This is a genomic window from Phenylobacterium sp. (assembly GCF_004297125.1).
GTDB lineage: Bacteria > Pseudomonadota > Alphaproteobacteria > Caulobacterales > Caulobacteraceae > Phenylobacterium.
Map to the genome: position 1 here is coordinate 332,528 of NZ_SCVD01000020.1, position 55,371 is coordinate 387,898.

The 55,371-nt window shown below is 69.8% G+C and carries 57 protein-coding genes (2 of these 57 only partly in view); 31 read left to right on the plus strand and 26 right to left on the minus strand.

Going from position 1 to position 55,371, the window contains the following annotated elements:
• Together EPO51_RS12440 and EPO51_RS12445 are read left to right on the plus strand one after the other, a co-directional pair.
• Positions 1-299, plus strand: partial view of a helix-turn-helix domain-containing protein gene (locus EPO51_RS12440; protein ID WP_293350878.1) — the 3' portion only. Its footprint begins 145 nt before the window's first position; 299 of the gene's 444 nt are visible here — the last part of the coding sequence; its start codon lies beyond the left edge, outside the window; it ends in the stop codon at positions 297-299.
• 139 nt (positions 300-438) lie between these two features.
• The gene (locus EPO51_RS12445) at positions 439-1,128 is read left to right on the plus strand and encodes a YceI family protein (RefSeq protein ID WP_293350880.1); all 690 of its coding nucleotides are present in this window, start codon (positions 439-441) and stop codon (positions 1,126-1,128) included.
• Here the strand turns inward: EPO51_RS12445 and EPO51_RS12450 are convergent.
• From EPO51_RS12450 to EPO51_RS12460, 3 genes are all read right to left on the minus strand, one after another.
• Complete coding sequence (locus EPO51_RS12450) at positions 1,109-2,662, minus strand: class I adenylate-forming enzyme family protein (protein WP_293350882.1); 1,554 nt, start codon at positions 2,660-2,662, stop codon at positions 1,109-1,111. The two genes, EPO51_RS12445 and EPO51_RS12450, sit on opposite strands and share 20 nt — an antisense overlap.
• A gap of 22 nt (positions 2,663-2,684) precedes the next feature.
• Entirely contained in the window at positions 2,685-4,172 is a 1,488-nt protein-coding gene (locus EPO51_RS12455) for an MFS transporter (RefSeq protein WP_293350883.1), read from the minus strand.
• A gap of 148 nt (positions 4,173-4,320) precedes the next feature.
• Positions 4,321-5,592: a TetR/AcrR family transcriptional regulator gene (locus EPO51_RS12460; protein WP_293350885.1), complete on the minus strand. Its 1,272-nt coding sequence runs from the start codon at positions 5,590-5,592 to the stop codon at positions 4,321-4,323.
• Between the two features lie 114 nt (positions 5,593-5,706).
• Here EPO51_RS12460 and EPO51_RS12465 point away from each other — a divergent pair, with 114 nt between their 5' ends.
• Positions 5,707-6,879 carry a CaiB/BaiF CoA transferase family protein gene (locus tag EPO51_RS12465; protein WP_293350887.1) on the plus strand — a complete coding sequence of 391 codons (1,173 nt, stop codon included), beginning with the start codon at positions 5,707-5,709 and terminating at the stop codon, positions 6,877-6,879.
• A 103-nt stretch (positions 6,880-6,982) separates the two neighbouring features.
• Positions 6,983-8,554 carry a flavin monoamine oxidase family protein gene (locus tag EPO51_RS12470; RefSeq protein ID WP_293350889.1) on the plus strand — a complete coding sequence of 524 codons (1,572 nt, stop codon included), beginning with the start codon at positions 6,983-6,985 and terminating at the stop codon, positions 8,552-8,554.
• Positions 8,555-8,867: 313 nt separating this feature from the next.
• Here the strand turns inward: EPO51_RS12470 and upp are convergent, their stop codons facing one another.
• Genes upp through EPO51_RS12485 form a run of 3 tightly spaced genes read right to left on the minus strand, consistent with a single transcriptional unit; the run spans position 8,868 to position 11,946 of the window.
• Positions 8,868-9,497, minus strand: a complete 630-nt coding sequence (gene upp, locus EPO51_RS12475; RefSeq protein ID WP_293351133.1) for a uracil phosphoribosyltransferase — start codon at positions 9,495-9,497, stop codon at positions 8,868-8,870.
• A gap of 26 nt (positions 9,498-9,523) precedes the next feature.
• Entirely contained in the window at positions 9,524-10,687 is a 1,164-nt protein-coding gene (locus tag EPO51_RS12480) for a DUF1688 family protein (RefSeq protein ID WP_293350892.1), read from the minus strand.
• 2 nt (positions 10,688-10,689) lie between these two features.
• The gene (locus tag EPO51_RS12485) at positions 10,690-11,946 is read right to left on the minus strand and encodes a GTP cyclohydrolase II (RefSeq protein ID WP_293350895.1); all 1,257 of its coding nucleotides are present in this window, start codon (positions 11,944-11,946) and stop codon (positions 10,690-10,692) included.
• A gap of 285 nt (positions 11,947-12,231) precedes the next feature.
• On the opposite strand from EPO51_RS12485, the gene EPO51_RS12490 reads away from it, so the two are divergent.
• From EPO51_RS12490 to ureG, 8 genes are read left to right on the plus strand one after another with little or no spacing between them, the layout of a single operon-like run.
• On the plus strand, positions 12,232-12,993 hold the full coding sequence (locus tag EPO51_RS12490) for an urease accessory protein UreD (RefSeq protein WP_293350898.1): 762 nt from the start codon (positions 12,232-12,234) through the stop codon (positions 12,991-12,993).
• Positions 12,994-13,296: an urease subunit gamma gene (locus EPO51_RS12495; protein WP_293350901.1), complete on the plus strand. Its 303-nt coding sequence runs from the start codon at positions 12,994-12,996 to the stop codon at positions 13,294-13,296.
• Between the two features lie 10 nt (positions 13,297-13,306).
• On the plus strand, positions 13,307-13,537 hold the full coding sequence (locus EPO51_RS12500; RefSeq protein WP_293350904.1) for a hypothetical protein: 231 nt from the start codon (positions 13,307-13,309) through the stop codon (positions 13,535-13,537).
• The gene (locus EPO51_RS12505; protein ID WP_293350907.1) at positions 13,534-13,839 is read left to right on the plus strand and encodes an urease subunit beta; all 306 of its coding nucleotides are present in this window, start codon (positions 13,534-13,536) and stop codon (positions 13,837-13,839) included. The genes EPO51_RS12500 and EPO51_RS12505 overlap by 4 nt, the downstream gene beginning before the upstream one ends.
• A 16-nt stretch (positions 13,840-13,855) precedes the next feature.
• Positions 13,856-15,562, plus strand: a complete 1,707-nt coding sequence (ureC, locus tag EPO51_RS12510; protein ID WP_293350910.1) for an urease subunit alpha — start codon at positions 13,856-13,858, stop codon at positions 15,560-15,562.
• Positions 15,562-16,023 (plus strand): urease accessory protein UreE, encoded by a 462-nt coding sequence (locus tag EPO51_RS12515; protein WP_293350913.1) that lies wholly within the window; start codon positions 15,562-15,564, stop codon positions 16,021-16,023. The genes ureC and EPO51_RS12515 overlap by 1 nt, the downstream gene beginning before the upstream one ends.
• Positions 16,013-16,669: an urease accessory protein UreF gene (locus tag EPO51_RS12520; RefSeq protein WP_293350916.1), complete on the plus strand. Its 657-nt coding sequence runs from the start codon at positions 16,013-16,015 to the stop codon at positions 16,667-16,669. The genes EPO51_RS12515 and EPO51_RS12520 overlap by 11 nt, the downstream gene beginning before the upstream one ends.
• Positions 16,666-17,292: an urease accessory protein UreG gene (ureG, locus tag EPO51_RS12525; RefSeq protein WP_293350919.1), complete on the plus strand. Its 627-nt coding sequence runs from the start codon at positions 16,666-16,668 to the stop codon at positions 17,290-17,292. Before EPO51_RS12520 ends, ureG begins: the two co-directional genes overlap by 4 nt.
• On the opposite strand, the gene alc is transcribed toward ureG, so the two are convergent.
• The 3 genes from alc to puuE are packed head-to-tail and all read right to left on the minus strand — an operon-like array spanning position 17,289 to position 19,650.
• Entirely contained in the window at positions 17,289-18,278 is a 990-nt protein-coding gene (alc, locus tag EPO51_RS12530) for an allantoicase (protein ID WP_293350922.1), read from the minus strand. The genes ureG and alc overlap by 4 nt on opposite strands.
• 9 nt (positions 18,279-18,287) lie before the next feature.
• Positions 18,288-18,749 (minus strand): 2-oxo-4-hydroxy-4-carboxy-5-ureidoimidazoline decarboxylase, encoded by a 462-nt coding sequence (gene uraD, locus EPO51_RS12535; RefSeq protein WP_293350925.1) that lies wholly within the window; start codon positions 18,747-18,749, stop codon positions 18,288-18,290.
• Positions 18,742-19,650: an allantoinase PuuE gene (puuE, locus tag EPO51_RS12540; protein ID WP_293350927.1), complete on the minus strand. Its 909-nt coding sequence runs from the start codon at positions 19,648-19,650 to the stop codon at positions 18,742-18,744. The genes uraD and puuE overlap by 8 nt, the downstream gene beginning before the upstream one ends.
• A 112-nt stretch (positions 19,651-19,762) precedes the next feature.
• Between puuE and uraH the strand changes: the two genes are divergently transcribed.
• From uraH to EPO51_RS12585, 9 genes are read left to right on the plus strand one after another with little or no spacing between them, the layout of a single operon-like run.
• Positions 19,763-20,104 carry a hydroxyisourate hydrolase gene (gene uraH, locus EPO51_RS12545; protein WP_293350929.1) on the plus strand — a complete coding sequence of 114 codons (342 nt, stop codon included), beginning with the start codon at positions 19,763-19,765 and terminating at the stop codon, positions 20,102-20,104.
• Between the two features lie 2 nt (positions 20,105-20,106).
• On the plus strand, positions 20,107-21,537 hold the full coding sequence (gene xdhA, locus EPO51_RS12550) for a xanthine dehydrogenase small subunit (RefSeq protein ID WP_293350932.1): 1,431 nt from the start codon (positions 20,107-20,109) through the stop codon (positions 21,535-21,537).
• Positions 21,530-23,863 (plus strand): xanthine dehydrogenase molybdopterin binding subunit, encoded by a 2,334-nt coding sequence (gene xdhB / locus EPO51_RS12555; protein ID WP_293350934.1) that lies wholly within the window; start codon positions 21,530-21,532, stop codon positions 23,861-23,863. The genes xdhA and xdhB overlap by 8 nt, the downstream gene beginning before the upstream one ends.
• Positions 23,856-24,800 carry a xanthine dehydrogenase accessory protein XdhC gene (xdhC, locus tag EPO51_RS12560; RefSeq protein ID WP_293350936.1) on the plus strand — a complete coding sequence of 315 codons (945 nt, stop codon included), beginning with the start codon at positions 23,856-23,858 and terminating at the stop codon, positions 24,798-24,800. The genes xdhB and xdhC overlap by 8 nt, the downstream gene beginning before the upstream one ends.
• The gene (locus EPO51_RS12565; protein ID WP_293350938.1) at positions 24,797-25,990 is read left to right on the plus strand and encodes a urate hydroxylase PuuD; all 1,194 of its coding nucleotides are present in this window, start codon (positions 24,797-24,799) and stop codon (positions 25,988-25,990) included. Before xdhC ends, EPO51_RS12565 begins: the two co-directional genes overlap by 4 nt.
• Positions 25,987-26,478 carry an ureidoglycolate lyase gene (locus tag EPO51_RS12570; protein ID WP_293350941.1) on the plus strand — a complete coding sequence of 164 codons (492 nt, stop codon included), beginning with the start codon at positions 25,987-25,989 and terminating at the stop codon, positions 26,476-26,478. The genes EPO51_RS12565 and EPO51_RS12570 overlap by 4 nt, the downstream gene beginning before the upstream one ends.
• The gene (guaD, locus tag EPO51_RS12575; protein ID WP_293350944.1) at positions 26,475-27,797 is read left to right on the plus strand and encodes a guanine deaminase; all 1,323 of its coding nucleotides are present in this window, start codon (positions 26,475-26,477) and stop codon (positions 27,795-27,797) included. The genes EPO51_RS12570 and guaD overlap by 4 nt, the downstream gene beginning before the upstream one ends.
• Positions 27,798-27,829: 32 nt before the next feature.
• Positions 27,830-28,861, plus strand: coding sequence for a purine nucleoside permease (locus tag EPO51_RS12580; RefSeq protein WP_293350947.1), 1,032 nt, complete (start codon positions 27,830-27,832; stop codon positions 28,859-28,861).
• Positions 28,858-30,186: an NCS2 family permease gene (locus tag EPO51_RS12585; RefSeq protein WP_293350950.1), complete on the plus strand. Its 1,329-nt coding sequence runs from the start codon at positions 28,858-28,860 to the stop codon at positions 30,184-30,186. The genes EPO51_RS12580 and EPO51_RS12585 overlap by 4 nt, the downstream gene beginning before the upstream one ends.
• On the opposite strand, the gene EPO51_RS12590 is transcribed toward EPO51_RS12585, so the two are convergent.
• A complete protein-coding gene (locus tag EPO51_RS12590; protein ID WP_293350953.1) occupies positions 30,183-31,652 on the minus strand; it encodes an amidohydrolase family protein in 1,470 nt (489 codons plus the stop codon). The two genes, EPO51_RS12585 and EPO51_RS12590, sit on opposite strands and share 4 nt — an antisense overlap.
• Before the next feature lie 72 nt (positions 31,653-31,724).
• Between EPO51_RS12590 and EPO51_RS12595 the strand changes: the two genes are divergently transcribed.
• A complete protein-coding gene (locus EPO51_RS12595) occupies positions 31,725-32,147 on the plus strand; it encodes a cupin domain-containing protein (protein ID WP_293350956.1) in 423 nt (140 codons plus the stop codon).
• Here EPO51_RS12595 and EPO51_RS12600 read toward each other — a convergent pair.
• Genes EPO51_RS12600 through EPO51_RS12640 form a run of 9 tightly spaced genes read right to left on the minus strand, consistent with a single transcriptional unit; the run spans position 32,144 to position 41,015 of the window.
• Positions 32,144-32,683, minus strand: a complete 540-nt coding sequence (locus tag EPO51_RS12600; RefSeq protein WP_293350959.1) for a Pycsar system effector family protein — start codon at positions 32,681-32,683, stop codon at positions 32,144-32,146. The genes EPO51_RS12595 and EPO51_RS12600 overlap by 4 nt on opposite strands.
• Before the next feature lie 50 nt (positions 32,684-32,733).
• The gene (locus EPO51_RS12605; RefSeq protein ID WP_293350962.1) at positions 32,734-33,336 is read right to left on the minus strand and encodes a nitroreductase family protein; all 603 of its coding nucleotides are present in this window, start codon (positions 33,334-33,336) and stop codon (positions 32,734-32,736) included.
• Positions 33,336-33,725, minus strand: coding sequence for a pyrimidine utilization protein C (gene rutC / locus EPO51_RS12610; RefSeq protein ID WP_293350965.1), 390 nt, complete (start codon positions 33,723-33,725; stop codon positions 33,336-33,338). The genes EPO51_RS12605 and rutC overlap by 1 nt, the downstream gene beginning before the upstream one ends.
• Before the next feature lie 12 nt (positions 33,726-33,737).
• Positions 33,738-34,460, minus strand: coding sequence for a pyrimidine utilization protein B (gene rutB, locus EPO51_RS12615; RefSeq protein WP_293350968.1), 723 nt, complete (start codon positions 34,458-34,460; stop codon positions 33,738-33,740).
• Positions 34,447-35,523 (minus strand): pyrimidine utilization protein A, encoded by a 1,077-nt coding sequence (gene rutA / locus EPO51_RS12620; protein WP_293350971.1) that lies wholly within the window; start codon positions 35,521-35,523, stop codon positions 34,447-34,449. Before rutA ends, rutB begins: the two co-directional genes overlap by 14 nt.
• A 60-nt stretch (positions 35,524-35,583) precedes the next feature.
• Positions 35,584-36,393, minus strand: a complete 810-nt coding sequence (locus tag EPO51_RS12625; RefSeq protein ID WP_293350974.1) for an LOG family protein — start codon at positions 36,391-36,393, stop codon at positions 35,584-35,586.
• 18 nt (positions 36,394-36,411) lie between these two features.
• Entirely contained in the window at positions 36,412-37,707 is a 1,296-nt protein-coding gene (locus EPO51_RS12630) for a hypothetical protein (RefSeq protein WP_293350976.1), read from the minus strand.
• Positions 37,708-37,717: 10 nt separating this feature from the next.
• Positions 37,718-38,764, minus strand: coding sequence for an alpha/beta hydrolase family protein (locus EPO51_RS12635; protein WP_293350978.1), 1,047 nt, complete (start codon positions 38,762-38,764; stop codon positions 37,718-37,720).
• A 4-nt stretch (positions 38,765-38,768) separates the two neighbouring features.
• Positions 38,769-41,015: a TonB-dependent receptor gene (locus tag EPO51_RS12640; protein WP_293350980.1), complete on the minus strand. Its 2,247-nt coding sequence runs from the start codon at positions 41,013-41,015 to the stop codon at positions 38,769-38,771.
• A gap of 253 nt (positions 41,016-41,268) precedes the next feature.
• Here EPO51_RS12640 and EPO51_RS12645 point away from each other — a divergent pair, with 253 nt between their 5' ends.
• Positions 41,269-41,979 carry a hypothetical protein gene (locus EPO51_RS12645; RefSeq protein ID WP_293350982.1) on the plus strand — a complete coding sequence of 237 codons (711 nt, stop codon included), beginning with the start codon at positions 41,269-41,271 and terminating at the stop codon, positions 41,977-41,979.
• Here EPO51_RS12645 and EPO51_RS12650 read toward each other — a convergent pair.
• Genes EPO51_RS12650 through EPO51_RS12660 form a run of 3 tightly spaced genes read right to left on the minus strand, consistent with a single transcriptional unit; the run spans position 41,976 to position 44,737 of the window.
• Entirely contained in the window at positions 41,976-42,497 is a 522-nt protein-coding gene (locus EPO51_RS12650) for a hypothetical protein (protein WP_293350984.1), read from the minus strand. The genes EPO51_RS12645 and EPO51_RS12650 overlap by 4 nt on opposite strands.
• Positions 42,494-43,180, minus strand: a complete 687-nt coding sequence (locus EPO51_RS12655; protein ID WP_293350987.1) for a TetR/AcrR family transcriptional regulator — start codon at positions 43,178-43,180, stop codon at positions 42,494-42,496. The genes EPO51_RS12650 and EPO51_RS12655 overlap by 4 nt, the downstream gene beginning before the upstream one ends.
• A 3-nt stretch (positions 43,181-43,183) precedes the next feature.
• The gene (locus EPO51_RS12660; protein ID WP_293350990.1) at positions 43,184-44,737 is read right to left on the minus strand and encodes a sulfatase; all 1,554 of its coding nucleotides are present in this window, start codon (positions 44,735-44,737) and stop codon (positions 43,184-43,186) included.
• A gap of 87 nt (positions 44,738-44,824) precedes the next feature.
• Here EPO51_RS12660 and EPO51_RS12665 point away from each other — a divergent pair, with 87 nt between their 5' ends.
• Positions 44,825-45,733 carry a LysR family transcriptional regulator gene (locus EPO51_RS12665; RefSeq protein WP_293350993.1) on the plus strand — a complete coding sequence of 303 codons (909 nt, stop codon included), beginning with the start codon at positions 44,825-44,827 and terminating at the stop codon, positions 45,731-45,733.
• A 10-nt stretch (positions 45,734-45,743) separates the two neighbouring features.
• Here EPO51_RS12665 and EPO51_RS12670 read toward each other — a convergent pair whose 3' ends face one another.
• Positions 45,744-46,394, minus strand: coding sequence for a 2-hydroxychromene-2-carboxylate isomerase (locus EPO51_RS12670; RefSeq protein ID WP_293350996.1), 651 nt, complete (start codon positions 46,392-46,394; stop codon positions 45,744-45,746).
• A 78-nt stretch (positions 46,395-46,472) separates the two neighbouring features.
• Here EPO51_RS12670 and EPO51_RS12675 point away from each other — a divergent pair, with 78 nt between their 5' ends.
• From EPO51_RS12675 to EPO51_RS12695, 5 genes are all read left to right on the plus strand, one after another.
• A complete protein-coding gene (locus EPO51_RS12675) occupies positions 46,473-47,483 on the plus strand; it encodes an MBL fold metallo-hydrolase (RefSeq protein ID WP_293350999.1) in 1,011 nt (336 codons plus the stop codon).
• Between the two features lie 44 nt (positions 47,484-47,527).
• Positions 47,528-47,887, plus strand: coding sequence for a sensor histidine kinase (locus EPO51_RS12680; RefSeq protein ID WP_293351135.1), 360 nt, complete (start codon positions 47,528-47,530; stop codon positions 47,885-47,887).
• Between the two features lie 93 nt (positions 47,888-47,980).
• Positions 47,981-48,850, plus strand: a complete 870-nt coding sequence (locus tag EPO51_RS12685) for an alpha/beta fold hydrolase (protein WP_293351002.1) — start codon at positions 47,981-47,983, stop codon at positions 48,848-48,850.
• Between the two features lie 82 nt (positions 48,851-48,932).
• A complete protein-coding gene (locus EPO51_RS12690; protein ID WP_293351005.1) occupies positions 48,933-49,499 on the plus strand; it encodes an NADPH-dependent FMN reductase in 567 nt (188 codons plus the stop codon).
• 92 nt (positions 49,500-49,591) lie between these two features.
• On the plus strand, positions 49,592-50,290 hold the full coding sequence (locus EPO51_RS12695; RefSeq protein ID WP_293351008.1) for an EF-hand domain-containing protein: 699 nt from the start codon (positions 49,592-49,594) through the stop codon (positions 50,288-50,290).
• Here the strand turns inward: EPO51_RS12695 and EPO51_RS12700 are convergent.
• From EPO51_RS12700 to EPO51_RS12710, 3 genes are read right to left on the minus strand one after another with little or no spacing between them, the layout of a single operon-like run.
• On the minus strand, positions 50,287-51,906 hold the full coding sequence (locus EPO51_RS12700) for a glycoside hydrolase family 43 protein (protein ID WP_293351011.1): 1,620 nt from the start codon (positions 51,904-51,906) through the stop codon (positions 50,287-50,289). The genes EPO51_RS12695 and EPO51_RS12700 overlap by 4 nt on opposite strands.
• Positions 51,903-53,147 (minus strand): MFS transporter, encoded by a 1,245-nt coding sequence (locus EPO51_RS12705; protein WP_293351014.1) that lies wholly within the window; start codon positions 53,145-53,147, stop codon positions 51,903-51,905. The genes EPO51_RS12700 and EPO51_RS12705 overlap by 4 nt, the downstream gene beginning before the upstream one ends.
• Positions 53,148-53,169: 22 nt before the next feature.
• On the minus strand, positions 53,170-54,606 hold the full coding sequence (locus EPO51_RS12710) for a sugar porter family MFS transporter (RefSeq protein WP_293351017.1): 1,437 nt from the start codon (positions 54,604-54,606) through the stop codon (positions 53,170-53,172).
• A 241-nt stretch (positions 54,607-54,847) separates the two neighbouring features.
• Here EPO51_RS12710 and EPO51_RS12715 point away from each other — a divergent pair, with 241 nt between their 5' ends.
• Complete coding sequence (locus EPO51_RS12715) at positions 54,848-55,036, plus strand: hypothetical protein (protein WP_293351019.1); 189 nt, start codon at positions 54,848-54,850, stop codon at positions 55,034-55,036.
• Positions 55,037-55,123: 87 nt separating this feature from the next.
• Positions 55,124-55,371: the start of a CPBP family intramembrane glutamic endopeptidase gene (locus EPO51_RS12720; protein ID WP_293351022.1), read on the plus strand. It continues 706 nt past the right edge of the window; only the first 248 of its 954 coding nucleotides appear in the window; its start codon is at positions 55,124-55,126; its stop codon lies off the right edge, out of view.

Here is a 55,371-nt window from a genome sequence, read left to right on the forward strand (position 1 = left end):
AGCGCCTGGCTGAATCCCTCGGCATCACCTTCCAGCAGGTCCAGAAGTACGAACGCGGCGCCAACCGCGTGAGCGCGTCGAAGCTGTGGGAAATCGCCTCGGCGCTGAAGACGCCGGTGGCCTACTTCTACGACGGCCTGGGCGACCAGGACGCCATCGCCGCCCAGCGCGACGCGGCCCAGGAGTTCATGCTCTCCAGCGAGGGCATGGAGCTGATGGCCACTTTTCCGCGCATCGCGGAGCCGGCCATCCGGCGCAAGATCGTCGAACTCGTCCGCGTCGTCGCGGAAGAGGGCTAGGTCGCCGTTCCGCTCGTTCCGGCCAACGCCGGAGTGAGCGGGCGATCCAAGCCTCAGAAGATCGGTTCGCAACGCCCGATGTCGGGAACAAGGTTGCCTGCGCGTCTTTCAATCGACAACCATGACCCATGGAGCCGATATGAGAGCCGTCCTGATCCCGATCGCCCTGGCTACGCTGGCCGCCTGCTCCCCTCGGCCCGCGGGCGCGCCGAAGACGGCCGCTGCGGCGCCCGAGACCAAGGCGGCTCCGGCCGTCGCCAAGGCTCCCAGGGAGGCCCCTGCGGGCGTCTACACCCTCGACCCGGAGCACACGAGCGTGGTGTTCCGCGTGCCGCACATGGGCCTGTCCCGCTATACGGCGCGCTTCACCAGGGTCGACGGCCAGCTCACCTTCGATCCGGCCAATCCGGCCGCCCAGAGCGTGACCGCGACCATCGATGCGGGCTCCCTGGCCACGTCCTACCCAGATCCGGCCAAGCTCGACTTCGACGCCCAGGTCGAGAAGGAATTCCTGGACGCCGCGAAGCACCCGCAGATCACCTTCCGCTCGACCAAGGTGGAACCGACCGGCGCGGAGACCGCCCGGGTGACCGGGGACCTCACCCTGCATGGCGTGACACGGCCTGTGGTCCTGGAGGTCACCTACAACGGCGGCTACAAGGGCGGCGGCATGGATCCGAACCCCCGCATCGGCTTCTCCGCCCACGGCAGCTTCAAGCGCTCCGACTTCGGGATCGCCTTCGGCGTCCCGGCTCCCGGGACGACCTTCGGCGTCGGCGACGACGTCGAAGTGATCATCGAGACCGAGTTCACGAAGCCTGCGGGCTAGCCGGCTGGTAGCCGTCGCGCAGCTCGCGCTTCAGCACCTTGCCGATGTGGCTGCGCGGCAGGGCGTCGACCAGCCGCAGGTCCGCCAGCCGCTGGGTCTTGCCGACCCGGCCGTTCACGAAGGCCTTCACCTCATCGGCGGTCGTCGTGGCGCCCGGCTTCAGGGCTACGAAGGCGACCGGCGTCTCGCCCCAGGCGTCCGACGGCGCCCCGACCACGGCGGCCTCCAGCACCGCCGGATGCTGCGCCAGCTCGGCCTCCAGGTCGCTCGGATAGATGTTGAAGCCGCCCGAGATGATCATGTCCTTCTTGCGATCCATGAGCGTGAGGAAGCCGTCCTCGTCGAAGCGGCCCACGTCGCCCGTGCGGATGAAGCGCAGCCCGTCCGGGCTGTACCATTCGGCTTCGGACGTCTTGCCCGGCTGGTTGTGGTAGCCGACCATCATCGCACCCGAGCGGCCGACCACCTCGCCGACTTCGCCCTGCGCGACTTCTCGGCCGTCCTCGCCGATCAGGCGAATGTCGTGGCCCGGCAGGGGCCGACCCACGGTGTGCAGCTTGTCGGGGAACTCGTGGGCCTGCAGGCCGCAGGAGCCGCCGCCCTCGGTCATGCCGTAGAACTCGACCAGCCCGCCCGGCCAGCGGTCCAGCACCTGCCGCTTCAGCTCGGCGGAGAACGGCGCCGAGGTGGCGAACTTCATCTGGTAGGACTTGAGGTCGTAGCGGTCGAAGTCCGGATACTCCATCAGCCGCCGGTACTGCACGGGCACCAGCATGGCGTGGGTCGCGCGGTGCTTCTGCGACAGCTCCAGGAAGGACTTGACGTCGAACTTCGGCATCAGCACCGCCGTGCCGCCGTTCGAGATGGTCGGCAGGTACGAGACCAGCGTCGTGTTCGAATAGAGCGGGGTCGAGATCATCGTCACCGCGTCGGCCGGATAGACGCCTCGCCGCATCTGGCCCCAGCGCATCCGGTGCGGCTGGACGATGCCCTTCGGCGCCCCGGTGGTGCCGGACGAGTAGATGATGTTGAAGCCCTGGTCGGGATCGACCTGGTGCAGGGCGGGTTTCGAGCCCTCCGGCGCCAGCCACTGTTCGAACGGGACACCGGCGTCCGAACCGTCCAGCGAGACCCGCTTGGCGGTCACCTGATCCAGGACGCCCGCCATGTGCTGAGCCAGTTGGGCGTCCAGGAAGAACACCTTCGCGCCGCTGTCGTTGAGCTGGACGATAAGGCTCTCGGGCGTGGACGACGGCGCCAGCGGCGCCACCGTGGCCGCGGCGCGCAGGATCCCGAAGAAGGTCGCGCCATACTCCGCCGAGGTGGTGGCGCAGATCGCCGCCACGTCCGCCTTGCCGACGCCGTCGCGTTGCAGGGCCGCAGCGATACGGTCCATCAGGGCGTCGAGCTCGTTGTAGCTGATGGTGCGCTTAGCATCGACCAGCGCCGGCTTGGCCGCATGCTCCACGGCGTGGGCGCGGATGACGTCGGCGATGGTCCCGAAATCCTGGGACAGCAATTCTTCGGCGGTCACGAACCAACTCCTGGACTTGGGATCAACTCAGCTTGGACTGCCCGCCTGCGGGCTCGCCCTCCTGCGCCAGGTCGGCAGCGGCCGCAAGCTTGCGCAGGGTCTCCATGTGGCTGGCCCGGCTGATGCCGTAGCCCAGCAGCAGCAGAGCGGCGACGCCATACAGCACCATCTGGGTCGGCACGTAGACCAGGCCGAGACCCCGCACGACCTCCGGCGCCACGGTCCCCGGCTTGGCGCCGGTCGGGAAGCCGATCGCGCCGACGATCATGCCGGAGGCGAAGATGCCCAGGCCGGTGGTGGACTTGTTGGCGAAGGCGATGGCCGCGAAGAACAGGCCCTCCTGCCGCCGCCCGGTCTTGAGCTCGGCGTCCTCGACCACGTCGGCGATCATCGACGAGAAGAGGATGTTGGCCACGATCCCCAGGCCCACCGACAGGATGTTGGTGACGAAGATCGTGCCGAAGATCAGCGGAGAGTCGTTCTCTGGGAAGGCGCCCACGAGCCGCAAGGCGATCGGACCGATCTGGAAGGCCAGGCCAGCCGGGATGAGGAGGATGGCCGTCGGCCGCTTGTCGAAGCGTTTGGCCAGGCGCGGAGCGGCCATGAACGCCAGCACCGCCGCCGCCAGGCTGGAGAAGCTGAACAGCGCGATCTCACCCGCCCCGAACTCCCAGTAGTAGGTCGCGAAGTACAGGTTGATCGCGAAACCCAGCCCGATACCCGCATACAGGAAGAAGCTGGCGGCGAGGATCATCAGGAAGTTGCGGTTGTGAAGGGTCCCGACCATCTCGCGCGCCAGCCGGCGGATCGTGGCCCGCTGCCGGGGCGGGTCGCGGAGGTACGGGATCTGCCCGTGGGTGCCGATCGAGGTGACCAGGATGGCGAACAGCATCAGGCCGGCCGCGAACATGCCGTAGGTCGCATAGCCCTGCGGATTGAGCTGGCCCACCGGATACGCCGCGGTGGGTTTCAGGAACACCGCCAGCGCCAGGCCGTACATGGCCAGCCCGCCGGCCCAGCCGAACAGGTAGCGATAGCTGAGCAGCCTGGTCCGCTCGTCGTACTCGGTCGTCAGCTCGGCGGCGAGCGCGGCCGAGGGGATCTCATAGCAGCTGATGAAGCTGCGGATCAGCACCGCGACCGCAACCAGATAGGCCACCTGCCCGCCCTGGCTCCAGCCGGTGGGCGGGTTCCAGATCAGCATGAAGGAGAGCGCCACCGGGATCGCCGCGCCATACATCCACGGATGTCGTCGCCCCCATTTCGAGCGCGTGTTGTCCGAGAGCTGGCCGATGATCGGATCGATGAAGGCGTCGAGGATCAGCGCCATCATGATCGCCAGGCCGACCGTCTGCGCCGGCAGGCCAACGACCTGGGCATAGAAGAAGGCCAGGAAATAGGAGAAGCCGTTGTCCTTGATCCCGAAGGCCACCGATCCGAAGCCGTAGAACAGCCGTGTGGAGGCGCCGAGCCGGCGCGCGCCGGGATGCGCCGTGGTGTCGGTGGCCAAGGGGAGGTCCTCCGGGAGTGCGCGGCGTTCGCCGTCTGCCTGTGCCGCATACGTGGGGGAGCCGCTCGGCGACGTCAATCCATTTGAGCTTCTGGTACGGACATCCGGCTTGAGCGGTGGAGCCCGCCAGTTGAGTATCCGGTATTGCCTAGCCGGCCGCCGGCGACGCCAGGCCCTCGAATAGCGGCCGCACGTAGTGCTGGACCACCGTCTCGGGCGCCATGCCCGGGGTCCAGTAGTGCAGCTCGGCCGCCGCGTTGATCGCGGTGCTGATGATCTGCGAGGCGATGTTCACGTCCACCGGGGCGACGGAGCCGTCGGCGATCCCGTCGCACAGGATCGAGGCGAACCGGTAGGAGAGCCGGTTGAAGCGCTGCATGAGCTGCGGCCGCAGCGCCTCGGGGACGGCGGTCAGGGCGGAGGTCCGCAGCAGCGGCGCCTCGCCGCTCACCTGGTGCTCGATCAGGGCGGCCACGATGGACGCCAGCACCTCGAGGCCGGAACCGCCCTGCTGCTCGGCCGCATGGATCGCCCGCCACATGATGTCGAAGGTGCGCTCGAAGCAGGCGACGACCAGGTCATCCTTGGTCTCGTTGTGGTGGTAGAAGGCGCCCTTGCTGACGTTCAGCCGCGCGGAGATCCGCTCGACGGAGGCGCCGTGATAGCCCTCCTCGTTGATCAGGCAGGTGGCCGCCTTCAAGAACAGCTCCGACGAGGCGCTGGCGCTGGGTCCGTCCTCGCGGGTCAGGCGGAGCGGCTTCGGCGCCGGCCAGGCGGCGCCCTTGGCGACGAGGCCGTGGGTAAGGATGCCGGCCATCCGGTCGGCGGTGCGCGGATAGTCGGACAGCTCGGTCTGGTGCTGCCACGCGACGATCCAGAACATCTCGCTCAGCAGCAGGTGGGCGCGCGCGTTGCGGTGCAGGCGCGGCAGGAGGTCCGGCCCCGCCAGCAGGCGCCGGAAGCTGCGGAACATGTCCACATAGACCTTGTTCACGACCTCGGAGTTCAGCGCGCGGACGTCGTTGAACACCGGCAGGGCGTCGCCCTCGCCCACCTCGACCTGTCGCGCATGGTCGAACCAGGCGTGGATGAAGGCCGACAGCCGTTCGGCGACGGTGGCCTCGCCGGCCCCTGCGGCGATCAGCGCCTCATAGGCCTCAACGCCCTTCAGGAAGGCGGCGGCGGCCAGCTCCTCCTTGTTGCGGAAGTAGTAGATGACCCCGGTCGGCACGAGGTCCAGGCGCGCGGCGACGTCGCCCAAGGTCATGCCGCGCACACCCTTGCGGTTCATCTCCGCCACCGCCGAACAGACGATGGCGTTGCGCTTGGCCTCGTAGCGCCGGGTGGGCTGGCGCCGTTCCGCCGGGTTGCTCCCCGCCTGGTTCTTCGACGAGGCCCCATCGTCGACTGTCATCCCCATGCCATCGTCTTAGCGGAGTTCGGGCGGCGTCTCCATGGCCCCTTCCGCAGGGTCAGTTGTGGCAAGTCGCGCCGCGGGCTTAGTTGGCTCCAACTGTTGTGCGGGAGGTGCGCCATGCTGCTCGAGGGCTTGAAGGTCGTGGAGATGGCCACCTGGGTCGCCGGGCCCAGCGCCGCCGCCGTGCTGGCCGACTGGGGCGCCGAGGTCGTCAAGGTCGAGAGCCCGATCGGCGACGCCACCCGCGTCTACTATCCCGACACCCCCGAAAACCCCGGCAATCCAATCTTCACCAACGAGAACCGCGGCAAGAAGGGCGTGCTGCTGGACATCTCCAGGCCTGAAGGCCGCCACGCGCTGAAGGCCCTGCTGCGCCAGGCCGACATCTTCATCACCAATGTGCGGCCCGGTTCCATGAAGCGGCTGGGCCTGGACTACGAGAGCCTCAAGCCCGAGATGCCGAACCTGATCTACGGGGCGGTGACCGGCTATGGCCTGGTCGGACCGGAAGCGGACACGCCAGCCTTCGACATGACCGCCTTCTGGACCCGCTCCGGCGTCGCGCACGCCACGATCCCCCCGGACCAGGAGCCGTTCGCGTCGCGGCCGGGCTTCGGCGATCATGTGACGGCCCTGGCCACGGTCTCGGCGATCCTGGCGGCGCTGCACGAACGCCATTCGACCGGCCGCGGACGGCTGGTCGAGACCAGCCTGCTACGGGCCGGCGCCTATGCGATCAGTTGGGACCTCGCCATCCAGCTCCGCTTCGGCGAGGTGGTCACCGCCCAGCCGCGCGACGAGCGGCCGGGTCCGATGTCGGGCTTCTTCCGCACAAAGGACGATCGGTGGCTGCTGCTGCTGCCGCGGACGCTGGACTGCTTCACCAATCTGATGATCGCCCTGGACCGCCCTGAGATCCTGGCCGAGCCGCGCTACGATCCGCCGGTGACCGACATGGACACGGTGCGCGAGATCCGGGCGGTCGTCGACGAGGCCTTCGCCCGGATGACCCTGGCCGAGGTGGGCGAGCGGCTGACCGCCGGCGACCTGGCCTGGGCTCCCATGGGCACCCTGGCCGAACTCGCGGAGGCGGACTTCGCCCGCGACGCCGGCTGCTTCGAGGTCGTGGACGATGGCTGGGGCGTACCCTGCCGCGTGCCCGCCTCCCCCGCCCGCTTCCCCGAAGGCGCGCCGCCCGTGAGCCGTCCCGCGCCGAAGCTGGGCGAGCACACGCGTGAAGTGCTGGAAGCCGCCGGCCTAACCGCAGCCGAGATCGACGCTGTGCTCTGAGGCGGGCAATTCGCAACGCGAAGGCCCACGGACAGCGAACGACGTATTGCCAGTCGATGCGGCGCGGTGACACTTGACCCTGCGTTGACGGGGGTTTGCGACCATGGGGATTTCGCGGCGGGCGTTCCTGGAGCGCGTGGGCAAGGCCGGTGGCTACGGGGCGATGTTCGTCACCATGCAGGGCCTGGGCCTGCTGGCGGTGTCCAAAGCCTATGCGGGTCCGCCGCAACTGCCGGCCGGCAGCGGCAAGGGGATCAAGGTGGCCGTTCTGGGGGCCGGCATCGCAGGGCTGGTCGCGGCCTACGAGCTGCGCAAGGCCGGCTACGAGGTCACCGTCCTGGAGGCCCGCGAGCGGCCCGGCGGCCGCGCCTGGAGCGTGCGGCGCGGCACGGTGATCCAGCAGGACGACCGCCCCGACCAAGTCGTCGACTGGGACGCGGGAACCCACCACTACATGAACGCCGGCCCGGCCCGCATCCCGCAGACCCACCACGCCATCCTCGGCTACTGCCGCGACCTCAACGTGCCGCTCGAGGTGATGGTCAACGGAAACCGCAACGCCAAGCTGGACTACAAGGGCAAGGTGGTCAGCAACGGCCAGGCGATCAACGACACCCGCGGGGCCTTCTCCGAACTGCTGGCCAAGGCCATCGACAAGGGCGCCCTGGACCGCGAGCTGACCGGCGTCGACAAGCAGCGGCTGCTGGGCTACCTCGGCGCCTACGGCGACCTGGACCCCAAGCACGTCTATTCCAACCGCGAGGCCCGCGCCGGCTTCAAGAACTGGCCGGGCGGCTACGATCACCCGCCCAGCGGCGCCGATCCGCTTCGCCTCTCCGACCTCATGCAGGCCCAGTTCTGGGGAATCTCCGGCTTCTTCGAGGAACTGGTCGAGATGCAGGCGACCATGCTGCAGCCGGTGGGCGGCATGGATCGCATCAGCTACGCCCTCTACGAGCAGGTGAAGCCGACGGTGACCTTCGGCGCGGTGGTCAAGGAAATCCGTCGAAGCGGCAAGGGCGCCAAGATCGCCTACGCCGTGGACGGCGCGGCCCGCACCCTGGACGCCGACCATGTGATGATCACCATCCCGCTGCCGGTGCTGGCCAAGATCCCGGCCGACTTTTCGCCTCGGGTCCAGGAGGCCGTGGTCTCCGGCGGCAAGACCTATGCCCACGGCACCAAGGTCGGCTGGCAGTCGCGCCGGTTCTGGGAGCAGGACGACTTCCAGTTCGGCGGCCTGGGCTGGACCGACGAGCCCAACGAGCTGGTCTGGTATCCGTCCGGCGGCTTCGGCGAGAAGACCGGCGTGCTGGTCGGCGCCTATTCGATCGGCTTCTCAGGGTTCATGAACCCGCCGAAGTACGCGGCGATGTCGCTGGAGGAGCGCTTCGCCGTTTCGCGCCGGGTGATCGAGAAGTTCCACCCCGGCCGCGGCAAGGAACTGGAGAAACCGTTCTCGGTCTCGTGGAAGCACACCCCGTTCAGCGAGGGCGTGGCGGTGAACTGGAGCCCCAACCAGCGGGCCGGAGACTATGCCGTGCTCTGCAGGCCGGACGGCCCGTTCTACTTCGCCGGCGAGCACATGAGCTACATCAACGCCTGGCAGGAAGGCGCCGCGCTGGCGGCCCACGAGGCGATCAAGCTGATCCAGGCCCGCGTCTCGGCGGCCTGACGCTCCGCCACGAAAAAGGGCCGCGCGGTTCGCCGCGCGGCCCCAAGTTCGAGGAAGGAGAACGCCCCGAGAGGGCAAGCCCACAATGTGACCGGGGTTCACCTGGCGACAGCAGACACCGGTGTCCGCAGGCCGTTTTGCCGCCGAACGCCCACCATCGAAGCACGACCTGCCCCGGGCGCCCGAATCCTCGGCAAGAGCTTGTCGTCGGAGCTATCGCCGGTTCGCTTGAACCGGCGATAGCTCCAGACCTTTGCTTGAGAGATGGACCGTTCGTCGTGCGGGGGCCCACCCAACCTGGTCGACGAATGGTCTAGCGCGTGCCGTACATGCGGTCCCCGGCGTCGCCCAGGCCGGGCAGGATGTAGCCGTGGTCGTTCAGGCGCTCGTCGATCGCGGCGGTCCAGAGGCGCACGTCGGGATGATGGCCCCGGAACTTCGAAATTCCCTCAGGAGAGGCCAGCAGGCAGGCCATGCGGATCGACCTGGCGCCCGCCTCCAGCAGCCGGTCGACGGCGGCGATGGCGGTGTTGCCGGTGGCCAGCATCGGGTCGATCACCACCACGGTCCGTTCGGCGATATCGAGCGGCGCCTTGAAGTAGTATTCCACACAGGCCAGCGTGGCGGGGTCCCGGTAGAGGCCGACGTGGGCCACGCGGGCGGCGGGCACCAGGTCCAGCATCCCGTCCAGCATGCCCATGCCCGAGCGCAGGATCGGCGCGAACACCAGCTTCTTGCCGGCCAGTTGCGGCGCCTTCATCCGCATCAGCGGGGTCTCGATCTCGACCTCTTCCATCGGCAGGTCGCGGGTCACTTCGTAGCAGAGCAGCGCGCCGATCTCCTTGAGGAGCTGGCGGAAGCTCTTGGTCGAGGTGTCCTTCTTCCGCATGAGGGTCAGCTTGTGCTGCACCAGCGGATGGTCGACGACGGTGACGCCCTTCATCTCCCGAACCATCTTCAAGAATCCCCTTAGAAAACCGTGCCGTCGGAGATGACAGCGATGGGCGGCGACAGGTCGGGCCGCTTCTGCCCGGCGATCCGCCGGCCCGCGGCCCACGAGCCGCCCTCCAGCACCCGCGCCAGCGGGAAGTCCTCGGCGGTCACGCCCAGCCGCTCGCGGACCAGGGGCGCCAGTTTGTCCAGCAGGGCCACGGTCAGAGATCGCCAGCCCACCACCAACGGGCCGTCGACCGGATGGGCGCGGCCGGCGTCGGCCGAATCCTTCAGGACCAGGACGCCGGTGTCCACGAACAGGCCGCCGTTGCGGTATTCGGCGAGGCCCGTCAGCCCATCGACATCCACGACCTGGACGCCCGAGGCCTCGAGCGGTTCGATCAGCGAATAGCTCATCCACTGGCTGAGCTTGTGCAGCGGCACGAAGCCGTCGACCGCGGGATGCGTCCAGCAGTCGCCCAGCGGCACGCCGCCCAACGTCAGTCGACCCGGCCAGATCGGCCCCAGGGCCTGCAGCAGCACTTCCAGGATCACCGGCGCGGGCAGCCGGCCGTTCTCCGCGTGCCTGGCCATGACGTCGAACAGCGCGCCCGGCCGACCCACCGCCTCGCCCAGGCGGCGCAGCAGGGCCGCGCGACCCTCCAGACCCACCAGAGGGTTGTCGGACGTCACCTGGAACGCCTCGCCGATCATCGCCGCATCGACCTTGCCAAGCGCGTCGGCCCGCAGCGGGTCGCCGGGATCGGACGACATCGCCCCGGACTCGAAGAACCGCAGCGACGCCACGCCCAACCCTTCGGAACGGCCCAGCACCGCGCCGGTGGCCGCGTCGCGATAGCGCCACGCCGCGCCGGCGCCAGCGTCCAGCAGCACGGACGGGATCACCAGGTCGAACGCCGCCCGGCCCAGCTCGGCCGGATCCGACGGCTTCTCCCGCTCTGCCCAGAGGTCTCGACCACCCACCACGAAGTGCCGCCAGCGCGCATGGAACGGGACCTTCAGGTCGGGATAGTTCAGCCGCACGGTCTCGGCCGTCAGGTCGGCGGCGGCGTCCAGGCGCGCCAGGTCCAGCCGCCACTCCGCCAGGCCGCCGCCCTCGGCGATGGCCAGCATCTCATGGGCGCGGCTCCGCACCGCCGCCGCGGACAACAATCCGCGCGCGGTCTCACTCTCGCTCAAAGCTAGAATTCCTTCAGGTCGCGGCCGACGGTCTTCTTGAGGTCTTCCTCGGACGGCGCGCCTTCCGGCGTGAAATAGCCGGCCGCCTTCTTGGCCTCCATCTCGACGCTGGCGTCCTGCGGCACCAGGTCGTCGGGGATCGGCACCCGCTCGCCGATCTCGATGCCGCCGCCCACCAGGGCGTCGTACTTCATGTTGGACATGGAGACGAAACGGTCGATCCGGCGGATGCCCAGCCAGTGGATGACATCGGGCATCAGTTGCTGGAAGCGCGCGTCCTGCACGCCGGCCACACACTCGGTCCGCTCGAAATAGGTCGCCGCCTGGTCGCCGCCCGGCTGGCGCTTGCGGGCGTTGTAGACCAGGAACTTGGTCACCTCGCCCAGCGCCCGACCTTCCTTGCGATTATAGACGATCAGGCCCGTACCGCCCTCTTGCGCCTGGCGCGTCGCCTCCTCGATCCCGTGCGTGAGATAGGGCCGGCAGGTGCAGATGTCGGAGCCGAACACGTCGGAGCCGTTGCACTCGTCGTGGACCCGGCAGGTCAGCGGCACGCGCCGGTCGCCCAGCTTGGTCGCATCGCCGAAGATGTAGAGGGTCATCCCACCGATCGGCGGCAGGAACACGGCCATGTCCGGGCGGGTGACCAGCTCCGGATACATGCCGCCGGTCTGTTCGAAGAGCACGCGGCGAAGCTGCTGTTCCTCGACGCCGAACCGCGCGGCGACGCCGGGCAGATGCCAGACAGGATCGATGGCTGCCTTGGTCACGGCCACGTCGCCGCTCTCGTGCAGCACCTGGCCGTCGGCCTTCAGCCGGCCCGCGCGCATGGCCTCGGCGATCTCCGGCAGGGTGATCCGCGCCTTGGTCACCGCGATGGTCGGGCGGATATCGACGCCCTCGGCGATCTCGGCGGCGAAATCCTCGGCGATCCGGGCGCCCCAGGGGTCGAGCGACACGATCTTGCCCGGTTCGCTCCATTGCGGATGCGGCCCGACCGGCACGACGGGATGGGTGTTCACCAGCTCGGGCCGGACCATCGGGTCCATGGCGCCGGAGGCCACCGCGAGCGCGCGGTAGATCGAATAGGCGCCGCCGTGGGCGCCGATGGCGTTGCGGTCGGAGCCGGCGTTGGCGGTGGCCACCACAGGGCCGCGCACGCGGGCGGTCGGGGCGTCCCACACGATCGGAAAGCGGTTGGTCGCGCCGGCGCCCGGGTGCGACGTCAGACGGATATGCGATGTCCTGTTACCGGACATGGGGCTCAAACCTCCAGAGTCGAAAAGGCCCTGTCGCCGGGATCGCCGGCGCAGGGCCTTTGAGAGACGAGCATGATCCTAGTGCTTTGAGTTGGCAAGAAATGCTGAAGGCCCGCCCGGAAGCGGCGCCCAAAAAGCAGGCGTCGGCGATTGACGCGACCGCTCGCCCCAGCGTTGTCTGGACACCTTCAACACGCGCCTCACGGTGAGCCGGTGATCCAGGGGCCTGCTTCTCTGCCGGAACTTCCCAAACTTCAGCGCGCCCGAGGGGCGGGCCGCATCATCGTGGCCGCCGACGAAGGCCGGACGCGGCTGGCGCGTCTCTACCAGGACGGCTGCGGCAAGATCCGGCTGCCCCGCGACGCCCGGGCCGAAGGCCTGGAGGCGGTGCTGATCAACTCGTCGGGCGGCCTGACCGGCGGCGACTACATGGAGTGGCTGGCGACCGTGGGCGACGGCGCCCGCCTGACCCTGTCCACCCAGGCCTGCGAGAAGGTCTACCGCGCCCGCGACGGCCAGGCGCAGCAGCGGGTGGCCCTGATCCTCGGCGAACGCGCGCGCCTCGACTGGGTCCCGCAGGAGACCATCCTGTTCGACGGCGGGGCCCTGTCCCGCCGGCTTGAGGCGGACCTGGCGGACGGGGCGCGCCTGCTGGCCGTGGAGGCCGTCGTGCTGGGGCGGACCGCCATGGACGAGACCGTGCGCCACGGCGCGGTCCACGACCGCTGGCGCATCCGGCGCGAGGGCCGCCTGATGTTCGCCGACGACCTGCGGCTGGACGGGGCGATCGCCCAGATTGGCGCCTGCGCCCCCGTGCTGGCCGGCGGACGGGCCTTCGCCTCCCTGCTGCTGGTGGACGACGATGCGGGGCGCTATCTGGCGCCCCTGCGCGCCGCGCTGGGCGAGCGTGGCGGAGCCAGCGCCTTTGAGGGCAAGCTGTTCGCCCGAGTCGTGGCGCCCGACGGCTTCGCCCTGCGTCAGGCGCTGCTGCCGGCGCTGGAGATGCTGCGCGACGGCGAGCCCCTGCCCCGGGTCTGGAGGACCTGAATGAACCTGACGCCGCGCGAGAAGGACAAGTTGCTGGTCGCCATGGCCGCCGAGGTCGCGCGCAAGCGGCTGGCCCGTGGCGTGAAGCTGAACCACCCCGAGGCCATCGCCCTGATCACCGACTTCGTGGTCGAGGGCGCCCGCGATGGCCGCAGCGTCGCCGAGCTGATGGAGGCCGGCGCCCACGTCATCGGCCGCGGCCAGGTCATGGAGGGGATCGCCGAGATGATCCACGACGTCCAGGTCGAAGCCACCTTTCCCGACGGCACCAAGCTGGTCACCGTTCACCACCCGATACGCTGAGGAAACGCCCATGCAACGCAAGACCTGGAACAGAATCATCCCCGCCGTCGCCGGCCTGGCCGCCACGGTCGTCGCGGTCCTGCCCGCCTCGGCCCATGAGGGCCATCACGAGCAGATGCCGCTGGCGCAGGCGCTGCGGCACCTGGTCAGCCAGCCCGACCACCAGATCGCCTTCGCCGCGCTGGTGGTGCTGGCCGTCGTCGCCGGCTGGAGCTGGCGCCGGGCGAAGGCGCGCAAGTGATCCCGGGCGAGGTCATTCCGGCGGACGGCGACATCGAGCTGAACGCCGGGGCGCCGGTCACGACCCTGCGCGTGGCCAATACCGGCGACCGGCCGATCCAGGTGGGCAGCCACTACCACTTCGCCGAGACCAATCCGGCGCTGCGCTTCGACCGCGCCGCCGCCCGCGGCCAGCGGCTGGACATCGCCGCCGGAACCGCCGTGCGGTTCGAGCCCGGCCAGGAGCGGGACGTCAGCCTCGTGCCGTTCGGCGGTGGCCGGACCGTCTACGGCTTCCGCCAGGACGTGATGGGCGAGCTCTGATGGCCAGGAACCCCTGATGGCGAGGATTGGGCGCGCCGCCTACGCCGACATGTTCGGCCCCACGGTGGGCGACCGCGTGCGCCTGGCCGACACCGAGCTCTTCATCGAGGTGGAGCGCGACCTCACCACCTATGGTGAGGAGGTGAAGTTCGGCGGTGGCAAGGTGATCCGCGACGGTATGGGCCAGAGCCAGGCGACGCGGGCGTCCGGGGCGGTCGACACCGTCATCACCAACGCCCTGATCGTCGACCACTGGGGCGTCGTGAAGGCCGACGTGGGCCTGCGAGACGGGCGCATCCACGCCATCGGCAAGGCCGGCAACCCCGACGTTCAGTCCGGCGTCACCATCGTCGTCGGCCCGGGCACGGAGGTGATCGCCGGCGAGGGCAAGATCCTCACCGCCGGGGCCATGGACGCCCACATCCACTTCATCTGCCCGCAGCAGATCGAAGAGGCGCTGATGAGCGGGATCACCACCATGCTGGGTGGCGGCACGGGTCCCGCCACCGGCACCAACGCCACCACCTGCACGCCCGGCGCCTGGCACCTGCAGCGGATGATCGAGGCTGCCGAGGCGTTTCCGATGAACATCGGCTTCTCGGGCAAGGGCAATGCCTCGCTTCCGGCGGCCCTCGTCGAGCAGGTGGCGGCCGGCGCCTGCGCGCTCAAGCTCCACGAGGACTGGGGCACGACGCCCGCCGCCATCGACTGCGCCCTCAGCGTCTGCGACGACTACGACGTCCAGTGCATGATCCACACCGACACCCTGAACGAGAGCGGCTTCGTCGAGGACACCGTCGCCGCCTTCAAGGGCCGCACGATCCACGCCTTCCACACCGAGGGCGCGGGCGGCGGGCACGCGCCGGACATCCTGAAGGTGGCGGGGCTTTCGAATGTGATCCCCTCGTCCACCAATCCCACTCGGCCCTACACGCGCAACACCCTGGCCGAGCACCTCGACATGCTCATGGTCTGCCACCACCTGGACCCGTCGATCCCCGAGGACGTGGCCTTCGCCGAGAGCCGTATCCGCAAGGAGACCATCGCCGCCGAGGACATCCTGCACGACCTGGGCGCGCTCTCGATCATCTCGTCCGACAGCCAGGCCATGGGCCGTGTGGGCGAGGTGCTGATCCGAACATGGCAGACTGCCGACAAGATGAAGAAGCAGCGCGGCCCGCTGCCCGGCGACGGCCCGGCCGACAACGCCCGGGTGAAGCGCTATATCGCCAAGTACACGATCAACCCCGCCATCGCCCACGGCATGAGCGCCCACATCGGCAGCGTGGAGGCCGGCAAGCGCGCCGACCTGGTCCTCTGGAACCCGGCCTTCTTCGGAGTGAAGCCCGACCTGGTGATCCTGGGCGGGTCCATCGCCGCAGCGCCCATGGGCGACCCCAACGCCTCGATCCCCACGCCGCAGCCCGTCCACTACCGCCCGATGTTCGCGGCCTACGGGCGGAGCGTCGCCCGCTCGTCCGTCGTCTTCACCTCGAAGCTGGCCATCGAAAGCGGCCTCCCGGAACGGCTGGGGCTCTGGAAGGAGATGGTGGCGGTGGAGAACGTCCGCGGCGGCCTCTCCAAGGCCTCGATGATCCACAACAGCGCCACCCCGGTGATCGAGGTCGATGCCGAGACCTACGAGGTCCACGCCGACGGCGAACTGCTCACCTGCGAGCCGGCCGACGTGCTGCCCTTGGCCCAGAGGTATTTCCTGTTCTGATGACCGCCATCACCGACATCCTGCCCGCCGGCGCCTGGACCGGCGACCCGGCCGACCAGGTCACCCTGGACTACGACGGCCGCCACCGGCGCCGCATCGTGCTCACCGGCGCGTCGGGGGCGGAATATCTGTTGGACCTGGCCGAGGCGACGCACCTCAAGGACGGCGACGGCCTGCAGCTTCCGGGCGGCGGCATCCTGGCCGTGGTGGCCAAGCCTGAGCCGCTGCTGGAGATCACCGCCCATTCGCCGGCCGAACTGATCCGGCTGGCCTGGCACATCGGCAACCGCCACCTGGCCGCCCAGGTGTTCGCCGACCGCATCCTGATCCGCCGCGACCACGTCATCGCCCACATGCTCGAACACCAGGGCGCCCACATCCGCGACGTGGAAGCGGCCTTCGATCCCGAGGGCGGCGCCTATCACGACCACGGAGGGCACGAGCACGGCCATGGCCACTGAAGCCCGCCTCCTGCGCCTGCTCACGTGGCTGTCGCCGGCCTTCCCGGTCGGCGCGTTCGGCTTCTCGCACGGGCTGGAGACCGCGATCCGCGAAGGCGCGGTCGGCGACGTGCGCTCGCTCACCGGCTGGATCGCCGGCCTGCTGGAGCACGGTTCCGGCTGGACCGACGCCGTGCTGGTCAAGGCCGCCTGGACCGCGGTGACCGCCGAGGACCATGCCGCCCTCGACGAGATCGCGGAGTTGGCCGAGGCGATGTCGCCCTCGCTGGAGCGCCGCCGCGAGACCATGGCCCAGGGCGAGGCCTTCCTGACCGCGGTCGCCGCCTGGAACCCGCCGCCGATCATCCGCGCGCCCTACTCCGTGGCCCTGGGCGCGGCGGCCGGCGCGGCCTGCCTGCCGCTGGAGCCAGCCCTGACCGCCTGGCTGCACGCCTTCGCCGCGAACCTGGTCAGCGTGGCGGTGCGCGCCGTGCCGCTGGGCCAGTCGGACGCCCTGCAGGTGATCGCCGCCCTGGAGCCGGTGATCCTGCGCACCGCCTCGCGGGCCGCGGAGTCGACCCTGGACGACCTGGGCTCGGCGACCCTGATGTCCGACATCGCCGCCATGCGGCACGAGACCCTCGACGGAAGGCTGTTCGGATCGTGAGCGGCAACGGACCCTTGCGGGTGGGCGTCGGCGGGCCGGTGGGCTCGGGCAAGACCACTCTGGTCGAGAAGCTGTGCAAGGCCATGCGCGGGCGTTGGTCGATCGCGGTGGTCACCAACGACATCTACACCCAGGAGGACGCCCTGATCCTGAACCGGCTCCAGGCCCTCCCGGAGGACCGGATCCTGGGGGTCGAGACCGGCGGCTGCCCGCACACCGCGATCCGAGAGGACGCCTCGCTGAACCTCGCCGCCATCGCCGACCTGAACCGTCGCCATCCCGACCTGGACGTGATCTTCATTGAGAGCGGCGGCGACAACCTGGCGGCCACATTCAGTCCGGACCTCGCGGACTTGACGCTCTACGTCGTCAGCGTCTGCCAGGGCGAGAAGATCCCCCGCAAAGGCGGCCCGGCCATCACCCGCTCCGACCTGCTGATCATCAACAAGACCGACCTGGCGCCGCATGTGGGCGCCGACCTCGGGGTGATGGACAGCGACGCCCGCCGCCAGCGCGGCGAGCGGCCCTTCGTCTTCACCGACCTGACCCGCCTGCAGGGCGTGGACGAGGTCATCGCCTTCATCGCCAAGGCGGGGGGCTTGCCAGCGAAGCTGGCGGCTTAGCGGACCACCGTCCCCATCATCCGCAGCCGGCTGACGCCGCCGTCGGGGTAGATGTTCAGCCGCACGAACCGGATCGGGCCCAGGTCGGCCAGCTCGGCCCTGAACCTGTGGATGTGGTCGGCCTGCAGTTTCACCTCGGGCAGCAGCACAGGCCAATCCTCGGCCTGGGCGGCGATCTCGTGCGGCGCGCCGTGGGCCCGCCGGGTCGCCTGGATCGAGCAGCGGTCGGGATAGTTGCCCTTGAAGTGGGCGGTGTCCACGACGACCTCGCTCACCTGGCCGAAGGTCCCCAGTTCCAGCACCGCCCAGTCGTGGCCGGGCTCGCGCCGCCGCCGCGTCTCCCAGCCGTCGCCCATGTCGACGCCCCGGCCCGGCGCAGTCAGGTTCTCCACCCGGCCGAAGTGCTCGTCGTTAGCGATGATCCCGCGCCCGCCCCAGCCCATGGCCAGCAGGTCGATGGTCTCGCCCGCCGCCACCTTCGACCACTCGGGATCGACCCGGCCCCAGACCCTCAGGCGGGCCACGCCGCCGTCGGGATAGATGTGCAGGCGCACGTGGGTCGCGGGGGTCGCATGGTCCACCGCGAACCAGGCGCGGTCGTTCCCCTTCAGGTCCAGCCGGGGCGTCACCTTCACCCAGGCCGCATCGTCGCCAGGGACCTTTTCGCCGGAGACGCAGACCTCGACCTCGGCGCCCGGCGGGTAGTTGCCGGTGAAGTGGCGGGTGTCGATCTCGAAGCCGGCGACGATGCCGGGCACGCCCAGCTTCACCACGCACCAATCGTGGCCGGGGGTGCGCTTGCGTCGGCTTTCCCAGCCGTCCATCCACTTGCCGTTGTCGTCGTACTTGCCGGGGATGAACACCGGCTCGGCCGGGTCGATGAGCCGGGCCTTGTCGGCGAAGAAGTCGTCGGTGGCGTAGACCACCTCCGAGCCCAGGCGGGGCTGGGCGAGGTCCACGAACTGGCGGCGAAGGTCATCGAACATGGGCGGTCTCTAGAGCAGCTCGGCCAGCCGGAAGCCGGCGATGCGGTGGATCTGGGCGATGGCGGTCTCGAACTCGGTCTCGGGGTCGTTGGAAAGCCGGGCCTCGAAGGCGGCCAGGATGTCGGCCCGCGTGGCGCCCTTCACCGCGAAGATAAAGGGGAAACCGAAGCGGGCGTTGTAGGCGGCGTTCAGCCGTTGAAACGCCTCGAACTCCTCCGGGCTGCATTGGTCGAGGCCGGCGCCGGCCTGTTCCTTCACCGAGGCGTCGGCCATCCGGGCGCGGCTGGCCAACTCCGGGTGGGCGCGGATCAGCGCCAGCTTCCGCTCGCGGGGCGCCGCGTCGACCACCGCGGCCATGGCGGCGGCCAGCCCGTCGCGGTCGGCCGGCGGATCGGGCCAGACCCCCTGCGCCACCCAGGGCGAGGCCTCGTAGACCGGACCGAATTTCGCGACGAAGTCGGCCTCAGTCATGGGGATGCCGCTCCCGCCAGTGGCGCGCGATCTCGATGCGGCGGGCGAACCACACGTCCTTGTGCTCCAGCGCATAGCGGATGAACCGCTCGAGCCCGGCCATCTTACCCGGACGGCCCACGATCCGGCAGTGCAGGCCGATCGACAGCATCTTCGGACGCTCCTCGCCCTCGGCGTAGAGCACGTCGAAGGCGTCCTTCAGGTAGGAGTAGAACTGCTCGCCGGTGTTCAGCCCCGTGCCGGAGAAGCGCATGTCGTTGGCCTCCAGCGTGTAGGGCACGATCAGGTGCCGCCGCCGCCCGACCTCGGTCCAGAACGGCAGATCGTCGGAATAGTCGTCGGCGTCGTAGAGGAACCCGCCGTCTTCGGCGACCAGGCGGCGCGTGTTGGGGCTGGTGCGGCCGGTGTACCATCCCAGCGGCCGCTCGCCGGTCAGGCGCTTGTGGATGTCGATGGCGCGCGCCATGTGCTCGCGCTCCAGCCGCTCGGCGACGTCCTGGTAGTTGATCCAGCGCCAGCCGTGGCTGGCGACTTCGTGGCCGGCCTCCAGCATGGCGTCGACCACGTCGGGATTGCGCTCCATCGCCATGGCGACGCCGAACACCGTCACCGGTGTCTTGTAGCGGTCGAACAGGCGCAGCAGCCGCCACACCCCGGCCCGGCTGCCGTATTCGTAGATCTGCTCCATGCTCATGTGCCGCGCGTTCGGGATCGCGGCGGGATTGATCATGTCCGAGAGGAAGGCCTCCGAGGCGGCATCGCCGTGCAGGACGCAGTTTTCGCCGCCCTCCTCGTAGTTCAGCACCATCTGGATCGCGATCCGGGCGCCGCCGGGCCAGTCGGCGTGGGGCGGGTCCTTGCCGTAGCCGATGAGGTCGCGAGGGTAGCTGGGTTCGGGCATGGCTGACCGCTTAGCAGGCTTGGCTGAGGACGCACCGTCGCAATCCTGCGCCACGGTTGCAATTCCAGGTCTCAGGGCGGATTCTGGGCGGCTGGATCACGGAGTCCCTTGCTTGAGCGGCCTGACGACCCACGTCCTCGACACCATGCACGGCCGGCCGGCCGCGGGCGTCAGCCTGCGCCTGTCGCGCGGCGGCGAGCCGGTGGCGGCGGCGATCACCAACCAGGACGGCCGCGTGGACCAGCCCCTGCTGACCGGCGCCGAGCTGCTGGTCGGCCGCTATCGGCTGGAGTTCGACATCGGGGAATACTACCGCGACATGGGCGTGGTCCTTCCGGACCCGGCGTTCCTGGACGTGGTGGTCATCGACTTCGGGATCGCCGACGTGGGCTCGCACTATCATGTGCCACTGCTGGTCAGTCCGTTCGGCTATTCCACCTACCGGGGCAGCTAGAGGTGGGGCGTCCGATCCGCTTCCTGCTCGACGGCGAGGTCCGCGAGCTGTCGGACATCGATCCGACGCTCACGGTGCTGAACCTGCTCCGCTATCACCTGCGCCGCACCGGCACGAAGGAGGGCTGCGCCGAGGGCGATTGCGGCGCCTGCACCGTCGTGTTGGGAGAGCTGGAGGCGGGCCGCGTCCGCTTCCGCGCCGTGAACGCCTGCATCCTGTTCGCCCCGATGCTGGACGGCCGAGCCCTGTTCACGGTCGAAAGCCTGGGCCGCGAGGGCGCCCTGCACCCGGTGCAGCAGGCCATGGTCGATCTGCACGGCAGCCAGTGCGGCTTCTGCACGCCTGGGTTCGTGATGAGCCTCTACGCCGTCCAGCGCGAGGGCGCCCCGACCGACACGGCCAGCCTGAAGGACGCGCTGGCGGGGAACCTCTGCCGCTGCACCGGCTACGGCCCGATCCTGGCGGCTGGCCAGGCTATGGGCGAGGCGCCGGCCGCAGATATCGCGCAGGCGCTCGCCGCGATCCAGCCGGCCGAGGGCCTGGTGCTCGAGCACAGGGGCCGGCGGTTCTTCGCCCCCCGTTCGGCCGACGAGCTGGCCGGCGTGCTGGAGGCCCACCCCGACGCCACGGTCCTGGCCGGCGGCACTGATGTGGGCCTGTGGGTGACCAAGCAGCAGCGGGCGCTGCCGACCGTCGTGTCGCTGAACGACTGCGCCGACCTCCGCTACATCGAGGACCTCGGCGACGCCCTCCGGATCGGCGCGGCCGTCCGCTACGCCGACGCGCACCCGGTGCTGGCGAAGCTGAGCCCGGAGTTCGACGGACTGCTGCGGCGGCTGGGCGGTCTGCAGGTCCGGAACCTCGGCACCGTCTGCGGCAACCTCGCCAACGGCTCGCCCATCGGCGACATGCCGCCCGCCCTGATCGCGGCCGGCGCGACGCTGGTGCTGCGCAAGGGCGCTGTCCGGCGGGAGATGCCGCTGGAGGCCTTCTTCCTGGCCTACGGCAAGCAGGACCGGCGGCCGGGCGAGTTCGTCGAGGCGGTGATCGTCCCGAAGATCGCAGCGGGCCGGATCTTCAAGATCGCCAAGCTTTCCAAGCGCTTCGACCAGGATATTTCGGCCGCCTGCCTCGGCCTGTCCATCGGCGTCGAGGCCGGCCGTGTGACGGACGCCCGCATCGCCTTCGGCGGCATGGCGGCCACGCCGAAGCGGGCTACCGCCTGCGAGGGCGCCCTTTCCGGCCAGCCCTGGACACGGGAGACGGTCGAGGCGGCCGTCGCGGCCCTGGCCCAGGACTTCACGCCGATCGCCGACATGCGCGCCTCCGCCGCTTACCGACTGGAAGCGGCGCAGAACATGATCCGCCGTGCCTACCTCGAAAGCGGCGGCGCGGCGCGCGTCCTCGACGCCGAGGCGGTGGCCTATGGCTGACTCAGGCGGCGCCACGCGCCTGCTCCCCGTCCTGCACGCGCCCATCGGCCATGACAGCGCCCCGCGCCACGTCAGCGGCGAGGCGCTCTACATCGACGACATCCCCGAGCCGCCCGGCCTGCTGCACCTCTACGTCGGGCAGGCCGCGCGGGCCCATGCGCGGGTGACCAGGCTGGACCTGACGGCCGCCCGCGCCGCGCCGGGCGTCGTGGCCGTGCTGACCCCCGCCGACGTGCCGGGCAAGAACGACATCAGCCCCTTCGCCGGCGACGATCCTCTGTTCGCCACGGACGAGGTGAAGTTCCTGGGCCAGGCCCTGTTCTGTGTCGCCGCCGAGACCCTGCCCAAGGCCCGCGCCGCCGCGGCTCTGGCGATCGTCGAATACGAAGACTTGCCGCCGCTGCTGACAGCCGACGCCGCCGTCGCCGCCGGCTCGTTCATCGAACCCACCCAGACCATGAGGCTGGGCGACGCCCGCGCCGCCATCGCCGCCGCCCCGCACAGCCTCTCGGGCCACCTGCAGGTCGGCGGGCAGGAGCACTTCTACCTCGAGGGCCAGGTCGCCCTGGCCGTGCCCGGCGAGGGCCGGGACCTGCACGTCTGGACCTCCACCCAGCACCCGACCGAAACCCAGCACATCCTGGCCCGCGTGCTGGGCTGCGCCGACGTGGACGTCACCGTCGAGGTGCGCCGGATGGGCGGCGGCTTCGGCGGCAAGGAGACCCAGTCGGTGCAGTGGGCGGCCATGGCCGCGCTGACCGCGAAGCTGACGCGCCGGCCGGCCAAGATCCGCCTCGACCGCGACGACGACATGGTCATGACCGGCAAGCGGCACGACTTCGAGATCGACTGGCGCGTCGGCTTCGACGGCGACGGCAAGCTCAAAGGCGCCGCCTTCGAATTCGCCTCGCGCTGCGGCTTCTCGGCCGATCTCAGCCACGCGATCAACGACCGGGCGATGTTCCACGCCGACAACGCCTATGCCCTGCAGACGGCCGAGATCGTCAGCCACCGGGCGCGCACGCACACCGTCTCCAACACCGCCTTCCGCGGCTTCGGCGGCCCGCAGGGGATGATGGCCATCGAGCGGGCGCTGGACGCCGTGGCGCTGTCACTCGGCAAGGACCCGCTGGATGTGCGCCTGGCCAACCTCTACGGCGTCTCCGGCGACCTGACGCCCTATGGGCAGACCGTCACCGACGCCGTGGCCCGCGAGATCATGACCGAGCTGGAGGCCAGTTCGGACTACCGCGCCCGCCGCGCCGCCATCGCGAAATGGAACGCCGCCAACGGTCACCTGAAGCGGGGCATCTCCCTGACGCCGGTGAAGTTCGGCATCTCCTTCACTACCACCTACCTGAACCAGGCCGGCGCCCTGGTGCATGTCTACACCGACGGTTCGATCCACCTGAACCACGGCGGGACCGAGATGGGCCAGGGGCTGAACATCAAGGTCGCCCAGGTCGCCGCCGACGCCTTCCAGGTCCCGCTGGACGCGGTGAAGATCACCTCGACGCGCACCGACAAGGTCCCCAACACCTCGGCCACCGCCGCCTCGTCCGGCAGCGACCTGAACGGCATGGCGGCGCTGAACGCCTGCGAGCAGATCAAGGCGAGATTATCCGCTTGGTCGATTGAGAATTATGGACATTCTCCGGTCTTCACCCGCGACGGCGTCCGCATGGGCGCCGAGCTGCTGAGCTTCAGGGATTTCGTCCACGAGGCCTATGTGGCCCGCGTCTCGCTGTCGGCGGCCGGCTTCTACAAGACCCCGGACATCCACTACGACCGCATCCACCACAAGGGCCGGCCGTTCTATTACTTCGCCTACGGCGCCGCCTGCTCGGAGGTCGTGATCGACACCCTGACCGGCGAGAACAAGGTCGTCCGCGTGGACATCCTCCACGACGTCGGCCGCTCGCTGAACCCGGCGATCGACCTGGGCCAGATCGAGGGCGGCTTCATCCAGGGCATGGGCTGGCTGACCACCGAGGAGCTGGTGTTCAACGACGCCGGCGCCTTACGCACCCACGCCCCGTCCACCTACAAGATCCCCACCGCCGGCGACCGGCCGGACGTGTTCAACATGGCCATCTGGCAGCCCGGCGAGAACCGCGAGAACACCATCCACCGCTCCAAGGCCGTGGGCGAGCCGCCGCTGATGCTGGCCATCTCGGTGTTCTCGGCCCTCACCGACGCGGTCGCCAGCGTCGGCGGCCACAAGGTGATGCCGAACCTCGACGCGCCGGCCACGCCGGAACGTATCCTGGCCGCGTGCAACGACGTGCGGCGCCAATCTGCTCTCTTGGGGTCTGCTCATGCCTGAGTGGATCGGCGAAGCCCTCGCGTCCGCCCGGCGCGGCGAGGCCCTCGCCATGGTGACCATCGTGGGCGCCCAGGGCTCGACACCCCGCGAGATGGGAGCACGGATGCTGGTGTGGCCCGACCGGTTCACCGGCACCATCGGCGGCGGCTCGCTGGAGCGCCAGGGCCTGGACCAGGCCCGCCGGCTGCTGGGCCAAACCTCCCGTCGCCACGCGCTCCAGGACTATCCGCTGGGCCCGCTGCTGGGCCAATGCTGCGGCGGCCATGTGCGCTTGCTGGTCGAGCGGGTGGACGGCGAGAGCCTCGACTGGTTGGAACCGGCCGCCGCCGCGCGCGAACCCTTCGCCCTGACCGCCACCTTCGAGGGCGGCGGGATGAGGCGCGCCGTCGAAGCCGAGGCGCCGCCGACCGACGGCCCTCGCGTCCCGATTCCGGAGGTCCGCCGCGTGTCCGAGACGATCCGCCCCGCCCTGCCCCGGCTGGTGATGTTCGGCGCCGGCCACGTGGCCCAGGCGGTGGCCCGCGCCTTCGCCCCCCTGCCCTTCCACCTGGACTGGCTGGCCAGCCGCGAGGACCTGCGGCCCGAGGCCAGCGGAACCCGCGCCGCGATCCTCAGCGAGGACGAGCTGGTCGAAGCCGTCGAGGCCGCGCCGGCCGACACGCTGTTCGCCATCTTCACCCACAGCCACGACCTGGACTACCGGCTGACCCGGGCCGTCCTGGCGCGCGGCGACTTCCGCTACCTCGGCCTGATCGGCTCCCGCACCAAGCGGGTGCGGTTTGAGCGGCGCCTGCGCGACGACGGCGCGACCGACGCCGACCTGGCCCGCCTCACCTGCCCGATCGGCATCGCCGAGCTGAAGAGCAAGGCGCCGACCGTGATCGCCGTCGCCCTCGCCGCGGAACTCCTGAAACTGACCGAAGACCCCGCCGAATGATGGCCGAGATCGAAGCCTGGGCGAACCTGGCGATCCGCTGGCTGCACCTGGTCGCCGGCATCGCCTGGATCGGATCGTCGTTCTATTTCATGTGGTTGGACAGCCATCTGAAGCCGCCCAAGGTCCCGCGCGGCGGGGGCGTGGCCGGCGAGCTGTGGAGCGTCCACTCCGGCGGCTTCTACCACCAGATGAAGTTCATGGTGGCCCCCGCCGACATGCCGGAGGAGCTGCACTGGTTCAAATGGGAGGCCTACACCACCTGGATCTCGGGCTTCCTGCTGCTCAGCCTGATCTTCTACGTCGGCGCCGACCTCAACCTTATCGACAAGGCCAAGCTCGACCTGGCGACTTGGCAGGCCATCGCGCTGGGTCTCGGCAGCTTGGTCGCCGGCTGGCTGGTCTACGACGGCCTCTGCCGCTCGCCCATCGGCCAGAACCTGAAGCTTTTCAGCGTCGTCTGGTTCGCAGTTCTCACGGCCGCCGGCTACGGCCTGACCCGGATCTTCTCCGACCTGGGCGCCTTCATGCACGTGGGCGCGATCGTCGGGACGGTGATGGCGGCCAACGTCTTCCTGATCATCATCCCGAACCAGCGCAAGGTGGTGGCCCAGGTGCTGGCCGGCCAGGCGCCCGACCCGGCGCTGGGCAAGCAGGCCAAGCAGCGCAGCGTCCACAACAACTACATGACCCTGCCGGTGCTGTTCATCATGATCAGCAACCACTACCCGATGATCTTCGCCGCCCCGCTGAACTGGCTGTGGCTGGCGGGACTGGGGATCGCCGGCTGGGCGATCCGGCACTTCTTCAACCTAAGGAACGCCGGGCGCATGGAGCCGCAGGTCCTGGTCTACGGCGCCCTGGTCTTCGTCACCGTGGCCGTCCTGAACGAGAGCGCGCGGCCCAAGCCGCCGACCGTAGCCGAGGTCCCGGCCTATGCCGTAGTCCGGGCCATCGTCGACAAGCATTGCATCGCCTGCCACGCCGCCCATCCGACGCACCGCGGCGTGCCGGTCGCGCCAAACGGCACGATGTTCGACACCGATGCCGGCCTGCAGCAGCACGCCGAGAAGATCTACACCCGCGCGGTCGCCACCCAGTCCATGCCGCTGGGCAACGAGACCCACATGACCGAGACCGAACGGGCTCAGCTCGGCGCCTGGATCAAGGCCGGCGCGAAGGTGGGGTCGTGAGGAGCCTCACGCCAGAACCTCTCACCGCCGACGCCTTCGCGCCGTTTGGCGACGTGATCGAGGCGTCCGACCGGGCCGAGGTGATGCCGATCAACTACGGCTGGACCACCCGCTTCAACGCCCTCGCGGACGTGGCCGTCGGCGACGGGCGGGCGATCATCAGCATCTTCCGCTCCAAGCCGCTGACGCCGCCGGTGCTGAAGATCTTCGAGCGCCACCCGCTGGGCAGCCAGGCCTTCGTGCCGATGCAGGGCCGTCCGTTCCTGGTGGCCGTGGCGCCGCCGGGAGACTTCGATGCGGCGGCGGTCCGCGTCTTCCGCGCCGAGGCGAGCCAGGGCGTGAACTACGCCAAGGGGACCTGGCACCACTTCCTGCTGGCCCTTGAGGTGCAGAGCGATTTCCTGGTCGTCGACCGCGAAGGCGGCTCGGGCGAGAACCTGGACGAGGTTGAACTGGCCGAGGCCGACTGGATCGCCGTCGCGCCATGAGCCGCCAGGCCTACCGCGCCGCCCTGCTCCACATGCTGGACGACCCGTCGCGCGTCCCGGCGGCGGAGGCCCACGCCTACCACCCCGACGGCCTGCTGGTGGTCGAGGACGGCCACGTCGCGGCGTTCGGGGCCTTCGCCGACCTCGCCCCGACCCTGCCTGAGGACGCGACCGTCACCGAGCTTCCCGGCCGGCTGATCACCCCCGGCTTCGTGGACGCCCACGTCCATTATCCGCAGGTGGACGTGATCGCCGCCTGGGGAACACAGCTCCTGGACTGGCTGCACACCCACACCTTCCCCGCCGAGATGGCCTTCGCCGACCGGGCGCATGCGGATGCGGTGGCCCAGGTGTTCCTGGACCAGCTGCTGGCCAACGGGACCACCAGCGCGCTCGCCTTCTGCACCGTCCACAAGACCTCGGCCGAGGCGCTGTTCGAGGCGGCGCTGGACCGCAACATGCGCCTGATCGCCGGCAAGGTGCTCATGGACCGCGAGGCGCCCGCCGGCCTGACCGACACCGTCGACGGCGGCCGCGAGGACACCGAGGCCCTGATCCGCGCCTGGCGGGGCCGCGGCCGCCTGGGCTACGCCGTGACCCCACGGTTCGCCGTGACCTCCACCGACGCCCAGCTCGCCATGGCGGGTGAGGTGCTGGCGGCTCATCCCGACGTCCTGCTCCACACCCACATGTCGGAGAACCGCGCCGAGATCGCGCGGGTGGGCGAGCTGTTCCCCTGGGCGCGCGACTACCTGGACGTCTACGACCGCTTCGGCCTGGTGGGTCCGAGGTCGGTGTTCGCCCACTGCGTCCACTGCGACGAGGGAGTCATGGGGCGGATGGCCAAGGCCGGCGCCTCGGCCGCCTTCTGCCCGTCGTCGAACCTGCTGCTGGGCAGCGGCCTGTTCAGCCTGAAGCGGGCCTGCGCCTGCGGGATGAACACGGCGCTCGGCACCGACATCGGCGGCGGCGGCAGCTTCTCCCTGCTCCACATGATGGGCGAGGCCTACAAGGTGGGCCAGCTCCAGGGCGACAACCTGGACCCGCTGCACGCCTTCTATCTGGGCACGCTGGCCGGCGCCCGTGCGCTGCGCATCGACGGCCGGGTGGGCAACCTCCTGCCCGGCAAGGAGGCCGACTTCGTGGTCCTGGACCTGGCGGCCACGCCGCTGCTGGCCCGTCGTACGGCCCGCACAAGGACCCTGGCCGAGACCCTGTTCGTGCTCGCCGTGCTGGCAGACGACCGCGTGGTGGAGCGTACCTACCTGATGGGTCGGCTGGCGCACGAACGAGGGCTTGCGGCGCAGCCCGCGGCCTGACGACTATGGCCCCGCTATTTCCGGGGGTCCGCGTGCTTCGTCTCGTCGCTGTCATCGCCTGCCTGCTCGCGCCCTTGCCGGCGCTGGCCCAGGCCAAGCCCATCCCGATCAAGGTGGTGGTGATCGCCGCCTTCGAGATCGGCGCGGACACGGGCGACAAGCCCGGCGAGTTCCAGCACTGGGTCGAGCGGTATCCGCTGAACCAGACGGTGAAGATCCCCGGCGTCGAGCGTCCGGCGCGCCTTTCGAACGACGGCGTCCTGGGGATCACCACCGGCATGTTCGGCCGGGCGCGGGGCTCGATGGCCGCTCTGCTGGCCGACCCGCGCTTCGACTTTTCCCGGAGCTATTTCCTGATGGCGGGCATCGCCGGGGTGGATCCCAAGGCGGGGTCGATCGGCAGCGTGGCCTGGTCTGACTGGGTGGTGGACGGCGATCCGGTCTACGAGATCGACGACCGCGAGATCACGCCCGGCTGGCCGTGGGGCCTCTACGCCTTCAACGCCAGCGGCCCGGCCGAGAAGGGCAGCGGCGAGGGGGCGAGCGGCATGGCCTGGCGCCTGGACCCGGGATTGACCCAATGGGCCTACCAGCTGACCCGCGACACACGATTGCCCGACGGTTCGAAGCTGGCCGCGGAGCGCGCCGGCTTCCGGGCCGAGGCCGCCGCCCAGAAGCCGCCCCATGTCTTCGTCGGCGCGAGTCTGGCGACGGTCCGCTTCTGGCATGGCGTCCGACGGACGCAGTGGGCGCGCGAATGGGTCCGGCTGCAGACGGACGGCGCCGGTGCCTTCGCCATGAGCGATGGCGAGGACCAGGCCGTGCTCGACACCCTAAACCTCTTCGCCAGGGACGGCCGCGTCGACCCTCGCCGGGTCCTCGTCCTGCGGGCCGCCAGCAACTACACCTGGCCGGGCGAGGGAAAGCCGATGCGCATCGAATTCGCCGACGGCGGCTCGGACGCCGGGTTCGAGGCGGCTTACCTCGTCGGAGCTCCGGTCGTGAGGGCGCTGGTCGCCGGCTGGCCCACCTACGAAACCACCCTTCCCAAGGCCAGGCCGTGAGCGTCCTCGACAAGACCTTCCAGCTCCGCGAGCGCGGAACCAGCGTCCAGACCGAGGTGCTGGCCGGCGCCACCACCTTCCTGACCATGGCCTATATCGTGCTGGTCAATCCGGCGATCCTCAGCACCACCGGCATGCCGCTGGCAGGCGTCGCGGCGGCGACCTGCCTGGCGGCCGGCGTCGGCTGCCTGCTGATGGGCTTCCTCGCCAACTACCCGATCGCGCTCGCGCCCGGCATGGGCCTCAACGCCTACTTCGCCTTCACCGTCGTCGGCGCCATGGGCATCCCGTGGCAGACGGCGCTGGGGCTGGTCTTCGTCTCCGGCGTGCTGTTCTTCGTGCTGACCCTGGTGGGCGTGCGGCAGCTGATCGTCAGCGCGATCCCCAGGGCCCTGTTCTCGGCCATCGCGGCGGGCATCGGCCTATTCATCGCCTTCATCGGCCTGCGCGGCGCGGGGCTGGTGGTGGCCAATCCGGCGACCCTGGTGGCGCTGGGCGACATCCATGCGCCCGCCACGGTGCTGGCGCTGCTGGGCCTGGCGATCCTGTCGGTCCTGCTGGTGCTGAAAGTGCGCGGCGCGATCTTCATCGGGATCGTGGCGACCGCGGTCCTGGGCTGGGTCCTGGGCCTCGCGACCTGGGCGCCGCAGCCCTACAGCCTGGAAGAAATGACGGGCACGGCCCTCAAGCTCGACATCCCGGCGGCGCTCGGCGTCGGCGGCCATGGGTTCGGCCTGGCGCTGCTGGAGATCCTGTTCGTCTTCCTGTTCGTCGACCTGTTCGACAATGTCGGCACCCTGGTCGCGGTCTCCAAGAAGGCCGGGCTGTTGCGCCCGGACGGTTCGATCCCGCGCCTGAACCGCATCCTGTTCGCCGACGCCGGGGCGACGGTGGTCGGCTCCCTGGCCGGCACCTCGACGGTCGTCAGCTACATCGAGAGCGCCTCAGGCGTCTCAGCCGGCGGCCGCACCGGCCTCACCGCCGTCGTCACCGGCCTCCTGTTCCTGGCCACCCTGTTCGTCGCCCCCTGGGCCCAGGTGATCCCGGCGGCGGCCACCGCGCCGGCGCTGATCCTGGTCGGCGCGATGATGATGGCGCCGCTGACCGAAATCGATTGGGACGATCCGGTCGTGTCGATCCCGGCCTTCCTGACCTTGGTCACCATCCCGCTGACCTTCTCCATCGCCAACGGCCTGGCCTTCGGCGTGATCGCCTATGCCGTGCTGAAACTGGCCAGCCGCCGCGTGGCCAAGGCCGACTGGTTGCTCTTCGCGCTGGCGGCGCTGTTCGTGGCCCGGTTCGTCTACATGGCCTTCGAGGCCTAGAAGCTCGCCTCGAACGCCTTCAGCAGCCGCTCGTGCCGCCACTGCTCGCGGGCTTTGTCGCTCTTGGCCACGAGGTCTGCGCAGGCGCCCCTGGGCTCCGCGTTCCCGACCTGTCCGGCGCAGGCCGCGACCGGTTTCCGATAGACGTTGGGATCGGCCCAGAGCCCCTCGCCCGCCAGGAAGCTGAAGGCGATCCCGTTGCGGGCGGCCGTCTTCAGGTCGCCGTACCCGGCGCCCGTCTTCACCGCCAGGGCATAGTCGCCCGACAGGTCGCTACGCAGGATGCCAGCGTCGTCGGTGGACAGCGCCACCGGCACGCGCCGCTTCCGCAGCCAAGCGTAGGGGTGGTCCTCGGGCTTCACGCCCAGGATCTCGCGGTTCGAGATCGGGTTGACCTCCACCAGCACGCCCTTCGCCGCCATCTCCGCCGCCAGCGCCTCGGCGCCCGTCTCGTGGGGCAGGTCCACGCCGTGACCGATCCGCCGCGCGCCGGCCACCCGCACGGCGGCGGCGACGTGGTAGCTCAGCGTCTCGGGAGGCGCGACGTCCAGGGTCAGCTCGCCGGCGTGCAGCGCCACCGGCGTCGTGCGGCCGCGGTCGGTCAGCAGGTCCACGATCTTCATGTGGGTGTCGTAGTGGGTCACTGCGTCCTGGCTGTCCTCGGGCGCCACGAGCTGCAGGCCGACCCAGCGTCGGTCCGCCGCGACGGTCGCCACGCCAAGCTGGAGCTGGGCCATGGTCTCCTCGGGCTTGCCCTGGCGGATGGCCTGGAAGAGGAAGCGCACGGTCACCTGGCAGCCCGGCCTGGCTTCGGGCGTCCCACACCTCAGCACCTCGCGGGCGCGAGCCTGCATGGCGTCCGTGTTGGCGACCACCGTGGGGACCAGCTTCTCCAGTCCCGCCTCGCTGAGCGCCGCCCGCGTGGCCGCCGGATCGCCTTTCCACCCGACCCGCGCGCCCAGGCTGCGGGACGGGAAGAACTGCGGCGTCACCATCAGCTCCAGGTAGAAGGTGTTCTGCCGCGCCAGGTCGCCCATCACCACCGCCAGCGCGTCACCCTCCCGCGAAGGCTTCATGCCCATGCGGCTGAACGACGAGAAGAACTGGTCGTGGCCGGACCGGTCCCGGAAGCCGGGATGGCGGGTGCTGAGGCTATCCACCACCAGCGAGCGCAGGGCCTCGTCGGCGATCACCGCCGCCGCCGGCTTGAAGTCGGGACTTGCGCACGCCGGCCGGATCGCCAGCGCGGTCATGTCCACGCACAACCCGTCCTCGGCAGCCCAGTTCAGCAGGGTCTCGCCGTAGATCGCGCCGGAGAGATGGTTGTGCAGCTCCCCGCCCTTGGGGAACGCTTTCATGAAGGCGGCGAGTTCCCCGGCGCCCATCTTCGAAAGGTCGGGCGTCGCGGCGGCGGCCGGCGCGGCCATGGCGAGCGCGCAGATCAGGCCCAGCAGGATTCGTTTCATGGGGCATGAAGGCGCCCGACCTCGCCTCCCCGGTCAAGCTCCGGCTGGCGCAACGGGCGAACTGGCGCTCTGATGGCCGCGATGAGCACCGCCGCCGACCTGATCGACCGCCTGGGCCTCAGGCCCCACCCCGAGGGCGGCTGGTACCGCGAGACCTGGCGCTCGGAGGCGACAATGCCGGACGGGCGAGCGGCGGGGACCTCGATCCTGTTCCTGCTGGAGCATGGCCAGCACTCGCACTGGCATCGGGTGGACGCCGAGGAGCTGTGGATCTTCCAGGCCGGGACCCCGCTGAAGCTGCGCACGGCAAGTGACGGCGCGATCGTCGAGACCCGCCTGGGCCCGGAGGCCGGCCAGTCGCCGCAGCACCTGGTTCGCACGAGCGAATGGCAGGCGGCGGAGGCCGACGCGGGCTGGTGCCTGGTGGCCTGCGTCGTGACGCCCGGCTTCCGCTTCGAAGGCTTCGAACTGGCGCCGCCGGGCTGGGAGCCCTAACGCCCGAACAGGGCCAGGAAATACGGGGTCACGAAGGCGACCAGGCTGGCCGTGAGCCCCGCCAGCAGGATGCGATAGGCGTAGCCGAGGTAGAGGTACTTCTTGAACGCGAGCACCTTGCCGTTCTGATAGATGTCGCGCGCGAAGGCCTCGTAGACGGTCTTCGGATCGGCCAGCACCGTGAACAGCCGCTCGATGAACTCCTCCTCCGGCACCTGGGTGAAGGAGCCGAAGAACAGTAGGTTGGCCGGGCCGTCGGGCCGTGGCGGCGTCTTCACCGAGGGCAACACGGCCAGCACCGCCAGGAAGGCCGACGCGAAGGCCGCGCCCCCCAGGATGAACAGCGGCAGCGGCCGGGCCACGTTGTGGATCTGGCTGATCGAGACGGTGAAGATCACGAAGGTGGCGGCCAGCACCATGTTGGCCTTCTGGTCGGCCATCTGGCTGAGCTGGTACTGCACCTGCTGGGCTGTGCGCAGCAGGTGGACGCCGTCGGTCGCGAAGGTCGGCCGCGGCGCGGCCGGTTGGTCTTGCATCTCACTCCCCCCAAACAACACCCGCGACGAGGGCCCGAACCCCGTCGCCGCTACGCCCTGAACCGCCCCTCGAACGCGAAGCTGGACACCGGGTTACGCGGACTCGGCGCCTCGCGCGACCGATAGGGTTCCTCCAGGATCGCCGCGTCGGCGGGCCGCCCGACGGCGATCGCCGCCTCCACCCGGTACTGGTCCTCCGCAACGCCCAGCACCTCGTAGGACCGGGGCAGGTCGAAGCCCGCCATTCCGTGGGCCGCCCAGCCGATGTGGCTGGCCTGCAGCGCCAGGCACGCCCAGGCTGCTCCGGCGTCGAACGAATGGCTGTGGACCAGCGCCGGCTCCCGGCCCTCGACCCGTCTGTAGCGGTCCGAGATCGCGTAGATCAGCACCGAGGCCTGCTTCACCCAGGCTTGGTTGTACGGGATCAGCACGTCGAACAGCCGGTCCCAGGCCTCGGTCCCCTTGTGTGCATAGACGAACCGCCAGGGCTGGCCGTTGAACGCCGAGGGCGCCCAGCGGGCCGCCTCGAACAGGCCCATCAGCAATTCGTCCGGCATCGGCTCGCCGGTGAAAGCGCGGGGCGACCAGCGGTGCAGGAACATCGGGGCGACGTCGTGGTCGGCCACCCGGCCGTTGGCTTCGGGACCCGCCATCAGCGCTTGCCGATGTAGGCGATGCTGGCGATCTCCACCAGGAAATCCGGCCGCACCAGGCCGCAGACGATGCAGAACCGCGCCGGCTTCTCGCCCGGGAAGAACTCAGCGTAGACCTTGTTCATGGCCGCGTAGTCCGCCCAGTCCTTCAGGAAAATGTGGTTCATGGTGACGTCTTCCATCGTTCCGCCCGCGGTCTCCACGACGGACTTGATGGTCTCCAGCACCTGCCGCGTCTGGGCGGCCGCGTCGCCGACGTGGGCGACGTTGTTGTCCTTGTCGAAGGCCAGGGTTCCGGAGACGTAGACGACGCCGTCGGCCAGGGTCCCGGGCGAGAAGGGTGCGATCGGCGTGCCGGTCCCCGGCGGGGTGATGACGGTCTTGGGCATTCTGGCTTTCCTCTAGGATCCCGGCGGGGTCTGGCCGACCGCCCCGCAGAAGTCGGCGGTGTTCGACACCCAGCCGAAGAACTTCTCGACGTTGTAGACCGTGGCTTCCTGCAGGAAGGCCGGGCCGGCCTGATGGGTCGCGTCCTCGATTAGCACGCCGAAGTACTCGCGGTGATAGCCGTCGCGCAGGGTGCTCTCCACGCAGACGTTGGTGGCGATGCCGCAGAAGGCCAGGTTCCGGATCCCCCGCGCCCGCAGCATCGAGTCGAGCGCGGTGTTGTAGAAGGCCGAGTAGCGGGGCTTCTCGATGACGATGTCGCCGGCCTCAGGCTTCAGCCGGTCGACCAGGGCGTAGTCCCAGGTCCCCTTGGCCAGCAGCGTGCCTTCCAGTTCCGGCCTGTCGCGCATGGTCTTCAGCGCGTTCGACTTCCACCAGTTGGGCGAGCCCGGCCCACCGGCCTCCTGGTACTTCGGGTCCCAGCCGTTCTGGAAGAACACCACCTGGACGCCGGCCTTGCGCGCCGTCTCCACCAGCACCGCGATCCTGTCGATCACCGCCGCCGCGCCGGCGATATCGAAACCGGCGATGTCGAGGTAGCCGCCCGCGCTGGCGTAGGCGTTCTGCATGTCCACCACGATGAGCGCCGTGGCCTTGGGATCGATCGGCAGATTCTCCGGCCGCGCCGGCAGGGTCACCGCGCCGTCGATGGGGACGGTAGGCCTAGGCTGCGACATGCTTCCTGCTCTTCATCAGGGGCTGGATCTTCGATCCGAAGTTCTCGACGCCCTGCACGAAGTCATCGAACACCAGCAGGACGCCCGCTGTGCCAGGGACCTCGGCCACCTCGTCCAGCATCCGGGCCACGCTCTCAAACGAGCCCACCAGCGTGCCCATGTTGAGGTTCACGGCGGACTCCGGCGCGGCGAGTTGGGTGGTGTTGGTGTTGCTGGTCCCGCCCTGCGCGTTCGGGGCAGCCTGGTTCGTGAGCCATTGCAGCGCCCCTTGGTCGGCGCCCTCGCGATAGACCCGCCACTTCTCCAGCGCCGCCTCGTCGGTCTCGTCGGCGATGATCATGAAGAGGATGTAGGCGGCCACGTCGCGGCCGGTCTTTTCCTTGGCCGCCTCCAGCCGCTTGTTCACCGAGGCGAAGGCGGTGGGCGTGTTGGTCCCCTTGCCCAGGGCGAAGCTGTAGTCGGCGTACTGCGCCGTGAAGGCCAGGCCCTCGTCGCTCGAGCCGGCGCAGATGATCTTCACGCCGGGCGTCGGCTTGGGGCTGACCCGGCAGTCGTTCATGGTCAGGTACTTGCCCTTGAAGTCCGAGACGCCGGTCTCCATCAGGCCCTTCAGCACCGTCGCGTACTCGGCGAGGTAGTTGTAGCGGTCCGAATAGTGGCTCTCGCCCGGCCACAGGCCCATCTGGTCGTACTCGGCCTTCTGCCAGCCGGTGACCAGGTTGATGCCGAACCGGCCCGGCGCGATGGAATCGATGGTCGAGGCCATCCGCGCCACGATGGCCGGCGGCATCGTCAGCGTCGCCGCCGTGGCGAAGATGTTGATCTTCGTGGTCACCGCCGCCAGCCCCGCCATCAGGGTGAAGCTCTCGAGGTTGTGCTCCCAGAACTCGGTCTTGCCCCCGAAGCCCCGCAGCTTGATCATCGAGAGCGCGAAGTCGAAGCCGTAGCCCTCGGCCTTCTGGACGATCGTCTTGTTCAGCTCGAAGCTCGGCATGTACTGCGGCGAGGTCTCGGAGATGAGCCAGCCGTTGTTGCCGATCGGAATGAAGACGCCGATGTCCATAGTCGCCCCTTGGTCCAGCCCGCCAGTTGGCGCCGCCGCGCCGGCGCGCGCAAGCCTGTGCTAGGCCAGATCGTGTCCGTCGGCCGGCGGAGGGTCCGGGATGTCCTCATAGGGACGCAGGCCGCCGGCCAGAAGGCAGCTCCAGACGTCCTCCGGCGTCTCGGCGAAGCGGAACAGGTCGAGGTCGGCCTTGGCGATCATGCCCGCCGCGATCAGAGCCTCGAAATTGATGATCGAGCGCCAGTAGCCCTCGTCGAACAGCACGATGGGCATCGCGGGCGACTTGTCCGTCTGGCGCAGGGTCAGAATTTCGAACAGTTCGTCCAGCGTGCCGAAACCGCCCGGGAAGACCACCAGGGCGCTGGCCCGCATGGCCAGGTGCATCTTGCGCATCGCGAAGTAGTGGAAGCGGAAGGTCAGCTCGGGCGTGGAGTAGTTGTTCGGGTACTGCTCGTGCGGCAGGGTGATGTTGAGGCCGATGGACGGCGCGCCGACGTCGGTGGCGCCGCGGTTGGCGGCCTCCATGATGCCGGGTCCGCCGCCGGTGCAGATCACGTTGAAGCGCTCGCCCTTCGCCGACAGGTGGGCGCCCCCGCGTTTGGAAGCGATGGCGGCGAACTCGCGCGCGGCGCCGTACCAGCGCGGGTGCGGATCCGGACCGTCCTCGCGGATCCGGGCCGACCCGAACACGACGATGGTGGAACGGACGCTCCAGTTGCGCAGCGCCTCGTCGACCTTGGCGAACTCCAGCAGGAAGCGGACCCCCCGCATCGAGGGGCCCATGATGAAGTCCTGGTCGGTCGACGCGAGGCGATAGGTGGGCGACGCCATCTGCGGCGCGGCGGGATGAGGCGGCTGAGTCTCGGTCATCCCGTTAATGTAGGCGGATCAGGCCGGCTTCGTCAGCGCGCGCTCGATCACCTGGGCGAAAGCGTCCGCCACGGGCGGGACAAGAGACGCTGAAACGCAGCGCAGGTCGTCGCCGCGGGCGTGGTGGAAGCGGTGGCTGCCGAAGATGCCCATGGCCGGGTCGTAGCCGGCCCGCACGATGCTCGCCAGTTCGCCGGCCGTCTGCTTCGGATCCACGGGATAGGTCTGCTCGAGCCCCGGCTGGCCGGCGAAGGCGGCCTTGCAGGCGTCGACCAGATGCGGGCTGGCCAGCAGATAGCGCTGTGGGTCGGCGCTGGGCAGCGGGGCGAGTTGGGCGCCGCGCTCGTGCCAGTCCCGCGCGGCGACATTCGCGCCCAGGTGGACCCACAGCGCGGTGTCGGCGGGCTTCGGGGCGAGATGCTCGATGAATTGCTCGCCGCCGGCGTACTCGTACTCGTGACCGCTGGTCGCCACGAGGGCCAGATTGACCGGAAGCCTGGCCTTGGCCGCCCATTCCACGAGCAGCAGCCAGGCCGCCAGGCCGGACCCGCGCTCGCCGACGCAGCCGAACCAGCCCGAGCGCGGAGTGGAGATCACCAGGGTCTTCGCCGCTCCCCGCTTGAGGGTCGCCGTGACGTTCCAGGCCGGGCGACGGAAGGAACGGCCGGCCATCCGCAGCGTCGCGGTCGCCCCCTTCGCGGCGGCCTCGACGAAGGGATCGGCCTCCCGCGGCGCGAGCACGCCCACGGGAATGTCGAACAGCGGCTTGTCGACCGGCGTGTTGAGCGCCAGGCCTTCGCCCGTGGGGCCGGTGGTGACCACCACGGCGGCCTTGGCGCCGGCCGCGACGGCCGCCTTCACCCGTCGCTCGACCTCGCCCTTGGCCGTTGACCAGCGGGCGTAGGGCAGGACCAGCAGGGCGATCTCGCCCTGGCCGCGGTTCGGGACGAAGAGGCGGCCGGTCAACCCCGGCGTCGGCACGACGATCGCCTGGGGAATCAGACACGCCTGGGCGTCCTCAATCGACAGCGTCGGCGCTTCGCCCTCATAGGCCGGGACCTCGAACGGCTGTCGCTCGCAGGCGTAGCCCAGGGCCTTCAGCTGGCCTTCCAGCCACTCGCCGCAGGCGATGTCGCCCGGTCCGCCCGCCGCCTTGTCGCCGAAGCCGGCGTAGCGCTCGAGGACGCCCATGGCCTGGGTCTCCGACCCGCCGGCCTTGGCTGGGGCCCCGGCGGCGGACCCGGCGGCCAACAATGTCGCCCCGACGCCCAGGATGGCGCGGCGGGAGGCGGAAAGCGGTGCGTTGGAATCCATGCGCTGCAGGCTAGCGGAGGCCGTCCACCGGCGCGATGGGCGTCGGCGGTCCGCAGCGCTGGGCCTTCACATAGCCGTCGCCCGCGCCGGCGATCCGTTTCGGAAGCGCGCAGAGCTCGGCGGCGGCGGCCTTGTCATCCTTGAGATAGGCCCGCCAGAACCGGATGGTCTCGGCCTTCACGATCTCCATCTGCGGCGGATCGATGGGCTTGAGTTGGCCCGTCGTCACGCGACGGCCGCCGAACAGGGCATGGTCGGCGTCGGTCAGGACGATCAAATACTGGTCGGCCCCCTTGATGGCCTGGAACGGCGTCGTCCGCTCGAAGGGGTTCTTCTCCAGGTCGAAGGGCGTCGTGTCCGCCGTGCCGGTGAAGTGCAGCATCGGGGTCTTCACGGCGGCGAAGGCCGTCGAGGGATCGTCGCCGCGCGGCTTGTTCGGGCTGTAGACGATGGCCGCCTTGATCCGCGGCTCGGCGAACCTTGTCTGCGGCGTCGCGCCCAGCACCCGCTGGCCCACCGCCACCAGGGTGGACAGCGCCCCGTACGAATGGCCCGACATCCCTACCCGGTTCATGTCCGCCTTAGGCCCAAGCACTGGGTCCCTGGCGACCTGGTCCAGGGCGAACGGCAGGTCGCCGTAGCGGGCCTGGGCCACCTGCGGGTTCATGGCCGTCCGGCCTGTGGCCACGACGCCGGCCTCGGTCGCCGGCCGGCCCCCGCTCCCCAGGATGCCGCTGTCCGACCCCGCGTGCTGCAGGCACACCACCAGGAATCCGGCCTCGGCCACCGCCTGCAGGATGTAGGTCGAGGCCTCGCGGTTGCCGCCCAGGCCGTGGCTGTGCACCACCACCGGGAACGGCCCCGAGCCCTTGGGCACATAGGCCTTGAACGGCACGACCCGGCCGCCGCGCGCAGGGTCGGTCCACTCGCCCCGGACGATCTCGACGCTCGAGGCCGCGACGGTCGTGGCGGGTTGCTGCGCCAAGGCGGCCGCGGGCCCCGTCGCCGGCGCGAGGGCCAGCGCGGCGACGAGCAGAAGGGCGGCGCGCCGGTTCATCGGCCTACCACGTGTAGCGCAGCTGGGCGCCCCAGGTGCGCGGCAGGTTGTACCGACGCACGTCCCCCGTGGCCGTCGGGGCGTGGAAGACCAGATAGTTCTCCTGTCCCGCGTTGTTCACGAAGCCGGTCAGGTCGAACTGCTTCCAGCTGACGCCGGCCCGCAAGTTGAACAGCACATAGTCGTGCAGCAGCGTGGTCTGGTTGGCTTCCTGCACCCCGCCCTGGCGGGCGTTGCCGTTCAAGTTGACGTAGCCGCTGACGTCGTCGGTGATGTCGTGGCGATAGTTGGCGCTGAACGTCTGCGTCCACTTGGGCTGCTGCGGTTGCTTGTAACCGTCGAAGCGGCCGCCGGTCACATGGCCGCCCTGCCGCGATCCGCCCACGGTGACCCGCAGGTTGCCACCGGCCACCTCAGCCCGCGCCGTCGCCTCGACCTCGATACCCCAGAGCGTCGCCGGCCCGGCGTTGAACGCATAGGAGGTCGCCTGGACGGGGCATGCGGGATTGCTGACGGAGCACCCGTTGTCGCCCTGGATCACCAGGTTCTTGTAGTGGTTCGAGTAGCCTGCGGCGGTGACGTAGATGTTGGACGCCAGGTTGCCCTTGAACCCGACCTCGTAGGCGGTGACCGTCTCGTTGTCGAACTCGGCCGGCGGCGCCAGCGCCGGATTCTGCCGCGGGTCCCCCAGGTTGCCGTTGAAGCCGCCAGCGCGGTAGGCCGAGCCGATCTTGGCATAGACCATCACCACGGACGTCGGCTTGTAGGCCACGGTCGCCGTATATGAGACGTTGCTCTGCGTGCGCGAGCCGGTCGGGTTGACGTTGGCCGCCGTGACGGGAATGTCGCTGACGAACAGAAACTGCCGCGACAGGAAGTCCCGGTCATCGTGCGTGTAGCGCAGGTCGCCCGAGACCTTCAGTTGCTCCGTCAGATCATAATCCAGCGAGCCATAGACGGCGTAAGACGAATAGCGCGACCGGCCGCGCGTGTTGGTCCCGAAGTTGTTGCTGGCCGCCGTCGGCGTCTTACCCAGGATGTTCGACGTCGTGTCGTTGAGCAGATACCACTCGCCGCCCGCCACCCAGTTGAACCCGTTCGTCTCGCCGACGAGGTGGGCGTCGTAGTAGCTGATCCGGGCGTGGTCGATCTGGGCGCCGCCCGCGTTGTAGTCGGCCGCCCGGATCGCCGCGAGGCCGGCGGTGGAGACCCGGCCCGGGATCGCCGACAGTGCGGTGAAGAAGTCGCGCGACAGGGCGTCACGATCGTACTGGTTCTGGCCGCGACGGTCGCGCAGGTTGACGATCGTCGACAGCGTGGCCCAGCCGAGATCGGTCGAGGTCGTGAATTCCAGATTGCTGAGGCGTTGCTTACCCGTGGAGTCGGTGTTCGTGGGCAGCTCGTATTTGTCCGTGACATAACCCTGCGGGAAGTTGGCGTTCGGGAACGTCACAACTTGGAAGACGAGGCCCGGCACGTTCTCGTTCGCACGCTCGACCATCAGGTTGGCGGTGAACGGCCCGTTGTCATAGCGCACCTGACCCCGGAAGAACTGACGGGAGGTGGCGTCGGCATACCGATCGATGACGTACGCGTGGTAGAAGCCCTTGTCCTGGTCGCCCAGGGCCGCGCTGAAGCGCGTGGACCAGTTGTCGTTGATGGGCAGGTTGACCGCCATCTCGACTTCGCGCTTCTGGTGCGAGCCAATCGTGCCGAGGACGTACCCCTCGAACTTGTCGGTGGGCCTGGCCGTAACGACATTGACCGAGCCGCCCGATGCGTTCCGGCCGCCCAGGCCCCCCTGCACCCCACGCAACACCTCGACCCGCTGGATGTCGAAGAGGTCAATGCCGGCGAACGTGCGTCCGGCCACGTTGCCGCCGCCGATGTACGCCCCGTTGCGGAAGAGCCCCACGCCCGCCTCGGCGTTCGTGGCGCGCGACGTGCCCGACCCACGGATCGAGACGTCCGAGGTGAGCGCGTTGGACGTGTTGGCGAAGTTCACGCCTGGCGAGTTGCCCAACAGCTGCTGGGCATTGGCCAGCCCACCCTGATCGCGGATCTCTTCGGCGCCGAGGGCGGTGGCCGCTACAGGCACGTCGCGCAGCCGCTCCTCGCGCTTGCGGGCCGTGACCAGCAGTTCTTCGACCTGGATGCCGTCGCCCGGCCTGCCCTGGCCGAACGCGGGCGCGGCGATCGCGCAGCACAGAGCCACGAGCGATGCGCGCGACGTGAGTATCCGCTGGTTCATCTCTTCCCCCTCAACCTCGCCCCGCTGAATCGGGGGCTTATTGCTAGCGTTTAATTCCCAGTCGCCTGCTGGGAATAAAGTCCTGCCACTTGCAGAAAGTCTGGATTGCCAAGCGCGCCCGGCGCCCCGTTACCGCCGAGTGACAGCGATCTGACGCTAGCGGCCCCGAACGCCGATTTCCAATGCCTGCGAGGCTTGGAGCCATAGCGCCTTGTCCGCTTGACGCGCGTGCGGCGCGCCCGAGAGTGGCGCCATGACAAGCCTGGACCGCAGGCGCTGGCTGGCTGGCGCGGGCGCATCGATCGTCGCCCCCGCCATGGCCGAAGCCGCCGGAGGGACGCCGATGTACGACTACCTCTTCCTCGACCTCGAGGCGCCTCCGGGCACGCCGCCGGCCAAGGCCTACGCCGACCATGTGCGCGCCCGCGCCGCCGGGATCGCGACGGCCGGCGGCGAGGTGTTGGGCCTCTTCACGCCGCAGCTCGGCTGGCATGCGCGCCAGGCCGCGCTCCTGGTCGGCTGGCGTCCCGACGCGTCGGGACGCGAGGCCGGGATGGCGGCCCTGCAGACGCTGGAGGGGGTCGGCAAGGCCGAACGCCATCGGATGGCGGCCACGGCCCGGCCGGCCGCGACCGATCGGCCGAAGCCCGGCGGCGTCTATGTCCACCGCTGGTTCGTGATCGGCGCGGACACTCAGGACGAGGTGGTGGCCCTGTCGGTCGAGGGCTGGCGCGACTTCGAGGCCCGGTTCGACACCACGATCTTCGGCCTGTTCGCGGTGGAACGCTCCGCCGCGGACAAGGCGGCCGGCGCCACGCGCCTGCTGCTCGTCACCCGCTACAAGGATCACGGCGTCTGGGAGACCTCGCGCGATCCGTCCACGGCCGCCATGGCCGCCTTCATGCGCCGCCAGAAACTGACCCGCGACACCTGGGCCGCCAGCACCCTGCTGACGGTAGTCTAGGGCGCGAAGCTGGAGCGGCCCTGGATACCCCAGCGGCCGTCCAGGCGGGTCACGATATAGATGCTGTCGAAGCCGCCGATCACCGTGCCGTCCTTGCGGAAGCGGCTGAAGCGGGTGTCGATGTGGACCTTGTCGGCGCCGGCGTGGATGACGTTGCGGCGCTGCCAGGCGGAATGATCCCAATCGGTCAGGGCCCCGGAGGTGAACATCTCGGGCTTGTGGAAGCCGGGGTTGATGATCGTCACCTTGCTGGACGCGAACCGCACATGCGGGAAGTTGAACGTGGCCTCGTAGGCCGCGATGTCGCGCGCGTTGAACGCCTTCATGAAGGCGTCGAGGCGGTCCTGGGCCGCGGCGATCTCGGCGGCGAACTTCGCGTGCTCCGGCGCGACCGGCGGCGCGGCCACCGACTGGCCCAGCGCTGGCGCGGCGGCCATCGAGGCCCCCACCACCCCGGCTCCGAGAATGGCGTCCCTGCGGCTGACCATGGCGATCCCTCCATTGTTGTCGTTGTTCAAGGCGTCTGTCCCTCAGTATCGAACGGCCATTCCTGCTCCGGCGAATCCAGGTTGAGCAGCTCGGCGGCGTTGTGGCGCCAGGCGCGCATCATCTGGCCGCACCAGCGCAGGAAGTGCTCGTCCTTGGCCGGGTCGCCGCGTTCGACCCAGTAGGCCAGGGCGTCGTTGCAGAACGAGATCATCGGCTCCAGCGACAGCTCCAGCAGCGCCGGGCGCGCGGGCCGCGGCGGCGGCCGGTCGGGATACCAGAGGAGGGCGCGCAACCGCTGGCCGGTGCGCTGGCGCAGCGCCGCGTGGGCGGCCTGGTAGGCGGGGTTCTGGTCTCCGTGCCGGACCAGCAGGATGAAGCCGTCCTCGAACGCGCGCGCCGCGCCCAGCGACTTGCGCATCCCGCCGCCGTACCCGCGCCACGGCTTGGCGTCCTCGATCTTCAGCCGGCGCAGGGTCTCGGCGAAGATCCCCTGGATCAGCGCGTCCTTGGACGGGAACCGGCGGTAGAGCACCACCTTGGTCACGCCGGCCGCGGCGGCCACCTGTTCCATCGTCGCGCCGGCGAGGCCGTGCTGGCGGAAGACGCCCGCGGCCACGCGCATGAACGCCTCGCGGCGTTCGGCCTCGCGGGCGTTGCGCGTACTGGCCAGCGGCTCGGCGTCTTCGTTGGCGGCGGCGAGGGCTTTGGGCATCGGTCAGTCGTAAATCTTCAGGAGTACGCCGTCCTGCTTCTTCACCGACTGGCGCATGCTCGTCCATTGGGGCGGGACGTTGCGCTTGTCCCAGGTCTTCAGCTTGGCCTGCAGCTTCGCCACCACGCCGGGATTGGCTTTCGCGACATTCGTCTTCTCGCCGAGGTCGCTCTTGAGGTCGAACAGCATCACGTGCTGGCCGTGCGGCGAGACCGCGGCATGGGTCCCGTCCGGGGTGATCGCCGCGGCGTTGCTGGCCACCTCCGACGGATCGGCGATATTGGCCTCCCACATCTTCCAGTTCCCGTCGCGGATCGCGAAGTTCGGCCCGGCGCGCCAGTAGACCGTGGGGTTCGGAACCCGCCTGTCGGTCCCGGCCACGTACGGGATCAGGTTCACCCCGTCCGTCCCCTTGGGCAGCCTGGCCCCGGCCAGGGCCGCGGCGGTCGGCACGACGTCCAGGGTGGAGACCGTGCGGTCGTCCACCTGCCCCGCCTCGATCCTGCCCGGCCAGGCGACGATGTAGGGCACGCGGACCCCGCCCTCCAGGTGCGTGGCCTTGTGGCCGTTCAGAGGGGCGTTGGAGCAGGCGCCCTGGACATAGGCGGCGCAGCCATTGTCGGAGAGGAAGATGATCAGGGTGTTCTTTTCCAGCCCCTCGGCCTTCAGCTTGGCGCGGATCTCGCCCACCCCGTCGTCCAGCGCCGAGACCATGGCCGCGTAGACCCGCTGGCCCCGGTCGGGCACGTCGCGGTAGCGGTCCAGGTACTTCTTGGTGGCCTGCAACGGCGTGTGCGGCGCGTTGTAGGCGAGGTAGAGGAAGAACGGCCGGTCCTTGTTGGCCCCGATGAACCGGACGGCCTCGTCGGTGAAGGCGTCGGTCAGATATTCCTTCACCTCCACCACCTGCTTGCCGCGCCGCACGGTCGCCACGCTGCGGACATAGGCCATCCGTTCGTCGTCGGTGGCGGTCGGCGGCAGGGGATCGTTGGCCGTGGCGCGGAACGAACCCTCCGACCCGCGGGGGGTGTAGGTGTCGTCGCCCGGCTCGCCCTTCGTGTAGAAGCTGGTAGCGCCGGCCGTGATGCCGAAGAACTCGTCGAAGCCGCGGTCGGTGGGCTGATAGCCATCGGCCTCGCCCAGGTGCCATTTGCCGACCATGCCGGTGCGGTAGCCCGCGGTCTTCAGGATGTCGCCCACGAACGGCTCGGCCAGCGAGACCCCGCCCCGCCGGTCGCGGCCCACCGGATTGAACTCCCACCCGAACCGCTGCTGGTAGCGCCCGGTCAGGATCGCCGCGCGCGACGGGGCGCAGACCGGGTGGGTCACATAGCCGGAGGTGAAGCGCACGCCGTCGGCGGCCAGGGCGTCGATGTTCGGCGTCTTGATGATCTTCGAGCCATAGACCGAGGTGTCGCCGTAACCGAGGTCGTCGGCCAGGATGACGATGATGTTCGGGCGCGGCGCAGCCCTGGCCGCATCGACCGCCGTCGCCGGCGCGCTCGCCGCCGCGCCCAGCGACAGGATCGCTGCGAAGATCAGGGGGGTGCGCTTCATGCCGGGACTCCTCAAGCCGCCGAACGCTAGCCGGATCGTGCGTTCCGATCTGCCCAATTGAGAGACGTGGTGCTATAGCCCACAGGCATGGAGCTCAGGCACCTCGAACAGATTCTGGAAATCTGCCGCGCGGGCGGTTTCAGCGGCGCGGCGCGACGGCTGCAGATCTCGCAACCGACCCTCTCGAAGAGCATCGCGCGGCTGGAGGCGCAGCTTTCCCTGAAGTTGTTCGAACGCACCAACGGCGCGGCGCGGCCCACGGCCTACGGGGCCTTCGTCGCCCAGCGGGCCGAGACCCTGCTCCAGGGCGTGGCCGCGCTTTCCCGCGACCTCGAGCAACTGGCGCGCGGCGAGGAGGGCCGCATCCGGATCGCCGTCGGCCCGGCTTCGCGGCTGAAGCCCCTGCCCGAGCTGCTGCGCCGGATCGCCGTGCGCTTTCCCAAGCTCCACGTCGAGACCGTCCAGGAGACCGGACCGGGCGTGATGAAGGCGCTGCACGACGGCCGCGTGGACATCGCCTTCGGCTATTCCGAGCACGCCGCCCGCTACGGCGAGCTGATCCGCAAGAAGATGTTCGAGGACGCCATCATCCTCGTCGCCCGCCCGGACCACCCGGCCCTGGCCCTGGCCCTGGCCGGGCCGCGTGAACTGCTGGCCTGGCCGTTCGCCCTGCCCAACGTCCTGCCGGGCGTGGAACAGTGGGCCGGCGAGACCACCCGCGAGGAAGGCGAAAACCTGAAGGCCTTCATCAGCGACGACTATTCGCTGATCATCCAGCGGGCGCTGGACACCGACGCCATCGCCATGGGCGCCTCGTTCCTGTTCGAGGAGCATCTGAAGGACGGACGCCTCGCGGCGGTGTCTTCGACCCTGGAGGTCCCCTACGCCTGCTGGATGCTGACCACCGCCGAGCGATGGCGCTCGCCGTTGATCAAGGCCATGGCGGAACTGTCCAAGGCCGCTGTCACCGACAAGGCCTTTAGCGCGGCTGCCTGATAGCCGCCAGCTATGCGCGCTTGGCCAAGCCGGCCTGTTCCATCCGCCATTTGAGCTGGTCGAAACGGTCCTGGCCGAAGAACGGCTCGCCGCCGAACACCATCATCGGCACGCCCCAGTGGCCGGCGGCCCGCTGGTCGACCTGGTTAGCCTCGACGATCTTCGCGAACCGGTCCGGATCTGTGTCCACCGCGGCGCTGAGTTCGGCGTAGTCCAGGCCTGCGCGCTCGGCCGCCCGGGCCAGGTGATCGCCCTCGTGCCAGTTGTCGACCTCGCCGCTCCAGATCGTATGGCTCGCTTCCTTGAGGAACGGCAGCCCCCGGCCCCGCTCCGCCGCCGCCACGCCCAGGTGGGTCAGGCGGTGGATGTAGGGCTGCTCCATGCGATAGCCGACGCCCGGCGCCTGCTGCACCGGGTCCGGCCGCGGCCAGCGGAACGGCAGGCCCAGGAACGCCGCCTCGCGGAACACGTCGCGCATCAGGTACGGCGCCCAAAGCGGATCGCGGCTCTCGAAGAACTCCGGCGTCCGCACCGCCAGCGGATAGACCGGCCGCACGTTGCAGGCCACGTCGTACTCCGCCTCCAGCGCCAGGAGGCGCGGCGCGATCATGTACGAATAGGGCGAGCGGAAGGACCAGTAGAGGTCGTAGCTGATCGTCATCGCGACCTTCCCGTTTGGTGTTTCGCCAGCTGTAGCATAGAAACGTGAATTCCAATTCCGTTTCTGGGGAGAAACGCCATGATCCGCCCCCTCCTTGCCGCCGTCGCGCTGGCCTTGGCCGCCACCACCGCCCAGGCCCAGACCCCCGCGCCGGCCTTCGACGGTCTGAAGGTGATCTTCTGCGGCACGTCGGGGCCGCTGCCGGTCACCGGCCGCGCCAAGCCCTGCACCGCGGTCCAGGCCGGCGGGGCGCTCTACCTCGTGGACATCGGCCCCGAGGCCACCGAGAACCTGATGACCTGGCGCCTTCCGGTGGCCACGGCCAAGGCGGTGTTCATCACCCACCTGCACTCCGACCACATCGGCGACCTGGGCGAGTTCAACCTGCAGAGCTGGGTCGCCGGACGGCCCCAGGCGCTGGCGGTGGTGGGGCCCGCGGGCGTCGACAAGCTCGCGAACGGCCTGAACCTCGCCTACGAAAACGACCACGGTTTCCGCAGGGCGCACCACGAGCACGGCGCCTTCAAGTTCGACCTGGGCGCGGGCCTGCTCCAGCCCAAGATCGTCACCATCCCCAAGCCCGACGGCACGGCGGTCGCCTGGAAGGACGGCGACCTGACGGTGACCGCGATCCGCGTGCATCACGACCCCATCGACCCCGCCTTCGCCTACCGCTTCGACTACAGGGGCCGCTCGGTGGTGGTCAGCGGCGACACCATCAAGTGGGCCCCGCTGGCGGTGGCCGCCAAGGGCGCCGACGTCCTGGTCCACGAGGCCCAGAACAACGGCATGACCATGCAGATGTCCAAGGGCCTGGCGGCCATGGGAAATGCGCGGATGAGTTCGCTGATGGCCGACACCGTGACCTACCACACCGAGCCTGTCGAAGCCGCCGACCTGGCCCGCGCCGCGGGCGTGAAGGCCCTGGTGCTGAGCCACCTCACGCAGGCGGGCCTGCCGTTCTTCACCCCCGAGGCCTTCACCAAGGGCATGGACGACGGCGGCAAGCTGGACTGGCGCCTGGCCAAGGACGGCATGACCATCGAGCTGCCGGCGAACAGCGCCGAGGTCCGTTTCGGCGCCTACTGAGCTCGCCGCTTCATATCATCGTATGAGCGGCGCCGGCCGGGCGGCTGTGTCATAAGAACGCATCAGCCGCCACCCAGCTCCAGCAGGTGGTCGTGAACCTGGCCGCCAACGCGATCCAGGCGATGGCCGGCGCCGACGGGCCGCGGGAGATCCGGGTGCGCACCGCCCTGGACGGCGACGGCCGCGTGGTGGCCACGGTCTGCGACACCGGCCCCGGCGTGGCGCCCGACAACCTGCCCCGCCTATTCGACAGTTTCTTCACCACCAAGGCCGAGGGCATGGGCATGGGCCTGCCGATCTGCCGCACGATCATCGAGACCCATGGCGGAGAGATCTGGGCCCGGAACAACGACGGCGGGCCGGGCGCCTGCTTTGCGTTCACCCTGCCCGCGGCGGAGGTCTGACCGCCCCGGATCAGCGACCCCATACCAAGGTTGAATTGAGACCGTCACGGGCGGGGCGCAGAGTGGCTTCGAGCTTGAAGAGGAGCCCCCCAAATGCCCACGATCACCACCAAGGACGGCGTTGAGATCTTCTACAAGGACTGGGGTTCGGGCCAGCCCATCGTGTTCAGCCATGGCTGGCCGCTGAGCGCGGACGACTGGGACGCCCAGATGATGTTCTTCGCCAGCAACGGCTACCGCGTCATCGCCCATGACCGCCGGGGCCACGGCCGTTCCACCCAGACCTGGGACGGCAACGAGATGGACACCTACGCCGACGACCTGCGCGCCCTGGTCCTGGCCCTGGACCTCAAGGACGCCATCCACATCGGCCACTCCACCGGCGGCGGCGAAGTCGCCCGCTATCTCGGCCGCCACGGGACCGACCGCGCCGCGGCCGCCGTCCTGATCGGCGCCGTGCCGCCGGTGATGGTCAAGAAGGAGAGCAATCCCGAGGGCCTGCCGATCGAGGTGTTCGACGGCTTCCGCGACGCCGTGCTGGCCGACCGGGCCCAGCTCTACATCGACGTGCCCACCGGCCCCTTCTACGGCTTCAATCGCCCGGGCGCGAAGGTCAGCGAGGGCCTGATCCGCAAGTGGTGGCTGCAGGGCATGATGGGCGGCGTGAAGGCCCACTACGACTGCATCAAGGCCTTTTCCGAAACCGACTTCACCGAGGACCTGAAGAAGATCGACGTGCCCGTCTTCCTCATGCACGGCGACGACGACCAGATCGTCCCCTACAAGGACGCGGCGCTGAAGGGCATCAAGCTGCTCCAGAAGGGCACGCTGAAGATCTACCCCGGCCTGCCGCACGGCATGGCCAGCACCCATCCCGACATCATCAACAAGGACCTGCTCGCCTGGCTGAAGGGCGAGCTGGAAACCACCGGCCAGTCTGAGGCGGCGCTCCAGCCCGCCTGACCCTCCCTCCCCCGAGACAGACTGGCCCTGGCGCCGCCGTTCCCCCCGACGGCGGCGCCGTTTTGCGTGCTAGGAAGTGCGCATGGCTGAATCGATCCGAATCCTGGGCGTCGCCGGCAGCTTGCGCCGCGGCTCCCTGAACCGCGCCCTGCTCCGCGCCGCCGCCGAGCTGGCGCCGGACGGGGTCAGCATCGAGGCCTTCGACCTGCTGGCGGTGCCGCTCTACGACGGCGACGTGGAAGCGGCCGGCGATCCCGAAGGCGTGGCCGCGTTCAAGGCGGCGATCCGGGCCGCCGACGGCGTGCTGTTCGCCTGTCCCGAGTACAACCACGGCGTCCCGGGCGTGATGAAGAACGCCGTCGACTGGGCCTCGCGACCGCCGGCCAGCGCCGCGCTGTCGGGCAAGCCGGTGGGGATCATCGGCGCCTCGCCCGGCCAGACCGGCAGCGCCCGCGGCCAGAGCCAGCTTCGCCAGGCCTTCGAGTTCACCAACTCCTACTGCATGCCGCAGCCCGAGATCCTGGTGTTCCGCGCGCACGAGAAGTTCGACGCCGAAGGCCGGCTGGTCGACGAGAACACCCGCAAATACCTGGCCCGTTACCTCGCCGCCCTCGCCGCCTGGATCGGCCGGTTCCGCGACGGGGGCTGACGGCGGGGCAAATCCCCGCGATTGTGGCGCGTCCGACATGGGCTCGCCGCTTTGCGGGGCGAGGAGCGGACGTTCGTCGGTCGGGAACAGGCATGCGTATCAGGAACTGGATCGCCCTTGTGGGCGCGGCGCTGGTGGCCAGCGGTTGCGCCGGAGGCCGGGGCGGCGGTCCCCCGCCCGGCTTCGGCGACGATGACGACGGCGACGGCCCGCCCCGGCCGCGGGCCCAGCTGTTCATCAGTCCCGCCGGACAGCCGTTCCGCGCCCCGGCCGGCCAGCCCTATCCCGTGGCCGTCTGGTTCGCCCAGGCCGACGCCAATCACGACGGCCGCCTGACCCGCGACGAGTTCCGCGCCGACGCCGATCTCTGGTTCAAGGCCCTGGACGTCGACGGCGACGGCCAGGGTAGCATGCCCGAGGTCACCCGCTGGGAGGAGGAGCTGGTCCCCGAGATCACCCGTTCCGGCCTGGGGATGCGCGGCGCGTCCGGCCGGCCGACCGCGGCCAAGCGCAACACCCTGGACACCCGGCTGCAGGGCGCGGCGGCCTACAGCCTGATCAACGAGCCGCACCCGATCCGCGGCGCCGACAGCGACTTCTCGTTTGGGGTCAGTCGCGCCGAGTGGCGTGTCGCCAGCGACCGCCGCTTCGCCCTGCTGGACGTGGACGGCGACGGCGCCCTGCTGCTCACCGACCTCAAGGCCACGCCGGCCCAGACCATGGCGGCCATGCGGCCCGGCAAACGCACCGGGCCGCGCCCGCCCGAGGGTGGCCAGCGCCGGCGGCGCTAGGGTTCGAAGTCCCGCTCGCGGTAATCGAACCAATCGAAGTCGGCCGGCCTGGCCGTCCCGGCGGTGTCCTGGCAGGCCACGCCCACGAAGGCCCCGGTGAAGTTGGGCGTGCCCGGCGCCGCGGCCTCGTCGGAGAGGATCGAGGCGTCGAACACCTCCGGCAGGCGGGTCCAGCCCTCAGCGCCGGCTGGCCGGAAGGCGAACCGCAGCCGCTCGAAATCCATGTCGACGCGCAGCTCGACCGGCCCCGGCCCGACCGGGATCGGCGCGGTGAAGGCGTCCGCCTGCGGGCTGTCCGGCAGCGCCGACATCACCTGGACGCAGCGGCCCAGCGCCGCGTCGTGAGTGACCATCAGGTAGTGGAACTTCGAGCCGTTGTAGTAGCAGACCAGCCCGGCGGCCTGCTGGTAGTGGGCCGGCTCGAAATCCATCCGCGTGCCGGCGGTGTAGCAGAAGGCCTGCTGGCGGCGCGCCACCAGCGCCTGGCGGAACAGGCTGCCCAGGCTCTCCCGGCCGAAGAGCCGCAGGTGGCCGGGGCGGTCGTTCAGGCTGAACAGCTCCTCCGGATAGGGCGAGCGCAGCCACTGGAAATCGATGGGCAGCTCCGGGCCGTCGAAGTCCGATCGCTCCGGCGGCGTCGGCCAGGGATGCGGCGGCAGGTCCGGCGCTTCGACCTCCAGCTCCGGCGTGCCGCGCCGATCGAGGGTGCGCAACCAGCCGTCATCGCCCCAGACCATCCGCTGGATCGCCGTCTCCCGGCCCAGGATGCAGCGGCCCCGGTTCGGGATCGGCCGGCCGCACAGGTAGACGGCGTAGGTCTCCCCGGATTGCGTCTCCACCAGGTCGGCGTGGCCGGCGCGCTGCAGCGGCGCGTCGGGCCGGTCGCGGCTCGTCAGGATCTGGCGCTCGGGATGCAGCTCGTACGGCCCCCAGAGGCTTCGGGCGCGGGCCAGGGTCGCCGCATGGCCGAAGCCCGTCCCGCCCTCGGCGGTCAGCAGGTAGCACCAGCCGTCGCGGCGGTAGAGGTGCGGCGCCTCGGTCAGGCCCAGTTCGGTCCCTTCGAAGATCACCCGCCGCTCGCCCACCAGCCGCCGTTCGGCCGGCGAATATTCCTGGGCGACGATGCCGGCGAAGCGGTTGCGCCCGGGCCGGTGGTCCCAGAGCATGTTCACGAGATACTTCCGCCCGTCGTCGTCGTGGAACAGCGACGGATCGAAGCCGCTGGAGTTCAGGTGGACGGGATCGGACCACGGCCCCTCGATGCTCGGCGCGGTCACCAGGTAGTTGTGGAAGTCCCTGAGCGACGCGCCCGAGGCGCCGCCCACCGTGGTCCGGCCATACCGCTTCACGTCGGTGTAGATCAGGTGGAACAGGCCCTCGGCATGGGTCAGGCACGGCGCCCAGACGCCGCCGGAATCCGAGTCGCCCCGCATGTCGAGCTGGCTGGAGCGGCTCAGCGGCCGGCCGATCAGCCGCCAGTTCGCCAGGTCGCGGGAATGGTGGATCTGGACGCCCGGGAACCACTCGAAGGTCGAGGTGGCGATGTAGTAGTCGTCGCAGACCCGCACGATGGACGGGTCGGGGTTGAACCCCTTCAGGATCGGGTTGCGGATCATGCCGGACGGTTCTTGACGAGGGTCCAAAGGACGACGGCGCCGGCGATGTCGAGCAGCCCCAGCGCGAGGAAGAACGGGTCGTAGCCCACCGTGGCGACCAACCCGCCGATGGCCAGCGAGAACAGCAGCACGCCCAGGTTCCCGCACGTCCCCGCCATGCCGGCCACCGTCGCCACCTCGCTGCGCTTGAAGAGGTCCGACGCCATGGTGATCACGGTCACCGAAAGTGTCTGGTGGGCGAAGCCGCCCAGGCACAGCAGCGCGATGGCGGCGTAGGGGCTCTCCACCCGGCCCACGAACATCATGCCGGTCATCATCAGGGCGCCAAGCGTGAACGCGCCGCGCCGGGCGTTGATCAGGCTGACGCCGCGCCGCTGCAGGAACAGCACCACTGCCGGCCCGAACAGGCAGCCCAGGTCGGCGGCCAGGAACGGCAGCCAGGCGAACAGCGCGATCTGCTTCAGGTCGAAGCCGCGGGTCTGGACCAGGTACAGCGGGACCCAGAACGACAGCGTGCCCCAGGTGGGGTCGGCCAGCAGGCGGGGGATGGCGATGCCCCAGAAGTCACGGCGGCGCAGCAGCTTCAGCATCGACGGCCGCGCGCCGTCGTCGGCCAGATCCTTCTCCTGGCCCGCCTCGATCAGCTCACGCTCGGCGGGCGACAGCCGCGGATGGCGCTCGGCGGGATGGAAGAACCACAGCCACACGGCCGCCCAGACCAGGCCCACGAAACCGGTGATCACGAAGGCGGCGCGCCAGTCGTAGGCCAGGATCGCCCAGGCCACGAGCGGCGGCGCCAGCATGCTGCCGAGCGAGGCGCCGATGTTGTAGAACCCGCCCGCGAAGCCCCGTTCCCGCGCCGGGAACCAGGTGGCGACCACCTTCATCCCGCCCGGGCCGGCCGATCCCTCCGCGAACCCCAAGAGGCCGCGCAGCACCGCGAAGACCGGCCAGGTGCTGGCCAGCCCGTGCGCCATGGAGATCACCGACCAGGCGCCCGCGAACAGCGCCAGGCCGTACTTGAGGCCCACGCTGTCCAGGATATAGCCCACCGCCGGCTGCAGGATGATTCCCGCCTGGAAGGCGGCGGTGATCCAGCCGTACTGCTGCTCGGTGATGCTGAGCTCGGCCAGCATGGTGGGCGCCGCGACGCCCATGACCGAGCGGGTCAGGTAGTTCAGCATCGCGCCCAGCATCACCAGGCCGACGATCCACCAGCGTAGGGCCTTGAGGGTCTTCATGGGACGGGCCCGAAGCGAGCGCTCAGCCCGTCATCGCCTCCAGTTCCTTGCCGCGGGTCTCGGTGACCATGGCGCGGACGAAGAACAGCGAGACCAGCGCGCTCAGGGCGTAGAAGCCGTAGGTGGGCGCCAGGCCCAGCGTCGTGGCCAGGACCGGGAAGCTGACCGAGATCCCGAAGTTGGCGATCCACTGGGCGAAGCCGGCCACCGCGAGCCCCGAGCCGCGGATCTGGTTCGGGAACATCTCGCCCAGCATGACCCACATCACCGGGCCCCAGCTCAGGTTGAAGAACACCACATAGGCGTTGGCGGCGATCAGGGCGGCCAGGCCCGGGCCGTCGGCCAGGTGCAGGGCGCCGTCGACCATGGCGGCGGTAGAGAAGGCCCAGGCCATCACGGTCAGGGTCACCGCCATGCCCGCCGAGCCGATCAGCAGAAGCGGCTTGCGGCCGATCTTGTCGATCAGGGTGATGGTGGCCAGGCACGCCAGGATCGACAGCGAGCCCGACAAGATGTTGATCTTCAGCGCGTCGTCCTCGCTGAAGCCCACCGACTGCCAGAGCACCGCGCCGTAGTAGAAGACGATGTTGATGCCGACGAGCTGCTGGAACACCGCCAGGCCGATCCCGGTCCACACGATCGGGCGGATCTTGCCGGTGGTCTTGTCCACCAGGTCCCTGAGCGTCGGGCGGTGATGGTCGGCGGCCAGCGAGCCGCGGATTTCAACCACCTTTCGCTCCGCCTCGCCCGCGCCGAACAGGCGGGTGAGCACGACCAGGGCTGCGCCCTCCTTGCCCTTGGCGACCAGGTAGCGCGGGCTCTCGGGGATCAGCAGCAGGGTGAGCAGGAAGATCCCGGCGGGAATGACCTGCATCCAGAACATCCAGCGCCAGGCCGGATAGCCCATCCAGAACTCGGCGGTGGAGCCGCCGGCCGTCGCGGCCAGCGCGTAGTTCGCCACGAAGGCCCCGGTCAGGCCGGTGATGATCATGATCTGCTGGACGCTGGAGAGCCTTCCCCGGATCGCCGCCGGCGTCACCTCCGAGATATAGACCGGCGACAGCACGCTGGCCGCGCCGACGCCGACGCCGCCGATGAACCGGGCGATCACGAAGATCAGCGAGCTGTCGGCGGCGCCCGCGCCCAGGGCGCTGACGATGAACAGCGCCGCGGCGATCATCATCACCGTGCGCCGCCCGATCAGGTCGGCGAGCCGGCCTGCCAAAAAGGCGCCGACGGCGCAGCCCAGCAGGATGGCGCCGACATTGAAGCCGGTGCCCAGCTTGGAGAGGTTGAAGGCCCGCTCCAACCCGTCCTGGGTGCCGTTGATGACGCCGCTGTCGTAGCCGAACATGAAGCCGCCGATGGTGGCGACGGCCACGATGGCGGCGATGAAGGCCATGTTGACGCGGGCGCTATCCCCCGTCCCGGCGCCGGCCGGACTGCTGGTGGCGGACAATTGAGATCACCCTTCCCTGGCGGGCGTCGGCCCGCGGTTTCCTCGCGATGGCGCAGCGGCTCTTCGGCCGCCGACGCCCGAACGCACACTTGATGATAGCGCTATCATGGTCAAGTCCAATGGTTTGACCTTGGCTCGATCCCAGGAGCGGGCGCCCTCACCTGCGCGCCACTTCGGCCGTCCTGGCGGCGGCGCGCAAGTTGCATCGGGTCCGGCCAGTTGCATCGAATAGGGACGGCCCATGATCCGCTGGAAACGTTTGGCGCCGTTCTTCCTGCTCGGGCCGGTCTCCGGGCCGCTGATCGCCGGCGTGGTGTTCAATCTCCGCGAAGGCCGTCCGGTGCTGGCGCTGCTCTACACGGTCGCCCTGATCGAGTTCATCGTGCTCCTGCCCGTCATCGTGGCGCATCTCGGCGTGAAGCTGCTCTAGTAACAAAGCCTGCACCAAGCCTGCGGCATCCTTCGCATCGACAGCCGCCGTGCGCGCGGCGCCAGGCGGCGGGGTAGCTGAGGGAAAATGGCCGACGATCCAGCCGAGCGCCTGGCTTTCCCATTTCTGGACAAGGCCGGCCCCGCCGAGCGCGGCCTCGTTCGGGTTTGCGTGACCGTGGCGCTTGGGGCCGCCGCCGGCCTCCTCGCCGCCCTTTCCGCTGCGACGCTGCTGCATCTCATCGCCGCGGGGCTCTGGTCGGCGACGACCGGCGCCGGCTTCCTGGCCTCGATCAATCTCCTGACCGAGGCCGACCGCCCCGATCGGTCGTTGCT

What these genes read in the sequence shown, in the direction of transcription:
- EPO51_RS12445 (WP_293350880.1), top strand. Translation starts at nt 439, where the DNA reads ATGAGAGCCGTCCTGATCCCGATCGCCCTGGCTACGCTGGCCGCCTGC.
- EPO51_RS12460 (WP_293350885.1), bottom strand. Translation starts at nt 5,592, where the DNA reads ATGGGGATGACAGTCGACGATGGGGCCTCGTCGAAGAACCAGGCGGGG.
- EPO51_RS12465 (WP_293350887.1), top strand. Translation starts at nt 5,707, where the DNA reads ATGCTGCTCGAGGGCTTGAAGGTCGTGGAGATGGCCACCTGGGTCGCC.
- EPO51_RS12470 (WP_293350889.1), top strand. Translation starts at nt 6,983, where the DNA reads ATGGGGATTTCGCGGCGGGCGTTCCTGGAGCGCGTGGGCAAGGCCGGT.
- upp (WP_293351133.1), bottom strand. Translation starts at nt 9,497, where the DNA reads ATGAAGGGCGTCACCGTCGTCGACCATCCGCTGGTGCAGCACAAGCTG.
- EPO51_RS12485 (WP_293350895.1), bottom strand. Translation starts at nt 11,946, where the DNA reads ATGTCCGGTAACAGGACATCGCATATCCGTCTGACGTCGCACCCGGGC.
- EPO51_RS12495 (WP_293350901.1), top strand. Translation starts at nt 12,994, where the DNA reads ATGAACCTGACGCCGCGCGAGAAGGACAAGTTGCTGGTCGCCATGGCC.
- EPO51_RS12500 (WP_293350904.1), top strand. Translation starts at nt 13,307, where the DNA reads ATGCAACGCAAGACCTGGAACAGAATCATCCCCGCCGTCGCCGGCCTG.
- ureC (WP_293350910.1), top strand. Translation starts at nt 13,856, where the DNA reads ATGGCGAGGATTGGGCGCGCCGCCTACGCCGACATGTTCGGCCCCACG.
- EPO51_RS12515 (WP_293350913.1), top strand. Translation starts at nt 15,562, where the DNA reads ATGACCGCCATCACCGACATCCTGCCCGCCGGCGCCTGGACCGGCGAC.
- EPO51_RS12520 (WP_293350916.1), top strand. Translation starts at nt 16,013, where the DNA reads ATGGCCACTGAAGCCCGCCTCCTGCGCCTGCTCACGTGGCTGTCGCCG.
- alc (WP_293350922.1), bottom strand. Translation starts at nt 18,278, where the DNA reads ATGTTCGATGACCTTCGCCGCCAGTTCGTGGACCTCGCCCAGCCCCGC.
- uraD (WP_293350925.1), bottom strand. Translation starts at nt 18,749, where the DNA reads ATGACTGAGGCCGACTTCGTCGCGAAATTCGGTCCGGTCTACGAGGCC.
- puuE (WP_293350927.1), bottom strand. Translation starts at nt 19,650, where the DNA reads ATGCCCGAACCCAGCTACCCTCGCGACCTCATCGGCTACGGCAAGGAC.
- xdhB (WP_293350934.1), top strand. Translation starts at nt 21,530, where the DNA reads ATGGCTGACTCAGGCGGCGCCACGCGCCTGCTCCCCGTCCTGCACGCG.
- xdhC (WP_293350936.1), top strand. Translation starts at nt 23,856, where the DNA reads ATGCCTGAGTGGATCGGCGAAGCCCTCGCGTCCGCCCGGCGCGGCGAG.
- EPO51_RS12565 (WP_293350938.1), top strand. Translation starts at nt 24,797, where the DNA reads ATGATGGCCGAGATCGAAGCCTGGGCGAACCTGGCGATCCGCTGGCTG.
- guaD (WP_293350944.1), top strand. Translation starts at nt 26,475, where the DNA reads ATGAGCCGCCAGGCCTACCGCGCCGCCCTGCTCCACATGCTGGACGAC.
- EPO51_RS12590 (WP_293350953.1), bottom strand. Translation starts at nt 31,652, where the DNA reads ATGAAACGAATCCTGCTGGGCCTGATCTGCGCGCTCGCCATGGCCGCG.
- EPO51_RS12595 (WP_293350956.1), top strand. Translation starts at nt 31,725, where the DNA reads ATGGCCGCGATGAGCACCGCCGCCGACCTGATCGACCGCCTGGGCCTC.
- EPO51_RS12600 (WP_293350959.1), bottom strand. Translation starts at nt 32,683, where the DNA reads ATGCAAGACCAACCGGCCGCGCCGCGGCCGACCTTCGCGACCGACGGC.
- EPO51_RS12605 (WP_293350962.1), bottom strand. Translation starts at nt 33,336, where the DNA reads ATGGCGGGTCCCGAAGCCAACGGCCGGGTGGCCGACCACGACGTCGCC.
- rutC (WP_293350965.1), bottom strand. Translation starts at nt 33,725, where the DNA reads ATGCCCAAGACCGTCATCACCCCGCCGGGGACCGGCACGCCGATCGCA.
- rutB (WP_293350968.1), bottom strand. Translation starts at nt 34,460, where the DNA reads ATGTCGCAGCCTAGGCCTACCGTCCCCATCGACGGCGCGGTGACCCTG.
- rutA (WP_293350971.1), bottom strand. Translation starts at nt 35,523, where the DNA reads ATGGACATCGGCGTCTTCATTCCGATCGGCAACAACGGCTGGCTCATC.
- EPO51_RS12625 (WP_293350974.1), bottom strand. Translation starts at nt 36,393, where the DNA reads ATGACCGAGACTCAGCCGCCTCATCCCGCCGCGCCGCAGATGGCGTCG.
- EPO51_RS12630 (WP_293350976.1), bottom strand. Translation starts at nt 37,707, where the DNA reads ATGGATTCCAACGCACCGCTTTCCGCCTCCCGCCGCGCCATCCTGGGC.
- EPO51_RS12635 (WP_293350978.1), bottom strand. Translation starts at nt 38,764, where the DNA reads ATGAACCGGCGCGCCGCCCTTCTGCTCGTCGCCGCGCTGGCCCTCGCG.
- EPO51_RS12640 (WP_293350980.1), bottom strand. Translation starts at nt 41,015, where the DNA reads ATGAACCAGCGGATACTCACGTCGCGCGCATCGCTCGTGGCTCTGTGC.
- EPO51_RS12645 (WP_293350982.1), top strand. Translation starts at nt 41,269, where the DNA reads ATGACAAGCCTGGACCGCAGGCGCTGGCTGGCTGGCGCGGGCGCATCG.
- EPO51_RS12655 (WP_293350987.1), bottom strand. Translation starts at nt 43,180, where the DNA reads ATGCCCAAAGCCCTCGCCGCCGCCAACGAAGACGCCGAGCCGCTGGCC.
- EPO51_RS12660 (WP_293350990.1), bottom strand. Translation starts at nt 44,737, where the DNA reads ATGAAGCGCACCCCCCTGATCTTCGCAGCGATCCTGTCGCTGGGCGCG.
- EPO51_RS12665 (WP_293350993.1), top strand. Translation starts at nt 44,825, where the DNA reads ATGGAGCTCAGGCACCTCGAACAGATTCTGGAAATCTGCCGCGCGGGC.
- EPO51_RS12670 (WP_293350996.1), bottom strand. Translation starts at nt 46,394, where the DNA reads ATGACGATCAGCTACGACCTCTACTGGTCCTTCCGCTCGCCCTATTCG.
- EPO51_RS12675 (WP_293350999.1), top strand. Translation starts at nt 46,473, where the DNA reads ATGATCCGCCCCCTCCTTGCCGCCGTCGCGCTGGCCTTGGCCGCCACC.
- EPO51_RS12685 (WP_293351002.1), top strand. Translation starts at nt 47,981, where the DNA reads ATGCCCACGATCACCACCAAGGACGGCGTTGAGATCTTCTACAAGGAC.
- EPO51_RS12690 (WP_293351005.1), top strand. Translation starts at nt 48,933, where the DNA reads ATGGCTGAATCGATCCGAATCCTGGGCGTCGCCGGCAGCTTGCGCCGC.
- EPO51_RS12695 (WP_293351008.1), top strand. Translation starts at nt 49,592, where the DNA reads ATGCGTATCAGGAACTGGATCGCCCTTGTGGGCGCGGCGCTGGTGGCC.
- EPO51_RS12700 (WP_293351011.1), bottom strand. Translation starts at nt 51,906, where the DNA reads ATGATCCGCAACCCGATCCTGAAGGGGTTCAACCCCGACCCGTCCATC.
- EPO51_RS12705 (WP_293351014.1), bottom strand. Translation starts at nt 53,147, where the DNA reads ATGAAGACCCTCAAGGCCCTACGCTGGTGGATCGTCGGCCTGGTGATG.
- EPO51_RS12715 (WP_293351019.1), top strand. Translation starts at nt 54,848, where the DNA reads ATGATCCGCTGGAAACGTTTGGCGCCGTTCTTCCTGCTCGGGCCGGTC.